The organism is Salinicoccus sesuvii (assembly GCF_042648145.1).
Taxonomy (GTDB): domain Bacteria; phylum Bacillota; class Bacilli; order Staphylococcales; family Salinicoccaceae; genus Salinicoccus; species Salinicoccus sesuvii.
In genome coordinates this window covers 284,211-341,881 of sequence record NZ_JBHRWV010000002.1, presented here as the reverse complement: position 1 = coordinate 341,881, position 57,671 = coordinate 284,211, and the positions used below count along the sequence as shown (strand labels likewise).

58 protein-coding genes and 1 riboswitch (2 of these 59 cut by a window edge) are annotated in these 57,671 nt (G+C 42.9%); of the genes, 37 read left to right on the top strand and 21 right to left on the bottom strand.

The window, feature by feature from the left end:
• The 28 genes from ACFOJ8_RS04390 to brnQ form a co-directional block, all read left to right on the top strand.
• A protein-coding gene (locus tag ACFOJ8_RS04390) for a dynamin family protein (RefSeq protein WP_380653803.1) crosses the window boundary here: on the top strand, positions 1-2,212 show its 3' portion. It extends 1,163 nt beyond the left edge of the window; the window shows 2,212 of its 3,375 coding nt (coding positions 1,164-3,375); the start codon falls outside the window, past its left edge; its stop codon occupies positions 2,210-2,212.
• Positions 2,209-3,075, top strand: coding sequence for a sulfurtransferase (locus ACFOJ8_RS04385; protein WP_380653801.1), 867 nt, complete (start codon positions 2,209-2,211; stop codon positions 3,073-3,075). The genes ACFOJ8_RS04390 and ACFOJ8_RS04385 overlap by 4 nt, the downstream gene beginning before the upstream one ends.
• A complete protein-coding gene (locus ACFOJ8_RS04380) occupies positions 3,068-3,940 on the top strand; it encodes a 5'-3' exonuclease (RefSeq protein ID WP_380653798.1) in 873 nt (290 codons plus the stop codon). The genes ACFOJ8_RS04385 and ACFOJ8_RS04380 overlap by 8 nt, the downstream gene beginning before the upstream one ends.
• A gap of 11 nt (positions 3,941-3,951) precedes the next feature.
• The gene (locus tag ACFOJ8_RS04375; RefSeq protein ID WP_380653795.1) at positions 3,952-4,347 is read left to right on the top strand and encodes a ribonuclease HI family protein; all 396 of its coding nucleotides are present in this window, start codon (positions 3,952-3,954) and stop codon (positions 4,345-4,347) included.
• 64 nt (positions 4,348-4,411) lie between these two features.
• Positions 4,412-4,585 carry a zinc-finger domain-containing protein gene (locus ACFOJ8_RS04370; protein ID WP_145286435.1) on the top strand — a complete coding sequence of 58 codons (174 nt, stop codon included), beginning with the start codon at positions 4,412-4,414 and terminating at the stop codon, positions 4,583-4,585.
• A 10-nt stretch (positions 4,586-4,595) separates the two neighbouring features.
• Positions 4,596-4,880 carry a NifU N-terminal domain-containing protein gene (locus tag ACFOJ8_RS13295; RefSeq protein WP_449329068.1) on the top strand — a complete coding sequence of 95 codons (285 nt, stop codon included), beginning with the start codon at positions 4,596-4,598 and terminating at the stop codon, positions 4,878-4,880.
• 32 nt (positions 4,881-4,912) lie between these two features.
• Complete coding sequence (locus ACFOJ8_RS04365) at positions 4,913-5,704, top strand: virulence factor (RefSeq protein ID WP_449329067.1); 792 nt, start codon at positions 4,913-4,915, stop codon at positions 5,702-5,704.
• A 1-nt stretch (position 5,705) separates the two neighbouring features.
• Positions 5,706-6,143 (top strand): BrxA/BrxB family bacilliredoxin, encoded by a 438-nt coding sequence (locus tag ACFOJ8_RS04360; RefSeq protein ID WP_380653792.1) that lies wholly within the window; start codon positions 5,706-5,708, stop codon positions 6,141-6,143.
• 216 nt (positions 6,144-6,359) lie between these two features.
• On the top strand, positions 6,360-7,313 hold the full coding sequence (locus tag ACFOJ8_RS04355; RefSeq protein ID WP_380653790.1) for a thymidylate synthase: 954 nt from the start codon (positions 6,360-6,362) through the stop codon (positions 7,311-7,313).
• Between the two features lie 10 nt (positions 7,314-7,323).
• Complete coding sequence (locus tag ACFOJ8_RS04350; RefSeq protein ID WP_380653788.1) at positions 7,324-7,803, top strand: dihydrofolate reductase; 480 nt, start codon at positions 7,324-7,326, stop codon at positions 7,801-7,803.
• Between the two features lie 13 nt (positions 7,804-7,816).
• Positions 7,817-8,362, top strand: a complete 546-nt coding sequence (locus tag ACFOJ8_RS04345) for a DUF2140 family protein (RefSeq protein WP_380653785.1) — start codon at positions 7,817-7,819, stop codon at positions 8,360-8,362.
• 23 nt (positions 8,363-8,385) lie between these two features.
• On the top strand, positions 8,386-8,904 hold the full coding sequence (gene msrA, locus ACFOJ8_RS04340; RefSeq protein WP_380653782.1) for a peptide-methionine (S)-S-oxide reductase MsrA: 519 nt from the start codon (positions 8,386-8,388) through the stop codon (positions 8,902-8,904).
• A 2-nt stretch (positions 8,905-8,906) separates the two neighbouring features.
• Positions 8,907-9,332 carry a peptide-methionine (R)-S-oxide reductase MsrB gene (msrB, locus tag ACFOJ8_RS04335; RefSeq protein ID WP_380653779.1) on the top strand — a complete coding sequence of 142 codons (426 nt, stop codon included), beginning with the start codon at positions 8,907-8,909 and terminating at the stop codon, positions 9,330-9,332.
• Positions 9,333-9,368: 36 nt separating this feature from the next.
• Positions 9,369-9,869: a PTS sugar transporter subunit IIA gene (locus ACFOJ8_RS04330; RefSeq protein ID WP_380653776.1), complete on the top strand. Its 501-nt coding sequence runs from the start codon at positions 9,369-9,371 to the stop codon at positions 9,867-9,869.
• Entirely contained in the window at positions 9,869-10,090 is a 222-nt protein-coding gene (locus ACFOJ8_RS04325; protein ID WP_380653773.1) for a YozE family protein, read from the top strand. The genes ACFOJ8_RS04330 and ACFOJ8_RS04325 overlap by 1 nt, the downstream gene beginning before the upstream one ends.
• 36 nt (positions 10,091-10,126) lie before the next feature.
• Positions 10,127-10,846: a purine-nucleoside phosphorylase gene (gene deoD / locus ACFOJ8_RS04320; protein WP_380653770.1), complete on the top strand. Its 720-nt coding sequence runs from the start codon at positions 10,127-10,129 to the stop codon at positions 10,844-10,846.
• 103 nt (positions 10,847-10,949) lie between these two features.
• A complete protein-coding gene (locus ACFOJ8_RS04315; protein ID WP_380653768.1) occupies positions 10,950-12,527 on the top strand; it encodes a S41 family peptidase in 1,578 nt (525 codons plus the stop codon).
• Between the two features lie 100 nt (positions 12,528-12,627).
• Complete coding sequence (locus ACFOJ8_RS04310; protein WP_380653765.1) at positions 12,628-13,707, top strand: undecaprenyldiphospho-muramoylpentapeptide beta-N-acetylglucosaminyltransferase; 1,080 nt, start codon at positions 12,628-12,630, stop codon at positions 13,705-13,707.
• On the top strand, positions 13,704-14,330 hold the full coding sequence (locus ACFOJ8_RS04305; protein WP_380653763.1) for a phosphatase PAP2 family protein: 627 nt from the start codon (positions 13,704-13,706) through the stop codon (positions 14,328-14,330). Before ACFOJ8_RS04310 ends, ACFOJ8_RS04305 begins: the two co-directional genes overlap by 4 nt.
• A gap of 174 nt (positions 14,331-14,504) precedes the next feature.
• The gene (locus tag ACFOJ8_RS04300) at positions 14,505-15,125 is read left to right on the top strand and encodes a GNAT family N-acetyltransferase (protein ID WP_380653760.1); all 621 of its coding nucleotides are present in this window, start codon (positions 14,505-14,507) and stop codon (positions 15,123-15,125) included.
• A 76-nt stretch (positions 15,126-15,201) separates the two neighbouring features.
• On the top strand, positions 15,202-15,876 hold the full coding sequence (locus tag ACFOJ8_RS04295) for a response regulator transcription factor (protein ID WP_380653757.1): 675 nt from the start codon (positions 15,202-15,204) through the stop codon (positions 15,874-15,876).
• Between the two features lie 11 nt (positions 15,877-15,887).
• Positions 15,888-17,246 (top strand): HAMP domain-containing sensor histidine kinase, encoded by a 1,359-nt coding sequence (locus ACFOJ8_RS04290; RefSeq protein WP_380659884.1) that lies wholly within the window; start codon positions 15,888-15,890, stop codon positions 17,244-17,246.
• 89 nt (positions 17,247-17,335) lie between these two features.
• Complete coding sequence (locus ACFOJ8_RS04285; RefSeq protein WP_380657025.1) at positions 17,336-20,110, top strand: 2-oxoglutarate dehydrogenase E1 component; 2,775 nt, start codon at positions 17,336-17,338, stop codon at positions 20,108-20,110.
• Between the two features lie 11 nt (positions 20,111-20,121).
• Positions 20,122-21,408: a 2-oxoglutarate dehydrogenase complex dihydrolipoyllysine-residue succinyltransferase gene (odhB, locus tag ACFOJ8_RS04280; protein WP_380653752.1), complete on the top strand. Its 1,287-nt coding sequence runs from the start codon at positions 20,122-20,124 to the stop codon at positions 21,406-21,408.
• 87 nt (positions 21,409-21,495) lie between these two features.
• Entirely contained in the window at positions 21,496-21,699 is a 204-nt protein-coding gene (locus ACFOJ8_RS04275; RefSeq protein WP_380653749.1) for a DUF6501 family protein, read from the top strand.
• A gap of 2 nt (positions 21,700-21,701) precedes the next feature.
• On the top strand, positions 21,702-22,496 hold the full coding sequence (locus ACFOJ8_RS04270) for an ATP-binding protein (RefSeq protein ID WP_380653746.1): 795 nt from the start codon (positions 21,702-21,704) through the stop codon (positions 22,494-22,496).
• A 2-nt stretch (positions 22,497-22,498) separates the two neighbouring features.
• Positions 22,499-24,238 (top strand): hypothetical protein, encoded by a 1,740-nt coding sequence (locus ACFOJ8_RS04265; protein ID WP_380659883.1) that lies wholly within the window; start codon positions 22,499-22,501, stop codon positions 24,236-24,238.
• A gap of 104 nt (positions 24,239-24,342) precedes the next feature.
• Positions 24,343-25,656 carry a branched-chain amino acid transport system II carrier protein gene (gene brnQ, locus ACFOJ8_RS04260; protein ID WP_380653741.1) on the top strand — a complete coding sequence of 438 codons (1,314 nt, stop codon included), beginning with the start codon at positions 24,343-24,345 and terminating at the stop codon, positions 25,654-25,656.
• Between the two features lie 26 nt (positions 25,657-25,682).
• On the opposite strand, the gene ACFOJ8_RS04255 is transcribed toward brnQ, so the two are convergent.
• From ACFOJ8_RS04255 to ACFOJ8_RS04245, 3 genes are read right to left on the bottom strand one after another with little or no spacing between them, the layout of a single operon-like run.
• Positions 25,683-26,867 carry a toxic anion resistance protein gene (locus tag ACFOJ8_RS04255; protein WP_380653739.1) on the bottom strand — a complete coding sequence of 395 codons (1,185 nt, stop codon included), beginning with the start codon at positions 26,865-26,867 and terminating at the stop codon, positions 25,683-25,685.
• On the bottom strand, positions 26,851-27,579 hold the full coding sequence (locus ACFOJ8_RS04250; RefSeq protein WP_380653737.1) for a 5-bromo-4-chloroindolyl phosphate hydrolysis family protein: 729 nt from the start codon (positions 27,577-27,579) through the stop codon (positions 26,851-26,853). Before ACFOJ8_RS04250 ends, ACFOJ8_RS04255 begins: the two co-directional genes overlap by 17 nt.
• A gap of 24 nt (positions 27,580-27,603) precedes the next feature.
• Positions 27,604-27,873: an acylphosphatase gene (locus ACFOJ8_RS04245; RefSeq protein WP_380653734.1), complete on the bottom strand. Its 270-nt coding sequence runs from the start codon at positions 27,871-27,873 to the stop codon at positions 27,604-27,606.
• A gap of 101 nt (positions 27,874-27,974) precedes the next feature.
• Between ACFOJ8_RS04245 and ACFOJ8_RS04240 the strand changes: the two genes are divergently transcribed.
• Both ACFOJ8_RS04240 and cspA read left to right on the top strand, forming a co-directional pair.
• Positions 27,975-28,265: a DUF1033 family protein gene (locus tag ACFOJ8_RS04240; protein ID WP_380653732.1), complete on the top strand. Its 291-nt coding sequence runs from the start codon at positions 27,975-27,977 to the stop codon at positions 28,263-28,265.
• Positions 28,266-28,447: 182 nt separating this feature from the next.
• Complete coding sequence (gene cspA / locus ACFOJ8_RS04235) at positions 28,448-28,648, top strand: cold shock protein CspA (protein WP_017548994.1); 201 nt, start codon at positions 28,448-28,450, stop codon at positions 28,646-28,648.
• Between the two features lie 103 nt (positions 28,649-28,751).
• Here the strand turns inward: cspA and lysA are convergent, their stop codons facing one another.
• The 9 genes from lysA to ACFOJ8_RS04190 all read right to left on the bottom strand — a co-directional run bounded on the left by lysA (position 28,752) and on the right by ACFOJ8_RS04190 (position 38,720).
• The gene (gene lysA / locus ACFOJ8_RS04230) at positions 28,752-30,014 is read right to left on the bottom strand and encodes a diaminopimelate decarboxylase (protein WP_380653731.1); all 1,263 of its coding nucleotides are present in this window, start codon (positions 30,012-30,014) and stop codon (positions 28,752-28,754) included.
• Positions 29,992-31,065 (bottom strand): alanine racemase, encoded by a 1,074-nt coding sequence (locus ACFOJ8_RS04225; protein ID WP_380653728.1) that lies wholly within the window; start codon positions 31,063-31,065, stop codon positions 29,992-29,994. The genes lysA and ACFOJ8_RS04225 overlap by 23 nt, the downstream gene beginning before the upstream one ends.
• A 31-nt stretch (positions 31,066-31,096) precedes the next feature.
• A complete protein-coding gene (locus tag ACFOJ8_RS04220) occupies positions 31,097-32,233 on the bottom strand; it encodes a M20 metallopeptidase family protein (protein WP_380653725.1) in 1,137 nt (378 codons plus the stop codon).
• The gene (gene dapD / locus ACFOJ8_RS04215; protein ID WP_380653723.1) at positions 32,226-32,942 is read right to left on the bottom strand and encodes a 2,3,4,5-tetrahydropyridine-2,6-dicarboxylate N-acetyltransferase; all 717 of its coding nucleotides are present in this window, start codon (positions 32,940-32,942) and stop codon (positions 32,226-32,228) included. Before dapD ends, ACFOJ8_RS04220 begins: the two co-directional genes overlap by 8 nt.
• 4 nt (positions 32,943-32,946) lie before the next feature.
• Positions 32,947-33,675 (bottom strand): 4-hydroxy-tetrahydrodipicolinate reductase, encoded by a 729-nt coding sequence (gene dapB / locus ACFOJ8_RS04210; RefSeq protein ID WP_380653720.1) that lies wholly within the window; start codon positions 33,673-33,675, stop codon positions 32,947-32,949.
• A complete protein-coding gene (dapA, locus tag ACFOJ8_RS04205) occupies positions 33,672-34,568 on the bottom strand; it encodes a 4-hydroxy-tetrahydrodipicolinate synthase (RefSeq protein WP_380653717.1) in 897 nt (298 codons plus the stop codon). The genes dapB and dapA overlap by 4 nt, the downstream gene beginning before the upstream one ends.
• The gene (locus tag ACFOJ8_RS04200; RefSeq protein ID WP_380653714.1) at positions 34,561-35,556 is read right to left on the bottom strand and encodes an aspartate-semialdehyde dehydrogenase; all 996 of its coding nucleotides are present in this window, start codon (positions 35,554-35,556) and stop codon (positions 34,561-34,563) included. Before ACFOJ8_RS04200 ends, dapA begins: the two co-directional genes overlap by 8 nt.
• 18 nt (positions 35,557-35,574) lie before the next feature.
• Positions 35,575-36,777 carry an aspartate kinase gene (locus ACFOJ8_RS04195; protein ID WP_380653712.1) on the bottom strand — a complete coding sequence of 401 codons (1,203 nt, stop codon included), beginning with the start codon at positions 36,775-36,777 and terminating at the stop codon, positions 35,575-35,577.
• Positions 36,778-36,852: 75 nt separating this feature from the next.
• Positions 36,853-37,032: riboswitch (Lysine riboswitch) on the bottom strand.
• An 83-nt stretch (positions 37,033-37,115) separates the two neighbouring features.
• Positions 37,116-38,720 carry an ABC-F family ATP-binding cassette domain-containing protein gene (locus ACFOJ8_RS04190; protein ID WP_380653709.1) on the bottom strand — a complete coding sequence of 535 codons (1,605 nt, stop codon included), beginning with the start codon at positions 38,718-38,720 and terminating at the stop codon, positions 37,116-37,118.
• An 84-nt stretch (positions 38,721-38,804) separates the two neighbouring features.
• Here ACFOJ8_RS04190 and ACFOJ8_RS04185 point away from each other — a divergent pair, with 84 nt between their 5' ends.
• The 3 genes from ACFOJ8_RS04185 (at position 38,805) to ACFOJ8_RS04175 (ending at position 41,546) form a co-directional block, all read left to right on the top strand.
• On the top strand, positions 38,805-39,533 hold the full coding sequence (locus ACFOJ8_RS04185; RefSeq protein ID WP_380653706.1) for an NAD-dependent protein deacylase: 729 nt from the start codon (positions 38,805-38,807) through the stop codon (positions 39,531-39,533).
• A gap of 11 nt (positions 39,534-39,544) precedes the next feature.
• Positions 39,545-40,414, top strand: a complete 870-nt coding sequence (locus ACFOJ8_RS04180) for a CvfB family protein (RefSeq protein ID WP_380653704.1) — start codon at positions 39,545-39,547, stop codon at positions 40,412-40,414.
• Positions 40,415-40,514: 100 nt separating this feature from the next.
• Positions 40,515-41,546, top strand: a complete 1,032-nt coding sequence (locus ACFOJ8_RS04175) for a threonine aldolase family protein (protein WP_380653701.1) — start codon at positions 40,515-40,517, stop codon at positions 41,544-41,546.
• A gap of 49 nt (positions 41,547-41,595) precedes the next feature.
• On the opposite strand, the gene pepF is transcribed toward ACFOJ8_RS04175, so the two are convergent.
• Entirely contained in the window at positions 41,596-43,401 is a 1,806-nt protein-coding gene (gene pepF, locus ACFOJ8_RS04170; RefSeq protein WP_380653698.1) for an oligoendopeptidase F, read from the bottom strand.
• A 156-nt stretch (positions 43,402-43,557) separates the two neighbouring features.
• Here pepF and ACFOJ8_RS04165 point away from each other — a divergent pair, with 156 nt between their 5' ends.
• Positions 43,558-43,893, top strand: coding sequence for a hypothetical protein (locus ACFOJ8_RS04165; RefSeq protein ID WP_380653695.1), 336 nt, complete (start codon positions 43,558-43,560; stop codon positions 43,891-43,893).
• Between the two features lie 457 nt (positions 43,894-44,350).
• Here ACFOJ8_RS04165 and ACFOJ8_RS04160 read toward each other — a convergent pair whose 3' ends face one another.
• Positions 44,351-44,911, bottom strand: a complete 561-nt coding sequence (locus tag ACFOJ8_RS04160) for a recombinase family protein (protein WP_380653693.1) — start codon at positions 44,909-44,911, stop codon at positions 44,351-44,353.
• Between the two features lie 267 nt (positions 44,912-45,178).
• Here ACFOJ8_RS04160 and ACFOJ8_RS04155 point away from each other — a divergent pair, with 267 nt between their 5' ends.
• The gene (locus ACFOJ8_RS04155; protein WP_380653691.1) at positions 45,179-46,927 is read left to right on the top strand and encodes a solute:sodium symporter family transporter; all 1,749 of its coding nucleotides are present in this window, start codon (positions 45,179-45,181) and stop codon (positions 46,925-46,927) included.
• A gap of 26 nt (positions 46,928-46,953) precedes the next feature.
• On the opposite strand, the gene ACFOJ8_RS04150 is transcribed toward ACFOJ8_RS04155, so the two are convergent.
• From ACFOJ8_RS04150 to ACFOJ8_RS04135, 4 genes are all read right to left on the bottom strand, one after another.
• Positions 46,954-48,198 (bottom strand): peptidoglycan bridge formation glycyltransferase FemA/FemB family protein, encoded by a 1,245-nt coding sequence (locus ACFOJ8_RS04150; RefSeq protein ID WP_380653688.1) that lies wholly within the window; start codon positions 48,196-48,198, stop codon positions 46,954-46,956.
• Between the two features lie 26 nt (positions 48,199-48,224).
• Entirely contained in the window at positions 48,225-49,499 is a 1,275-nt protein-coding gene (locus ACFOJ8_RS04145) for an aminoacyltransferase (protein ID WP_380653685.1), read from the bottom strand.
• A 7-nt stretch (positions 49,500-49,506) separates the two neighbouring features.
• Positions 49,507-50,766 (bottom strand): aminoacyltransferase, encoded by a 1,260-nt coding sequence (locus tag ACFOJ8_RS04140; RefSeq protein WP_380653682.1) that lies wholly within the window; start codon positions 50,764-50,766, stop codon positions 49,507-49,509.
• A 242-nt stretch (positions 50,767-51,008) separates the two neighbouring features.
• Complete coding sequence (locus tag ACFOJ8_RS04135) at positions 51,009-52,271, bottom strand: Y-family DNA polymerase (protein WP_380653679.1); 1,263 nt, start codon at positions 52,269-52,271, stop codon at positions 51,009-51,011.
• 143 nt (positions 52,272-52,414) lie between these two features.
• Between ACFOJ8_RS04135 and ACFOJ8_RS04130 the strand changes: the two genes are divergently transcribed.
• Entirely contained in the window at positions 52,415-53,404 is a 990-nt protein-coding gene (locus tag ACFOJ8_RS04130; protein WP_380653676.1) for a cation diffusion facilitator family transporter, read from the top strand.
• Between the two features lie 37 nt (positions 53,405-53,441).
• Here ACFOJ8_RS04130 and ACFOJ8_RS04125 read toward each other — a convergent pair whose 3' ends face one another.
• Positions 53,442-54,458, bottom strand: a complete 1,017-nt coding sequence (locus ACFOJ8_RS04125; protein WP_380653673.1) for an LCP family protein — start codon at positions 54,456-54,458, stop codon at positions 53,442-53,444.
• 153 nt (positions 54,459-54,611) lie between these two features.
• Between ACFOJ8_RS04125 and ACFOJ8_RS04120 the strand changes: the two genes are divergently transcribed.
• Positions 54,612-55,571 carry a DUF1002 domain-containing protein gene (locus ACFOJ8_RS04120; RefSeq protein WP_380653671.1) on the top strand — a complete coding sequence of 320 codons (960 nt, stop codon included), beginning with the start codon at positions 54,612-54,614 and terminating at the stop codon, positions 55,569-55,571.
• A 36-nt stretch (positions 55,572-55,607) separates the two neighbouring features.
• On the opposite strand, the gene ACFOJ8_RS04115 is transcribed toward ACFOJ8_RS04120, so the two are convergent.
• Together ACFOJ8_RS04115 and parC are read right to left on the bottom strand one after the other, a co-directional pair.
• Entirely contained in the window at positions 55,608-57,071 is a 1,464-nt protein-coding gene (locus ACFOJ8_RS04115) for an alanine/glycine:cation symporter family protein (protein WP_380653669.1), read from the bottom strand.
• Between the two features lie 61 nt (positions 57,072-57,132).
• Positions 57,133-57,671 carry the final stretch of a DNA topoisomerase IV subunit A gene (parC, locus tag ACFOJ8_RS04110; RefSeq protein ID WP_380653666.1) on the bottom strand. 1,888 nt of this gene lie beyond the right edge of the window, so the window shows 539 of its 2,427 coding nt (coding positions 1,889-2,427); its start codon lies beyond the right edge, outside the window; its stop codon occupies positions 57,133-57,135.

Genomic DNA, 57,671 nt, shown 5'->3' with positions numbered 1-57,671 from the left:
GATTGGCCCGGTACTCCAAACAGAGATCAATGCACCAATCAATTCACTATTCGACACGCTCCGTCTGCGTGGTGCGCCTTTCAAGTACACTTGGAAGGCGGACCTACTCATAGAAGAAGGTATCACGGCATTGTCGTCCGCATATATCTCGAACTATTTGGACAAGTTGAAGCGGGCGATAGGGTCAGATATCACTAAACTCGCGATGGAGCATATGGCGGAACTTGAAATTGAAATGCAGACGCAGACTGCTGGATCCCTTGAGCTCACTAGTACACTTGAAAGCTACACGTCGCTAAAGCGAGTATTCGAACTTATCCAATCAATCCAGACACAAAACTACAGGCACTTCTACATCCACTTAGATGATGAAATGGAGAAGCTGGATATGACGGAGGCCATCAGTAAAGACTTCGGAGAAGTGCGCCCAAAGACCCCCAATCATCGGGACAATGCGACCGATACTCCGTCAGATGAGATGGATACCGCCTACTACCGTAAGCTTGTTGAAATATTGACAAAATACCCAAGATACGACGCGTATCGCAATATAATAATGGAGAAGCTTGAGCGGATTGAAAAGGGAGAAGTCAATATCAGCGTTTTCGGTGGATTCAGTGCCGGAAAGACGACATTTGTCAATGCACTGTTGGGCGGTGTGCATTTAACTACAAGCCCGAACCCGACGACTGCCACCATCACTGAAATTTCAGGCGGCACAGAGAGCCACGCACTATTTAAAACAGAAGCGGACCTTGTACAATCGCTTAAGGTGATCTCAAACAAAGAGGGTAGCACAGTCCAGGATTTCCTGCCTTGGGTAAAACAGAACCGGCGCAAGGTGAGCGAAGCCCACATTCCATTTATCGATGGTATCCTCTCCCACTATGATACACATAGTGCCCACCTCGGAAAGGACATTGTGATGGAAACTGCAGGCCTCATTGACATGATCAGCACGGATGAGGAAGCAATATTCATCCATAAGGCGTTCCTATCTATCGATACTGCATTTACAGACAGATTCACAATAATTGATTCTCCGGGCATCAATTCCATCAATGACCGTCACACTAAAGAGACAAATAGTACTATTGCCGGTAGTGACATGATCATCTATGTGTCCTACTACAACCATGTATTCAGCAAATCCGACGAACGCTTCTTGCAGTATATCAAATCGATCAAAGGGCCTGATTTCCCGATTCTCTTCATTGTCAACGCCGTTGATTTAATGCAGTCTGAGGAAGACCTCACTAAAGTACTCGGGTATATTCAAACTTCACTGGAAAAGCTTGAAATCTCCCACAGAATATTTCCGGTATCAAGCAGACAGGCCCTTGGGCCCGGAGACGCAAGATTTGACACTGCAAAAGATCAGATTGTTTCAATTGCCAGTCATAACGCGTCGTACATGCAGTACCAGTCTATGCAAGAGACGGCTAGGCAACTACAGCGCACTGTTGAGGGTAACAAACAACGATACCACGACCAGCATAAAATGCAGGCGGAGATCGAGGCAGCAAGAAGCCGTTCAATTGAGGCAATTGATGGTTTTACAGCAACTGCTACTGCACCGACACTTCACCAGGAGCTTGATATCATCCTATCTCATACAAAGAAGCAGCTGACATTGAAACTCTACGACCAGTTAAAAGGTCTGATTTCTCCATCTGACATGAATGATGCACGCTTTATATCCGATAACCAGGCTTATCTTGTAAACACCATCAATCACCATCTTGGACTTGAAACAGCAACAAGTTTCAATGCCATCTATCATAAAGCACAACGAGAGATCGATCAGATGGTTGGGCAACTGAACGAAGGTCTTAAGGAAACGCAAACAGCTCAGCGTGTCGATACCAGCTACGGTGAATATGCACAGCCAAGTATCGAAATCGATGCATCGCAGCTTATCCAGTATGAAAAGCCGCTTGCACGTGTTAAAAACAGAATGAAGGATTTCCGTAGTTTGCTTCTTGAGCTTTCTGAAGCTATTATCAACTCTATCGATGATACAAAAATGAAAGACGAAATGGTCCATATGATCGATGACTATCTAAAAACAGTGGATGAGCGTATGGGAGATCAACTCGTTGCTGTCAGACAGGCACTGTCAGAGCCACTGCCTGAAATCAGTCAGGCAGACCACGAGGCGGACATAACCCTTGCTGAGGCAATAAGTCACTTGGAAGGAGTTACTACATGACTATTATAGATAGAACAACCGTAGCCGAACATGATTTCAACACGCTCACCTTGGTGGATTGCCGCAATGTCATGGATGATTTAACTGGGTCAGTGGATAAGGTAGCTGAGTTTCCGGTAGCTGGCACTGTACATATTCCACAGTACCCTTGGATGTTCGATCGGGAGGGGCTCAATCGGGGGAGACACCCGATACCGGTTAAAAGTGTCGTCAAGACACTCCATGAGGCATTGTCAAAGTCATCAATGCAGATGCCGGTCTTATTCGACGGGGAACAACAGTTCTTCCATACGCGCCTATATTATCTATTCAGACTGTATGGTTTAGATGCTTTGTTATGGAATGATTCGCTCGAGCAGCTTAACATGCTGACGGCATCAGTCGGCGGAACGATACCCGAACTGCCCGAAGCAGATTTTACCCGGACTGGAGACTATACCGACGTCGAAGTCGGGTTGCTTGTGCTTATGGAGGATGTGAAAAGAGCTATTCAAGACGAAGATGTTCTTTTAATTGATGTTAGAAGCAGACCGCGGTACCTTGGGATCGAAGAACCCATTGATTTAAAAATGGGCCATATTCCTGGTGCTGTGAATATCCCATATGGCAATTTCTTCAGAGGTGGAAGAATAAACTTCGGTGCATGTAACCATATGCGCCATTTCCTCGACAGCTATAAGGAAATTATCGTATATTGCGGTTCCGGTATGAGTGCCACACCGCCGTTTTTAGTCCTCGGTGAAATGGGACTTCCGGTGCGTTTGTACGGGGGCAGCTTCTCAGAATGGATAACAGACGATGAAAATAGTATCGAAAGTGGGGACGCCCCACTGAATGAAAGGATTCTATCTCTGAATGAATAACAATATACTTGTAGTAGATGGCATGGCACTGCTCTTCCGTCATTTCTATGCGACCAGTTTTCGGCAGCAGTTCATGTATAATGCGTATAATAGGCCGACCAATGGTGTCCAAGGCGTCGTCCGGCATGTTCTGAAGCTTGTGGAGACGCTAAGACCAGAGCACCTGGTCATCACTTGGGATATGGGGGCAAAGACGGTCAGGAATGACTGGTATGCAGACTATAAGAAAGATAGAGTGGCACCGCCGGATGAACTCATCCCACAGTTTGATCATGTCAAAGAGGTACTTGATGCCCTTGGCATGTTCCAGATTGGAATGAAAGGATATGAAGCCGACGATATTATCGGTACATTATCCAAAGAGTATGATAATATCGTCATCGTTAGCGGAGATAAGGACCTCCTACAATTGCTCGACGATCACAACGAACTGTGGTTGACGAAGAAAGGTTATACAGTATATGACCAATATACAAAATCCCGGTTTGAAGCGGAGCATGGTATAACTCCAGAGCAATTCATTGATGTCAAGGCACTGATGGGGGATGCAAGCGATGGTTACAAAGGGGTCAAAGGTATTGGAGAAAAGACTGCATTCAAACTGATCCGCGAGTTTGGAAGTGTTGAGCATATCCTTACACAGCTTGACACATTGACACCATCTATCCGTAACAAGATAGAAAGTGATATTGAGTCGCTCAAGATTTCTCAGAGACTAGCGCGCATCATCACCGATGTACCGGTCGATTTTAGACATATAGAGCAAAATAGTGTGCTCAGCATTTCAAAAACTGAACTTCAAGCTATACTTGATGATCATGACCTCGCAATCAGCAGCAAGTTTGTCGGAACTTTGGATCTATAGGAGGTGAGTGCATGACACGTGCTTATATAGATGCAGCTGCGTCCATGCAGCCGAAAATGGCTGCTGGTGCAGTCGTATTCAAAGATGACGGGATGAATCACGAATTTACCAAGTTTCTAGGAGAGATGGACAACCACGAAGCCGAATGGGCTACATTAGAATTCGCTGTGGAGAAAGCGATCGAACACTCGATTACTTCTCTTATTGTCTATACCGATTCAAAAATCATAGCCGATAGCTTTGATAAAAACCACGTAAAGCATCCAGTCTTCAGAAAATATTTTGACAGCATCTCTGCTGATCTAAAAAAATTTGATCTCTTTCTGATCAGCTGGACACCGAGAGGCAAAAACCGACAAGCTGATGAACGTGCAAAGGAATTACTTTATAAACATAAGGAAGGCTGACCTACCGAGATCAGTCTTTTTTTATACGTTAAAATTCGGTATAATCACCTAAGGAGGTTGAAAAGTGAATATCGAAGTACTGGATAAGATTAATGCCCTTGAAGAAAAATACTGCCAAGGTTGCCTTCTGAAAGAACTCAACCGCGCAGATGGCAGCAAGACGGCTGCACATAATTTCTGCATTCACGAGTGTTCGGTCGGCATCGCCATACGATCACACGGAAACGAACTGCAATAGGAGGACTCACATGGAAATCATTAAAATTGAACCAACACCAAGCCCAAATACAATGAAAATCACAGTAAGTGAAGAAAAGCAGGAAATGAAATCATCCACGTATCGTGAAGTTTCCAGCGAGGCACCGGAATTCATTAACAAAGTGCTTGAGCTTGAAGATGTAACAAGCGTGTTCCACGCACTTAATTTCATTTCAGTCGACAAGTCACCAAAAGCCGACTGGGATACTCTGATACCGGAAATAGAAAAGACATTCAACTCTGAAGATCAGGATGTAAAAAAAAACCTCAATTAGATGATGATTTTGGTGCTGTCTCAACCGAAGTCTTGACTTTTAAGGATATACCTTATCAGATTAAGCTGAATGATGGCGAAGAACACAGGCAGCAACTTCCTGAGCGCTTTATGGAAGCTGTATCATCAGCCACACTGCCAGAGGACAACATCCTTCTGCTGAGGAAATGGGTTGACTATGGCATTAGATATGGCGCTCCTGATGAGGTTTTCAACGAAGTCTCCGAAGAAATCGAGGCGCTGCATGATCCGGAAAGTCTGAATCGTCTTATTGAGGAAGCAAAAGGCAAATCCACTCCCGAGCCCAAACGGTACTATAAGTGGTCTACAGAGGACTACAAGTCTAAGAAGGATTGGAAAGATCGTCTATGGTTGCTCAATCATATGGAGACACCGACTGCTGAAGACTACGAACTACTTTCATTAGCACTATCGGATGATAAGATGCAAGTAAGAAGAGAAGCAGTCAGCTTGCTTGCGATGATCGAGGAGAAGAAGACGCTGTCGTACTTAAAGCAGGCCCTAGAGGACCCTTCGGTGCCTGTGAGACGGACAGCAGGGGATGCGTATAGCGATCTCGGATACGAAGAAGGACTTGAAGACATGTACCCGCTACTCGGTGATAAAAGTGCAATTGTCCGCTGGCGCGCTGCAATGTTCATCTACGAAGTCGGAGACGAAAACAGTCTGCCGTATTTGAAGGCGTACAAGAATGATCCACAGTATGACGTCAGATTACAAATCGAGATGGCCATAGCCAGAATCGAACAAGGGGATGCTGCGCTTGGCAGCGTCTGGAAACAAATACAGGAAAGGAAGCGATAGTATGAATCCATACGAAGCATATATGAAAGAAATTGCACAGCCGATGCGTGATGAATTAACTCAAAGGTCTTTTGCGGATCTTACGACTGCTGAAGACGTTGATCAGTTCATGTCCAATATTGGCAAAGAAGAGACTGCATTCATCGTTATCAATAGCGTATGTGGATGTGCTGCTGGGTTAGCAAGACCGGCTGCAGTCACTGTCGCAGAACAAAATCCAGTTGGACCTGACAAAAGAGCGACTGTGTTTGCAGGGCAGGACAAAGAAGCGACAGAACGCATGCGCGAGTATGTGGGGCAGGCGCCTTCTAGTCCTTCCATGGCGCTGTTCAAAGGTGACTCACTCGTTCATTTCATCCCGCGTGAGCACATCGAAGGTCGCGATATCAATGACATCATGATGGATATAAAAGAAGCTTTCGATGAACATTGTGCATAATAAAAACAGGAAAGGCGATGGCCTTTCCTGTTTTTATTGATAAATATGAATGCTAGTCGAAAATGCTCATTGATGTCATATATAAAGCGAGCAGCGTGAGACCGATTGTCATAAGTACTTCCATTAGCTACACCTCGAGTAAATAGATTTAATCTTGTACGCACATTCATGTATTATTATATATAAAGAATCATAAAAAGAAAAGGGGAGGATAAAATGAATCCTTTCGATAGTGAATACCATACATTGATGAAGAAGATTATGGCAGAGGGTAAATACAAAAGTGACCGTACAGGCACTGGTACATATTCTATATTTGGATACCAAATGCGTTTCGATATGCAAGATGGATTCCCGTTGCTGACCACTAAAAAGGTGCTATTCAGGCTACTCGCCACTGAATTAATCTGGTTCATGCGTGGCGATACAAATATTCGATTCCTACTGCAGCACAACAACAACATCTGGAACGAATGGGCATTTAAGAATTGGGTGGAATCTGAAGAGTATGAGGGGCCGGACATGTCTGATTTTGGTATCCGAGCCCAGCAGAACAGTGATTTTCGCGAGGTCTATGAGAAGGAAATGGAAACATTCAAATCACGAATTCTCGAAGACGATGATTTCGCCAATAAATATGGGGATCTTGGCAATGTTTACGGCAGGCAGTGGCGCGCGTGGGAAGGTCCGGACGGTAGCTTCACCGATCAACTGAAGAATGTCGTCAACAGCATCAGAAATAATCCCGACTCAAGGCGCCATATCGTGACGGCGTGGAATCCGGCTGAAATCGATACAATGGCATTGCCACCATGTCATGCCTTCTTCCAGTTTTATGTTAATGAAGGAAAATTGAGTCTTCAGCTCTATCAAAGGAGTGGGGATGTTTTTCTCGGTGTCCCTTTTAACATCGCGAGCTACGCGCTACTACTAAAGCTTGTAGCGCGTGAATGCAACCTTGAGGCGCACGAGTTTATCCATACGCTTGGTGATGCACACATATATAGTAATCATGTGGATGCGGTGGAAAAACAGCTCTCACGCGATGGTTTCAAGCCGCCCGAAATAAAAATAAACGGTGACCGCTCAATGTTCGATTTAGAATATGAGGATCTTGAAGTAGTGAACTACGAATCGCATTCTTATATAAAAGCCCCGATTGCGGTATAGGAGGAATAGAATGGTATCTTTGATTGTATGTCATTCAGCTCAGAACGTCATTGGTTACAAAAACAGCATGCCCTGGCATCTGCCCAACGACCTGAAACATGTAAAAAAGCTTACGGAAGGAAATACCATTGTCATGGGTCGGAAGACTTTTGAATCGATTGGCCGCCCTTTACCCAATCGGCGCAACGTGGTACTGACTCAGAATGAAGATTTCTCATATAAAGGTGTCGATATTATTCATAGTACCGATGATATCGAAGCACTGGAAGGCAAAGTGTTCATCTTCGGTGGTAGTGGTGTATACAATCAGACGATGCACCTAGTAGATGAAATGCATATAACACGCATTCACGAAACATTTGGTGGCGATACGTTCTTCCCGGAATACGACAGTTCCGAATGGGAACTCTTATCGAGTGAAGAAGGTATTGTTGATGAAAAAAATAGGTACCCGCACGAATTTCTACACTACAGGCGCACAAACTCATAAAGGAGTGTACTTTTTGAATATCTGGAAATGGCTATTCATCTTTTTACTGGCTCTAAATGTAGGTGTTATCATCTGGCTCTACACTTTGCTAAATGAAAACTATGAAGCGCCAGATTCTGAAAACGATAATTATACGTCCGAGGGATCGGGTATAGAAATAAAGATGAACAACGATGCGGTAGAATCCATACTTAACGAATCCATTAGTGACGAGAGCCTGTCAATTTCAATAGATGAAACAGGTATCTTACTTGATGCTGTTCAGGAAGTCTATGGATTTATGATCGATACATCAATCGCGCTCGATCCAATCTCAATTGGAGATCAAGTGGTATTTGAAGCAAGGAACATTAATGTAGCAGACCTTCCTTTGACGCAAGATATGCTATATTCATTAATCAGAGCACAAAGTGATTTGCCTGAAGGAATTCAATTCAGCGACACAGAACGTGCACTAATTGTCGATTCTAAAGCTTTAACAGATCAAATTGAGTGGGATGTAGAAGTCAATTCAATTGATTATGAGAATGATGAGTGGTATTTTTCTATAACAAGATAAAAGAAAATCAAGAGGTGAGCATTTTGGCAATAGCAACATTAGCAGGTGGATGTTTTTGGTGTCTCGTTAAACCGTTTGACCAATTTGAGGGAGTAAACTCCGTAGTTTCAGGTTACTCAAACGGGCATGTTGAAAATCCGACGTATCAACAGGTATCGACAGGAACAACAGGTCATGTCGAAGCAGTACAGATCGATTTCGATGAATCGGTAATGTCGTACGAGTATATACTCGATATTTTCTTCAAAACATTCGACCCTACAGACACAAACGGACAATTCGGCGATCGTGGACCACATTACGCACCAGGTATCTTCTATCATGATGAAGCACAAAAGCGTACCGCGGAAGAAGTCGTAGCTAAACTTGATGCGCAGAATATATTCAATGGTCCTATCAAGACTCCGATACTGCCTTATAAAAACTTCTACAGAGCAGAAGAAGAGCACCAAGACTTTTACAAGACGAATAGTGCGCATTATAATGCCTACTTTAAAGGATCAGGCAGAAAATCATTTATAGAAGAGCACTGGGGGAAATAACAATGGCAATCGAAAGAAGCGAATCTGAACTTACTGCGGCCGAGTATAATGTTATGAAGGAAAATGGAACTGAACCTCCATTTCAGAATGAATACTGGGACCATTACGAAGATGGGTTGTACGTGGATAAAATCAAAGGCACACCGCTTTTCACTTCACGAGATAAGTTTGCATCTGATTGCGGATGGCCAAGCTTTGCGAAATCAATTTCGGAAGACGTGTCGGAGCATTTCGACGATTCATTCGGTATGCGACGTACGGAAGTCAGAAGCGAATCATCTGATAGCCATCTCGGTCACGTTTTTGAAGATGGTCCAAAAGAGCTTGGTGGCTTGCGCTACTGCATTAACTCAGCTGCGCTCGATTTTATCCCTAAAGACGATCTTGAGGAAAAAGGATACGGAGAGTATTTGAAATACTTCAATTAAACATCACAATAATTTTATGGACAGGGGAGAAAGCACATGTTTAAAAATTTATTTGGAAAAAAGAACACCGCAGACAAAGAGTTAAAAATCACAAGTCCTTTGAATGGAAAATATGTTAAGCTGGAAGATATTCCAGATCCTGTTTTTGCTGAGAAAATGATGGGAGAAGGATTCGGTGTCGAACCGACAGATGGTGAAGTTGTTTCACCTGTTTCCGGAACTGTCATGCAAGTCTTTCCTACGAATCACGCAGTCGGCATCAAGACCGATAACGATATCGAACTACTCATCCACATCGGTCTTGAAACGGTCGCCATGGAAGGAAAAGGTTTCGAAGGTCATGTATCTGAGGGAGATAAAGTTGAGCAAGGAGACAAGCTTGTCACATTTGATATAGATCTGGTTAAAGCGGAGGCAAATAGTACAATATCTCCTGTCATTATTACAAATAGTGATATTCTCGATTCTTTCAGCCTTGAGGAAGTTAGTAGTCTGAATCGTGCAGATACGGTTGTTGCACGTGCCTCTATAAAATAATGAAAAATTATTCTTTCTACCAGTACATCAAGACAAGAAGAGGGGAAGCCTCGCCAATCGGTCGATTGGCGAGCTTCATTGTGGAAGATTCTATGTTTCCCAAGTATTCTGACGACTATCTCGAAATCTCTGAATATCTTGAGGAAAATCCTTATAGGGATATGCCACTCTCTTATTACGATTCAGCTTTTGATGACTATCAGAACTGGCTTTCTCACTAGATTCACATAAAAAAACAATCAGAGGAGATTTTATTCATGAGTATACACATCAATGCAAAAAAAGGTGACATCGCAGAAACGATTTTACTACCTGGTGATCCATTAAGAGCGAAATATATTGCAGAAACTTTCCTGGATGACGTTGTCTGTTATAATGAAGTGCGCAATATGCTTGGCTTCACAGGTTACTACAAAGGCAAGCGTATTTCAGTACAGGGGACTGGAATGGGTGTCCCATCCATATCTATATATATCCATGAACTCATGGCCGATTACGGAGTGAAGAACCTGATCCGTGTTGGTACATGCGGTGCGATACAAAAAGATGTTGAAGTAAGGGATGTTATTTTGGCGCAGAGCGCATCGTCCGACTCCTATCAGAACAGAAAACTTTTCAACAATATAGATTATGCACCGACTTCTGATTTTGAACTGCTACTCTCAAGTTATAATGAAGCTAAGAAAAAAGGATTGAATGTTAAAGTCGGTAATGTATTTACTGCGGACTCCTTCTACGATGAAAATGGTAATATTGAACAACTTGCAAAATACGGGGTTCTTGCTGTGGAAATGGAATCTAGCGCACTCTTTACAATCAGCAAGAAGTTTGATGCGAGAGCACTTTCCATTCTTACTGTATCAGATCATATCCTTACTGGAGAGGCTACATCAAGTGAGGAAAGACAGACCACTTTTAATGAAATGATTGAAGTGGCATTGGATGCGAGCCTTCCTTTTGCAGAAAAAGCTGAATAACATCCATCAAGAGCAGTGCGTAGCACTGTTCTTTTTCTTTAATTTTCTTGTATAAACTGGTAAACTGAAAAATAATTATTCAAGTAGAAATTAGGTGTGTGTTTTGAGGGAAGAAAACGGCCGTCAAGAATCCAAGTTTCCAGAAGGACGACGTATCAATATCAATTTTTTCTGGTTTATCATCATTATACTGACATCAATCATCGCTACAGCTGTCATTACAGCGCTTAGCCTTGAAGCTGGTTCTGAAAAAGCTGTGAATGTCGGCACAGACACGAGAAGCGAGTTTTCTAAACTCTATAACGTGTACGATACAATAAATGCAAACTACTACGAAGATGTTGACCGTGAGGCTTTGATTGAATCTTCAATACAAGGTATGGTCGAAGGTTTAGATGACCCATACAGTGAATATATGAATAACGAAGAATTGGCACAGTTCCAAGAATCCGTCACTGGAGACTTTGAAGGTATCGGTGCAGAAGTAATGCAAGAAGGAAATCGTGTCATCATCACATCTCCAATGAGAGGGTCTCCAGCCGAAGAAGCTGGTATCGAGCCAGGAGATGAGATTATTGCTGTGGACGATGAGTCTATAGAAGGATGGACAACACAAGAAGCTGTACAACTGATACGTGGAGAAAAAGGAACAGATGTCGTTCTGACCATCGTCAGAGGTGAAGGCGATCCAATGGATGTAACAATCACAAGAGATACCATACACATTGACAGTGTTACCTATGAGGAAATTGAAGGCGTTGGTCACGTCAGTATCAATCGTTTCCAGGAAGGAACAGCTGAAGAGTTCGAAAACAAACTCAATATGGCCTCCGAAGATGGTGTAGAGGATATTATTATCGATTTCAGATATAATCCTGGTGGTCTTCTTGATGAAGCTGTGAGCATGATTAATCAGTTCATCGAACAGAATGAAACTGTACTTTACCTGGAAGAAAACGGTGGAGAACGTACTGAGATAAAAACAAGTGATGACCGCAACGATAGCACTGAAGATTTCAACATTTACATTCTAATCAACGAAGGTTCTGCAAGTGCATCGGAGGTATTTACAGGTGCACTCGATGATCTCACCGATGCAACCATCGCAGGTACGAAGTCCTTTGGTAAGGGTGTTGTACAACGCACAGTGGAACTCGGAGGCGATTCATTGCTGAAGTACACAAACACCAAATGGCTCACTCCAAATGGCACTTGGATACATGGAGAAGGGATTACCCCTGACATAGAACTTGTCAATCCTGACTATTACAGAGTCACCATGTTGGATCCAGAAGAAGTGTATACAGAGGGAGTCAGCAATGAAACGGTCAAGTCAATAAAGGTTGCATTGGATACACTCGGTTACGACGTTGGAGACTTTAATGAAACTTTTGATGCTTCACTGACCGAGACTGTTGAAAACTTCCAGGCTGATAATGAGATAGAGGAGACTGGCGACGTTACCGGTGAAACTTCAACGCTGATAATGAGCGAACTGAGGGAGTACGCTAACAGCAACGATGCCCAACTAGATTATCTAATTAATCATATCAATGGAGAATACACTGAAGAGGAAATAGAGGAGTACGCAGAAGAACGCGCGCAGCACCTTGAAATTAAAGATCCTATGAATCATTCCCTTCAGGATGCCGACGACGAAGATCAATCAACAGAAGAATAGTATTTAAGCCGTATGAACATAATGTTTGTGCGGCTTTATATTGTATCAACAGTAAAAATAGTTTAAAGTAATTAGCATAAAAGAGTTTTTGGAGGAAAGTATGGAACCAAAGAAAAGAAAAGTCGTCCTCACAGGTGGGGGCACAGTCGGACACGTAATGCTCAATAAACTGCTCATCCCTGGCTTTATAAACAGAGGGATAGAACCTGTTTATCTGGGTTCAAAGAAAGGCATAGAAAAAGAAATTATCGGTGCCACTTCCATAAAATACTATAACATTTCGAGCGGTAAACTAAGACGCTACCTTTCCTCGGAAAACTTCAAAGATATATTCAAGGTCGTGAAGGGTATCGGCGATGCCCGTAAAGTACTTAAAAAAGAAAATGTCGAATTTGTATTTTCAAAAGGCGGGTTCGTCAGTGTGCCGGTTGTACTTGCAGCCAAGTCTCTTGGAATTCCTGTATATATTCACGAGTCGGATATTACGCCGGGGCTCGCAAACAAAATAGCAGGTAAGTTTGCTACCAAAATTTTTGTCACTTTCAAAAGAACACTGGACTACATTCCTTCCGATAAGGCGGAATATATTGGGCCTGTGATACGGGATGAACTGAAGCGTGGCTATAGTAAAATCGGTTACGAACTTACAGGTTTTAATCCGGACAAGCGGGTTATGATTGTAATGGGTGGTTCACTCGGTGCGCGCTCAATCAATCAGTTCATAAGAAACAATCTTGACGAACTGACTAAGGAATGGCAGATCATTCATCTCTGTGGTAGAGGGCATTATCAAGAAGGGCTTGATACAGAAAACTATAAACAGTTCGAGTTTGTTAAAAAAGAACTCCCACACCTTATTACAATATCCGACATTGCTGTCGGTCGCAGTGGTTCTAATGCTATCTATGAATTTCTTCTAAATGAAAAGCCGATGATTCTTATTCCGCTGCCACGTTCCCAAAGCAGGGGGGACCAGGTAGAGAATGCAGAGTATTTCAAAGAGAAGGGCTTTGCAGAAGTCATACAAGACGAGGAACTAGATATAGAGATTTTCCAACAGACACTAGAACGTATCGATTCAAATAAGGAAGCGATCGTAGATTGCATGTGCAGCTTCGAGGGCGGTTTCAAGCCCCAGGAGCTTGTAGATCTTCTAATCCGCAAGGAGGCCGAAGAATGAGTCGACTGAAAAAGATTTCTCTGTTTCTCGTTTTTACACTAATTTTTGGTGTGATTGCCTTCTTCCATGAATCCCGTCTTGGACGATGGATTGATACTGAAGTCTATGAGTTTATTTATGCTTCTGAGAGTTTTATCACTACCGCTCTCATGCTTGGTTTTACTCAAGTAGGGGAAGTGCTTTCTATGGTTATCCTGTCACTTATCATGATTACCATACTCATGCTCTATCGCCTTAAGTTCGAAACGCTTTTCCTAATCATCTCCATGCTATCAAGTAGCATACTTGTACCTGTATTAAAGAATACATTCGATAGACAGAGGCCATCTCTCCTCAGACTGATAGACATTACCGGGTTTAGCTTCCCGAGTGGTCACGCAATGGGATCGACTATATTCTTTGGGTCATTGATGACACTCATCAAGAATAGTGAATTGAACCACAAGGGGATCTTGTACGGCTTATGCGCGACTTTCATCCTGATGATCTCCTCATCACGGGTTTATCTTGGCGTGCATTATCCGACGGATATCATTGCAGGAATCGTAGCGGGAACAGCCGTCGTTATTGGTGCGAGTGCCATCATGCATAAAAAGCTTGACAATAATCCAACGCCTGTTTAGAATGTAATTGAAAATGATTATCAATGATAATGAATAAGCCCCCCTTATTTAAAAGATCATTTTCAAAACAAAGAAATATATCCATAAACATATGGCAGCGTCCTTCTGGGCGTTGCCAATTTTTTTGTATGCATTTATAATTATCATGTCAATATAACAGTGAGGTGAGATCAGATGGTTGTTAATTTGTATGAGTCCATAACTCTAGAAAATGAAAGGATACGGCTCATTCCCATGCAGCCCAGTCACGCTGGCAAGCTACACGAAATTAATCACGAATCCATCTGGTCATATATGCTTTTTCAGGCAACAAATGAGGAACTGATGCAGGAGTGGGTAAAGAGCGCCATAGAACTCAGAAATCAATTGAAAGATATTCCGTTTGTAGTAGTGTTGAAAGCCACTGATGAAGTACTTGGCAGCACGAGAATTCAGCACATTGACTATGAGAGGCAGAGCTGTGAAATTGGTGCTTCATGGTTTGGTACTAGAGCGCAGCGTACCTTCGTTAACTCGGACAGCAAGTTTTTACTTCTCGAGTACTGTTTTGAAGTACTTAACATGATGCGTGTTCAGATTCGAGCAGATGAAAGAAATGTAAGAAGTAATCGCGCAATTGAGCGTATCGGCTTTACTAAAGAGGGTGTCATCCGCAAGGAACGAAATCTTCGTGGAGTCGCCCGCAACATTATCATCTATTCAATAATTGATGATGAATGGCCGGAAGTGAAAAAAACCTTGCTTATCAAACAACAAAGCTACATGATGGATCTACCCTTGGAGACTGTCAGTTGACGCATGATTTCTGTCATGCGTTTTTTTAATACTTTCGTCATGGTATGATGACAAAAAAGAAGATAGGAAGATTAAGATGAAGCATATTTTAGTAGTCGAAGATGAAATGAATCTCGCCCGTTTCATCGAGCTTGAGCTTATGCATGAGGGATACCAAGTCACATTGTCATCAGATGGGGAAGAAGGTCTGGATAAAGCATATTCGTTTGACTATGATTGTATACTCCTCGATTTGATGCTACCTGAATTGAATGGTCTCGAAGTATGTAGAAGGTTACGTAAAGAGAAAGACACGCCAATTATCATCATTACAGCTAAAGGCGAGACATACGATAAGGTGATCGGACTTGATTATGGCGCAGACGACTATATTGTAAAACCATTTGAGATAGAAGAACTCCTCGCGAGAATACGAGTCATTATGCGGCGCTCTCAATTAAAAGAGCAGAAACATGAGCTGCTCTCCATGCATGGTATAGTTATGGATGCCCAGGCGCACCACGTTACCATTGACGATGTTAGTATTGAATTGACTAAAACAGAATATGATCTTCTACACCTACTCATGAAGAATGCCGGAGTTGTTCTACAGCGTGAAACCATCCTCGATCATGTGTGGGGATACGACAGTGAAGTCGAAACCAATGTTGTTGATGTTTACATCAGGTATCTGCGCAATAAGTTGAAACCATTCGACAGACATAAGTTGATAGAGACTGTCAGAGGTGTGGGATATGTGATCCGACCATGAATAGACAATCCTTGAAATATAGATGGCTCCGACTATCCACGCTCATTATTTCCATCACATATTTGATGTTCAGTTCACTGCTCATCTATCTGACTAGCCTTTATCTTGAAAATCAGGAGTATCGCTCCATTGATCGAAGTCTTGAGGAGTTAGAAAGTATTTATGAGGGACAGCCGATCAACACTATCAACGAAAATGAAATCTATTCGAGTCTTTACGATGGACAGAAGATGATTCTATACACACAGAGTGGCGAAGAGGTTTTCAGTGCAACCGCTGGCATACCTTTAATGTATGACAATGAATTTGAACCTGTGCTCGATAAGGAAATTACATCAATAAGCACAGAGGACGGCAGCTTTTTCAAAGGGAGTATCCGGATTGACTCAGTGTATTGGACTGGCTATGTGTCGGTCATTCATCCACTCGACTACTACCATTCAGTTATAAGAATGATGGTCTTCATCGCTATCATTGTAGGGTTTATCTCAATCCTGTTCACATCAATTATCAGCTATTTCTTTTCCACGCAGATGGTCAAACCCATTCGCAACATCGCCAATCAATTGAGACGGATAGAGGACGAAGGGTTCTCTGAACGACTCCAGATACAAACTAATACTGAAGAGACCGACTATATGGTGGAATCGTTCAACCATATGATGGATTCACTAGAGAGATCTTACAACCAGCAAAAACAGTTTGTGGAAGATGCTTCGCATGAACTGAGAACACCACTCCAAATTATCCAAGGGCATCTGAAGCTAATTAATAGATGGGGCCGACACAAGCCTGAAGTACTTGATGAATCTCTGAATATCTCAATTGAAGAACTTCAGCGGATCAACAAGCTCGTCGAAGAACTTCTGCTTTTGACTAAGAATGAAGGTAAAACAAAAGAAATTATGGAAGAGGCGGATATCAATAAAGAAGTGAAGAGTAGGGTGGACGCATTCAGGCAACTTCATCCGGAGTACACTTTCAATCTTGATCTTGATGACAGAAACATTTACTTTCACATCAATCCTTATCATCTTGAACAAATGCTAGTTATCTTCCTAGATAACGCGATCAAGTACGATTACGAACGGAAACACATCGATGTGATTACAAGGAGAGGAAATGACCATTTCGATATATCGATAGTCGATCATGGTATCGGCATACCAGAGAGTGAAATAGAAGCTATTTTCGATCGATTCTATAGAGTAGATAAATCAAGAAGCAGGGAACTCGGCGGCAATGGGTTAGGCCTCTCAATTGCACAAAAACTTATCGATAACTATAAGGGTAGAGTATGGATTGAAAGCGTTGAGGGAGCGTTTACAAAAGTTACGATCAGATTCCCTCAAAAAAATAGACAATTGTAATAATTACAGCAAGTATTGACTTTAAAACAAAATACCATAGTGCTAGAATGGAACTGTATAAGACAAAAGAAACTAAAGAGGGTGGCAAAATGCAAGAGAAAGAACTTGAGAATGCCCCGGTTCGTTTCGGTACCAATCTGGGGATGATTCTCGAGCTTCATGAGATGTACCAGGAAAATCCAGACAGCGTAAGTGATGAAATGCGTTTTCTTTTTGATAATATCGGTTCTGGACAAACAGGTACTGCTCAATCGGATATAAATCACAGCAAAGTGAAAAGTCTGTTACGTCTAATAGATAACATTAGACTATTTGGACATCTGGAATCAGATATTTATCCTGTTTATAAGCCAGACGTAAAGAATGTTCCTAGTCTGGACTTCGAAGACTATAATCTAACTGAAAATGATCTGAAGAATTTACCTGCTTCGCTTGTAAGCGTTCACCTTGGTGAATATTACAACAATGCTTATGAAGCAGTCACCCAACTCCATTCACTATACACTGGACCGCTCGCGTATGAGTATATGCATATTAATGATACAGAAGAGCGCCAGTGGTTGAAGGAGACAATAGAAACACAGAAAGAGATTTCTCTCTCAAAAGATGAGAAAAAGCATCTGTTCCGAACACTTGCAAAAGTTGAGGGATTCGAAAAGTACCTGCATAAAAACTTCGTAGGCGCAAAGCGCTTCTCCATCGAAGGCGTCGATTCCATAGTGCCCCTGCTCGACCATATGCTTCAACTCATGGCTGATGCTGGCATTCCCAATCTTCAGATCGGAATGGCACACCGTGGCCGTCTGAACGTGCTTACACACGTCCTCGAAAAACCATACGAAATGATGATCAGCGAATTTATGCATACTGATCCGATGAAATTCTTGCCGGAAGATGATTCTCTTGAAATTACACAAGGGTGGATGAAAGACGTAAAATACCACCTCGGCGGATCGAAAGTAAGAGAAGACAAAGGGATGAAACAACGTATCAGCTTAGCTAATAACCCAAGTCATTTGGAGGTTGTGGGGCCGATCGTCCTCGGTAAGACTCGTGCTCAGCAGGAGACAACCGATCACGCAGGCTACCCAAATCAAGATTTCAATAAGGCTATTGCAGCAATCATCCACGGTGATGCAGCCTTCCCGGGTCAGGGCATTGTCTATGAATCTCTCAATCTCGGTAAATTGAAGGGATACAGCGTGGGCGGATCAGTCCACATCATTGCAAACAACCGTATCGGCTTTACGACCGAAGAAACAGATGCAAGGTCAACCGTCTACGCTTCAGATGCAGCACTCGGCTTCGATCTTCCAATCCTGCACGTCAATTCAGACCGCCCGGAACACGTGCTGAGAACGATAGAGATTGCACTTGAATATAGACAAAAATTCAATAAAGATATTGTTATCGATGTGCTTGGCTACAGAAGATATGGGCACAATGAAATGGATGAGCCTACCACGACCAATCCAATGCTGTACAAAGAAGTGAAATCACACGATACAATTGATGAATTATACGGAAACAAACTCGTCGAGGAGAATGTCATATCAGAGGATGAAAAGAATGAAATCATCCAAGGAGTACTCGATGAAATGCGGTCTGCTCATGATAAAATCGATAAGAGTGATACAAATGTAGATGGACAACTTGATACACCTAAGGAAATCATGGAAGGTCAGCAAAGCCCTAAAGATGATATCTCAAGAGACCGTCTTGAAAAAATTAATGATGCTCTTTTCCAGTATCCCGACTCCTTTACTGTATTTAAAAAACTTTCAAGCGTTCTCGAAAGAAGAAAGAAACCTTTCGAAAATGATGAAGATCTTATCGACTGGGCGCATGCAGAAGTTCTTGCTTTTGCTTCAATCAATCAGGATGGTACTCCAATCCGTTTGACTGGACAGGACTCACAAAGAGGGACATTTGCTCAGAGACATGCAGTCCTACATGACCCTGAAACTGGAGCCAAACATATTCCTCTCCATTCAGTCAGTGATTCAACAGCAACATTCGACGTATATAACTCTCCGCTCTCAGAGGCGGCTGTAGTCGGATTTGACTACGGATACAATGTGGAACGCAAGACAGTAATGGCAATATGGGAAGCACAATACGGGGACTTTTCAAATATGGCTCAGGTGATTTTCGATAACTTCATGGCTGCAGGTAATGCAAAATGGGGTGAGACCTCAGGAATGACACTATTCCTTCCACACGCTCAGGAAGGCCAAGGTGCCGAACACTCCTCGGCTAGACTAGAGCGTTACTTGCAACTTGCTGCTGAAAACAATATGACTGTTGCCAACCTTTCTAGTGCGTCAAACTATTTCCACCTTCTGAGGAAACAGGCGAAGTATCTTGGAACTGAAAAAATGAGACCGCTTGTGCTCATGACGCCAAAAAGTCTGCTTCGCAACCAGATTGTCAGCGAACCTGTCAGTGCTTTCACAGAAAGCAGCTTTAGGGAGATTATATTGCCTGAATATAAGCGAACTAAAGTTAGAAAGGTATTAATTGCCAGTGGCAAGATGGTTGTCGATTTGCTGACAGAGCAGAGGAAGAATCCGGACGATAGCGTAATGATCATTCGTCTCGAGCAAATCTACCCGTTCCCTGCAGAGAAAATTCAGGAAGTGCTAAAAGGCCTTAGAAATCTTGATGAAGTTCGATTTGTTCAAGAAGAGCCCGAAAACATGGGCACATATAATTATGCTCTGCCATTCCTTCTCGAAATTGCACCGGAAAAAGTAGAAGTGAACTATGTAGGTAGAATCAGGCGTGCCTCTCCTGCAGAGGGCGATGGAGAATCTTATAAGCTGATACAACAGAACATTATTGAAACTGCTCTAAAATCATAGGAGGTAGAAGAATGGCTGAAGTTAAAGTCCCAGAATTGGCTGAATCAATTACAGAAGGAACAATTGCAAGCTGGTTGAAACAAAAAGGCGATCAGGTCGAAAAGGGAGAAAATATCCTTGAACTTGAAACCGATAAGGTCAATGTTGAGGTTATTAGTGAAGAGGCCGGGGTCATCACTGAGATAAAAGCTGAAGAAGGTGATACGGTTGAAGTCGGACAAGTCATCGCCATAGTCGAAGAAAATGGTGAAGCAGATAGTTCGTCGGAATCTTCTGAGGAGAGCTCAAAAGCAGAAAAGGCGGAACCCTTGGAAGATGACAGCCGTAAAGAACTGGAAGATGCCGGTTCGAAAGAGCAGCAGGAAGGACAGGCACAAGAAGAAGGACAGGCTAGCGATTCGCGTATTGTGGCAACACCTTCAGCAAGACGCATGGCACGTGAGAAAGGTATCGACATCAGCGATATCAATGCTTCTGATCCGAGGGGGCTTGTGAGAAGCCAGGATGTCGAAAACCACGGTAGTCAGCCTAAAGAATCAGAACAGCCTAAAAAGCAAGAGCAGAATCAAAAGCAAGACTCCGGAAAACCGGACAAACCCGTAATTAGAGAAAAGATGTCTCGCAGAAGACAAACAATCGCAAAACGTCTCCTAGAAGTTTCACAGAATACAGCAATGCTTACAACTTTCAACGAAGTTGATATGACAAATCTCATGGAACTCAGAAAACGCAAAAAAGATCAGTTCCAGGAACGTCACGATGGCACTCGTCTTGGATTTATGTCATTCTTCACTAAAGCATCCGTGGCAGCGCTCAGAAAGTATCCTGCTGTCAATGCTGAAATTGATGGCGAAGATCTCGTGCTCAAGCAGTTCTACGATATCGGTGTTGCAGTGTCGACTGATGAAGGTTTAGTAGTACCTGTCGTCAGAGATTGTGATCGCAAAACGTTTGCAGATATCGAAAATGATATTGTTGACATGGCAAAGAAAGCACAGAATAAAAAACTAGGTCTCGATGATATGACAGGCGGTTCATTTACAATCACCAATGGTGGAGTATTTGGATCATTGATGTCTACACCAATTATCAACGGAACGCAAGCCGCCATACTTGGCATGCATACTATCCAGAAGCGTCCAGTGGCAGTCGATGATGAAACGATGGAAATCCGTCCAATGATGTACATTGCTTTAAGCTATGACCACAGAGTTATTGATGGTAAAGAGGCTGTAGGCTTCCTTAAAACAATTAAAGACTTGGTGGAAAACCCTGAAGACCTCCTCCTAGAGGGATAAACAATAATATTTATGACAGGCGTCCATAGGACGCCTGTCTCTTTTATGTTAGAATCATAATAAAATCAAATGTTTGGAGAGATGAATATGCTTCACGAAACGTGGAACGAAAACAACTTAAGAACGGTCAGAGTTAAACATACAGATGCAGAGAAATACAAAGTATCAGAGATGCTGACAGCTGGAAAAATTTATACTGTCGTCAATGAAACTGAAGAGTACATCTTCGTCAAAGACAACTCGGGTAAAGTCGGCGGCTATTACAAAACTTACTTTGAAGAAGTTGAATAGATATGTCAGTACAATTTCTTCATAACGATGAAACAATTATAGGGGACGCAACGATCATTCTTTCCTTAGGGAAGAATCTCCTGCTTAAAGGACCTACCGGTGCTGGTAAAACCCGTCTTGCTGAAAACATGTCAGAAGCACTCAGTCAAAGTATCTACAGCGTCAACTGCTCTGTAGATGTAGACATCGAATCTTTGCTCGGCTTCAAAACCATCGAATACACTGAAGGTCGGCAGGAGATTATATTTATAGATGGCCCCGTCGTCCGTGCCATGAAAGAAGGTGCAATTCTCTATATTGATGAAATCAATATGGCACGGCCAGAAGTGCTACCAATACTCAATGCAGCTCTCGACTATCGGAGAACAATTACTAACCCGCTCACTGGGGACATCATCACGGCAGAAAAAGGCTTTAAGGTTATCGCAGCCATCAATGTCGGATATGTAGGAACAATGCCAATGAATGAAGCGCTCCTTAACCGTTTTAATGTCATAGAGCTTGGATATGTATCGAAGGAAGCTCTTACAGAAATCCTTAAAATACAAAGTATACAAGAAGATGAAGCTATCCTTCGTGATATTGCACAGTTTCACAGTGACCTTGTTACGATGACTGAGCAGGGACAGATTTCACAAGAAGCATCAAGTGTTAGAAGCTTGATAGATCTTGCAGATCTTAGTACAAAGATGCCGATTAGTCGTGCATGTTACCGTGCCATTATCGATAAACTAGATAGTGAGCAGGAGAAAAAAGCAATACTCAATGCCGCAGAACTTCAATTTGGAATGCGATAAAAATGAGCTATTCATTCATAAAATTTAATGATGAAATTGTAGACTCTAAAATCATGATGGAACTAACAGATCTTGCTAGATTGCTGTTGAGAAATAAAGAAGTCACAGTGTCCATAAGGAAGTACAGCTATTATGATCCTGTTGAAAATACTTTCAATTTGAGTTTCTTCTGGAAACACCGAACAGATATATCTGAAAGGGAAGGGTTTAGATATGATATTCTAACTCGTTATACTTCTGCATTTATTATGGACTACAGTCAATATGACAGCATAAAGGATAGGAATATATTGGCTCAGCAGATTTTCTTGTCACTTGAATACTACAGAAATCGTCGGGCAGCCTTCCACTTCCGGCCATTAATCAGCAGTATTGTAGGTAAAGGTGATCGTATAAAAATCAAGGAGTACAGCAGAAAAGCTGCCACTGATGCCGAGTACTTCCTAAAGAAACTTAATATTGCCATTCTTGAGGACAGTGAGGTTTTCAGCACATTCGGAAAAGACTTCAAACTAATCAGTACAAGCACAGAAGAGAGTATCCATATGACTGAGGTTATAATGACTGAGCTTGCCTCCCATATAACCCTTGACACTACTTTTCAGATTCATGATATGCCATTTAATGAAATCAATGTATTTAATCAGGCAAAACCATTCAGAAAAGATGCAGCAAAACTTAATGAAGAAGAAGAATTAGAAGAAAACCTAACACGCAATGTCGATACTAAGACGGCCCGAGATGCGGAAGATGCCAATGTACTTGGTGACACCGGGGATAATACTTCACGTAAGAGCCCACATAATAGACAGAATAATCACAACGATGAGGTATCCGACTACTACGAAGGATTTGGAAGAAATTCTGGAGAAAATGATTTCGAAGATAGAGGACGCGTCAATCAACATGCGACACTCGAGGTAGTGCGTCCAAAAATAAATATTTCGAAGTATCAGGAGTATCGAGTTATATATGAATCCTACAATCAAGTCGCTCAGAAAGTCATTGGTGACATTACACAAATACTCAATTACAAAATGAATGCTTACCAAACGCGGCGAACTTCGGGGAAATTGATGAAAAATCCTGTTGGGCCGCTCATGGAGAATAGTCACAAATTGTTCGTAAAAAAGAATATCGAATCGAAAGATCTGGATGCGGTGTTCACCATTATTATCGACCAGTCATTTTCAATGACTGAACATCTCATAGGATGTAGAAATGCTGCGATTATACTAAATAATATACTTCGAACTTTGCACGTTCCTCATCGTATCATTTCGTACCACGAGGATACTTTTGAAGTCATGAAACAGTATTATCCGAATAAAATATATGAGCATTTGGATTTTGAAAAATCCAAGTACTATTATCCTGTATCACTGATGAACCTTGAAGCTTCTGGAGATAATAGAGATGGGTTAATTCTTAGAAACGAAATAGATAATCTCAATCAGCGGAGTGAAAAAGACCGATTTATTATAATGTTCTCTGATGGCTTGCCAAGTGCTGAGGAGTATAACCAGAGTGGTATCGTAGATACCCACGAGGCAGTCCAGGAAGCAAGAAAATCGGGTATACAAGTAATCAATATGTTCATAGATCAAAATAATGAAGAAAACACTCTCTCAGCTATTAGAAATATCTATGACACAGACATGATTGTTGTAGAAGATGCTGAGGAAATTGCTTTCGCGCTACCCAATCTATTAAAGAGAATATTGGCCAAGATATTGATGTGACAGCGCTTTTGTTATCTGATTATTAAGAATCTTATAGACTTGATAAGATTAGTAGTGTACACTAATGAAGGTCATTTTATTTTTTTGTATTAGGAGGTCAAGTAATGAGTTTTAAAAATAATGTCATAGTCGGTTTTATGCTGTTCGCCATGTTCTTTGGTGCAGGGAACCTAATTTTTCCACCAGGACTCGGTTTTGAGAGCGGCCAGTATTTCTGGATGGCAATCATCGGTTTTGTTATTACGGGGGTAGGGCTGCCGCTGATTGGGGTCATCGCTGGATCAATATCAAAAGATGGCTTCAGAGAGTCACTTAAAGTGGTCCACCCAGCATTTGCCATCATTTTCATGGTTGTAATCTACCTTGCTATCGGTCCGTTCTTCGCAATACCAAGAACAGCAACGACAGCATACGAGATGGCGATGGTACCATTTATCAATGGTACTGGTTGGGTGAGTCTGCTTATATTTACAATCATTTTCTTCGGTATCGTATTTGCATTGAGCTACAATCCAAGCCGTATGGTTGATAATATCGGCCGCTTTCTTACACCAGTTCTGCTGATCACTATTATTGCTCTTATTATTAGAGCAATTATGATGTACATGGGCAATGATTCAGGTACTGCATCTGAAGGTTTTGAAGCGACTTCTCCATTTTCAATTGGATTTACTGAAGGTTACCTTACAATGGATGCGATCGCAGCCATTGCATTTTCAGTCATCGTATTGAATTCGATTAGAAGTCTCGGAATTACTAAAAGAAAAGATTTACTTATCGAAACAATTAAATCTGCATCTATTGCAGCAGTATTGCTGGCAGTCATTTATATTTCACTCGGGTGGATTGGCAACCATGTCAATCCTGGTGTTGCACAACCAGAAGGTCAGAACCTTGGAACATTTCTACTGACTTTTGTAGCCGATGATTCTTTCGGTCAATTCGGTACAGTACTACTTGGTGTCATTGTTGCAGTAGCCTGTCTCACAACAGCGACTGGCCTTGTTGTTGCCGTCAGCGAGTACTTCAACAGTATTCTTCCTAAAATATCTTACGAAACTTTTGTTATTGTATTTACGCTGATTTCGCTTGTTTTGGCGAACCAAGGGCTGACACAAGTTATTCAGACGAGTGTACCGGTTCTTTCGATTATCTATCCGATTGCGATGGCATCTGTTGCACTATTATTCCTGACATACTTCATCCCATCACCTCGACTAAGCTTCCAGATTCCAATATATTTGATTATTATTACAAGTATATTAGCAGTGGTTCATAGAAATGGCTGGGTCGATTTCGGTTGGATTGAGAGTATGCCTCTCTTCGCGAGTTCGTTCGAGTGGATTCCTGTAATGATCATTGGCTATATTGTAGGTTATCTGATAGGAATAAAGAATGATAAAGTGAAATATTCATAAAAAAGAAGCGCATATGCGCTTCTTTTTTAATATCTGTGCTCTTGTTTAATTTCGAGGAGCCTATTTTTGAGGTCTGATTCCATCTGTTCAAGTTCTCGTTCCGCCGCTTGTCGTTTCTGAGAACCTTCTTGCTGTATTCTTAGTGTTTCCTCAATGGTCGTAACAAGATTGTCCTGAGTTGTTTTCAGTGTTTCGATATCGACAATACCTCTTTCATTTTCTTGTGCAGTACGGATGGAATTCTGCTTTAGCATTTCTGAGTTTTTGGTTAGCAGATCATTTGTAGTATTTGTAACAGCCTGCTGCGCCTGGGAAGCTGATTCCTGACGCAGAAGGGTTAGGGCGATAGCCATCTGATTCTTCCATAGTGGTATGCTAGTCAATATAGAACTTTGGATTTTTTCAGCCAATGTTTGGTTTATATTCTGGATCATTCTGATCTGTGGCGCAGACTGCAGTGTAATCTGTCTTGAAAGTTTAAGATCATGAATTCGCTTTTCCAATCGATTGATATACTGCATCATATCATTGACTTCTTGCACGTGCATTTGATTGCTAGATTGTTCCGCTTTACTTCTTAGTTGCGGTACAGTCTCATTTTCAAGTTCCTGCTTTTTCATTTCAGCAGCAGCAATATAGATGTTTATCGCGTCGAAATAGTCTTTATTCTGATCATAGAGTTTATCAAGCAAATGAACGTCCTTGACCAAGACTTCCTTGGCGTGTTCAAGCTGTATGCTGATACGATCAACTTGCGAAGCGACGCTCTGATGTTTCGAAATTAGTTCATTCACTGATTTCTTGACCCTTCTGAAAAGTCGATTAAATATATTCTTCTTTTCTTTTGAAAGTTCATCTGGGTCTATTTCCTTGAGTTTCTTCATTAGATTTTCCAGTGTATCTCCTATAGGGCCTACATCTTTGGACTGGACCTCGTTCAACATCTGGTGTGAGAATTTTGAAAGTGCCTGCTGTGCATTCGCACCATATTGAATCAAAGCATCGTTATTCAGTGGTTCTATTTTGTTCTTGATCTCTGTAATTCTTTTCAGATCTTCTTCATTGAAGCGCTCCTGATAGGTGGTAAGCGCATCTTGCTGACCACTTTCATCTATTGCCGGTTCTGGTTGAGGAATCAACTCATTCTCCTCGTCTACTGAAGAAAATGGATCTGACAGGAGCTGTTCTTTCAATTTATTTTCCTCTTTCATTATCTTCACCTCTGTTTTGGTATACAGGCTCTTTTTCTTTTTTCTTAAGCTTCACTTTTTGTCTATCGAGCGTATTATCGAGTTTCATGGTGGACGTGTTACGTTTTCTGTTCAGCTTAATGAAGTCCTTTTCAACTTCTAGCGCTTGATAACTGTTATGATTCATTGATGTCAAATTGCTTTGTATCGTCCGCTTTAGTTCCAGCAGTGAAATTCTCGTCTCGTGAAGTTTCACCTTTTCCTCCTTAGTTTTACCAGGCATTTTATATAGGAAAAGATACTGTTCAATTGTGTTTACCGCGGAATCAAGATTCGAATGAAAAAACTGCTGGATATTGAAAAACTGTTTTGGATCATTTTCGACTGTCTGATATACAGTCCGCGCGAGCCGGTTGATATCATAAATCAGCCGGGCATCCTTTAATGTTCTCACATTTTTATAACTCTGTCTGAGCCTCTTCATCTTTTCTCTTGCTTCAGTCAACTGCCCTCTGACATAGCGATAGTCACTTTTAGTGATGCCCATCTTCTCTAGTTGGGAATTCAAACTGATTGATTGAGTTGGGAAGTAGGCCGCAAAAAAACCGCCTGCTGCAATCATCATATCGAATACCAGATGAATATCAAAGGCGATCATCGAGAACAGTCCAGCTACAACAGCAACGGGAATGGAAATTAACGATGCAAACCAGTGTGATATATTATTCTTCATCTCTAAATTACACCTTCAGTCAGTCTATTTAGTAACAAATCTGCCATTATTGTCTTCAAGCGGGATATTTTTAACAGAATAGTCATCAACTCGTGAAGCAGGGGAGATGCCCTGAATTATTTCTTGCACAAATTGATCGAGATCTGACGTTTCTCCAGTCGCCAGTATTTCCACATGCTCCTGAACGTTTGCTGCATATCCTGTAATATTCATTCTATCCGCAGCCATTTTAGCTGAATATCTAAAACCGACACCTTGAACATGGCCGAAAACGTTTATCATTCTAGATTCCATCTGCAACACCTCTTATACATATTATAGGATTTTTAACTTGATAATGCGAATTATACGCGTATATAATACTTATATTATCAAACGGGAATGGAGTTTTTAAAATGCTTAGTATTGTCATACTCAAAGCGGATTATGAAGGCTGGTGGCTCTTTGAGGGTTGGCAGGATAATATCATCAGACAGTTCAACTATGATACAGAAGAGGAGATGCGCGAAGCATATACTGAACTGAAGCAGGATATGAAGCAGAAATTTCATTCTTACAAAGAAGGGAAATACGACCTAACAGCATTCTTCAATGGCTGTGAACTCGAATACTGCGACGACTGTGATGAAGCACTGCAGATCTACTATACACCCATAATGATTAAAGACGGTCAAATATTTGTATAATATTATTAGAATATTCACGAAAAAATTACAAAGCTTACAAAGAATCGTTTGCAAATGCTTCCGTTTTGCATTATAATTGATGTATCAATAAGTATTCTCTATTTAAGAAATTGTATGTACCATGCACTTCTTATCTACGTAGTTTATGCATATTGAATTATCGTCTTTGGAGGATTTAATTAATGAAACAAGGTACAGTAAAATGGTTCAATGCAGAAAAAGGTTTTGGCTTTATCGAAATCGAGGGTGAAAACGACGTATTCGTACACTTCTCCGCGATCAATCAAGAAGGTTACAAATCTCTTGAAGAAGGTCAATCAGTAGAATTCGAAGTAGTTGAAGGCGACCGCGGCCCACAAGCTGCTAACGTTGTTAAACTATAATATAAATCTATTTATAGGTTAAATTGATTTGTATCATAAAAAACCTGGGTTTAGGCCCAGGTTTTTTATTGCCAATATATAGAGCGCCCTAGGGCGCTCTTTTTTATATGATGTCGTTTTCTATTAACTGAGCAAGACTCTGCCTTCTGATTACTTCTCGGACGCCTGACTCATCTACAAAGACGACAGCTGGCTTTCTCATCTGATTGTAGTTCGACGCCATGGAGTAGTGATAAGCTCCTGTTGTTTTTACCGCGACAAGATCACCACGACTTATACCTTCCGGGAGAGAAGTGTTTTTACGTATAATATCCCCAGATTCACACAGCTTGCCAACCACATGGGCGTCCATCAATGGGCTTTTGTTTTCTTTAACGGGTATTACTTCGTATTCCGCTCCGTAAAGTGGAGTGCGGATGTGGTCACTCATGCCACCATCGACTGATACATAACGAGAAACCCCAGGAATCTCTTTGACAACCCCGACTTCGTATAATGTAGTGCCTGCTTCGGCAACAATAGAACGCCCGGGTTCTATCATGATATGGGGGAGGGGGATATCATATTCTTCCGAGAGGGACTTCAACTTGCTTATAATGTTAGCAAATCCTTTTTCTATCGGATACCGTGTGTCCGCCTCTGTATATTGGACACCAAAACCACCACCCATATTCAGAATTTCGATAGCGATGCCGGATTTCGAAAGCCATTCAAACACCAGCTCAAGTGCCTTTAGGAACGGCCCCTCTTCATCTATCTGTGATCCCAGATGATAATGGACCCCTTTAAAGTTCACATTTCTACTTTTCTCCATCATCTTAATTGCTTCAAACGCTGTACCATTATGAATGGAAAGTCCAAATTTGCTATCTTCTTGACCGGTCTGGATGTAAGAATGAGTGTTGACATCGACGCCTGGATTGATTCTGAGGAGAACGTCTATGGACTGGTCTGCCAACTGGTCAAGCAGAGCCACCTCATCCATGGCATCAACGACAAAAAGTCCGATCCCCACTTCTAGCGCGTACTGGATTTCCTCTGCTGTCTTGTTGTTGCCATGAAAATGTATATGGGAAGCTGGAAAACCTGCCTGAATCGCTGTATATAGTTCCCCTGAAGATACAACATCAAGCTTCATGTTTTCCTCCTCAAGGAGTTTGACCATCTGTATCGAGGTGAATGCTTTCGATGCATAGGAGATGGAGTAGTCGAGTGATTCCTGCTCGAATACACTATGGTATTTTCTGCACTGGTTGCGTATGGCATCTTCATCATATACAAACAGCGGAGTGCCGTATTGCTTTGAAAGACCTTCAAGTGCATGGCCATTCAAATGGAGTTCATTATTGATATACGCGAGCGTCATTAATAATCACCTTTTTCAAAGAGTTGTAATTCAGGGCGCCTAGCTGTTCAGAATTTGCACCGACACCGAGATTTGTAAATTCATCGATTCTTAGATCACTACCGTACAGAATGACTTCATCTTCCAAGCTTACTTCTTCATCCACTTCCACAATCATATGGCTCATCATCAGTGCTTTGATCGGATAACACTTGCCATTAATCATACAGTGGAATTCAGCTCTTTTTCTTAATATGCCATCGCCATAACCAATATCTACTACCGCAACCGATGCGTCTTTCCCGGGCTGATAGCTACCACCATAACCGCATTTTTGGCTCGCACGCAAATGCCTCAGCTGAACGATTGGTGCTTTAAGTGTCATACTCTGCTCATAGTCAGAAACTGGCAAGGTAGCGTAAGGCCTAGAACCGTACAATGCGATACCGAGTCGTAGATGCGTGTGATCATCGAAAAGACCGTCACGCGCAAAGCTTGCGCTATTCTGAGCGTGAATATACTTGAACGTGTGTCCTGTTTTCTTAATGGACGAAAGGGTGTCAAGCCACATTTTCCTTTCCACTTCGTATTCCTGCATATCAAGCTCATCGGCGTAGCCGAAGTGTGTCCAAATACCTGCAATGTCCATCTGCACGTGTGTAGGCAGGACATCCATATCGTTTATGATTTCCACCAAATCTGATACGTTATCGAACCCCGACCGGTTGAATAGTCCTGCAAATTCAAGATGGACACTTAAACCAGCGAGTTCATCTTTGTACTTGTAGTAGTATTCAAGAGAGGGCAGGGTAATATGGAAGTCATTGGCCCTGACGGACTCGAAATCATACGTCGGGTTCATAAGGAAAATCATTGCGTCTGGTGCTATCTGTCTAATAGTTAGCGCCTCATCCATAGACGTAGTAGCAAATGAATGGATGCCGGCCTCAAGAAAAGCACTGACGGAAAATTCCAAGCCATAGTTGTAAGCATTGTTTTTCACAACAGCAATGACATTCTTGCCACCTGACGACATTTTTGCTGTCCTTACAAATTGTGCTCTATCTATCATGAGTGTACCGCCCATTCTATTCACTTCCCTTTTATATTTCGTTCATTAGAGCTTCAAAGTAATCTGCTACATCTATCAAAATATTCTCATCGAGATCAAACGTTGAGGTATGAAGGCTACTTGTAAACCCCTTCTTTTCATTACGACTTCCAAAGAAGACGAAATAGGAAGGGGCGAGCCGACTATAGAAACTGAAATCTTCACCGAAAAGATAGGGCTTGTCATTTTCCACAACATCGAGTTTTAAATTGGAAAGCGCTGCTTCGACAGGTTGCCTTAGTATTTTTGCGTTCATAACCGGTGGGTAACCTTCATTGAATGTCACTTCGATTGTTGAACCGAAAAGTTCACCGGCCGTTCTTGCCAGAGTCTGCATTCTCGATTTTATAACGGCAAGATCATCGACTTCATATGTTCTGATTGTTCCTTCGAGATATCCCTGGCTCGCTACTGTATTAATAGCCTCACCCGCATTAAGATTTCCAATATGAATGATGTTGCGGTTTAGACCGTTCAGGTGGAAGTGTTGCATCTGTGTCAACTGAAGAGCGATGTGCAGTAGCGTTTCTATCGAAGAAATTCCTTCATGTTTTGCTGCAACGTGTGCAGACTGTCCATTGATGTAGAAACGAAATTCAGTAGCGCTTGCCGTAATCTCATCATCTCGCAGGGTTACTTTACCTTCATCTTCATTCGGCATCATATGAACACCGAAGACCGCTTCGATAGCCATTCCAGGTTGCCAAGCATCTATCAACTGATTTGCACCTGCTGCGGTTTCTTCAGAAGGCTGGAATATGAAGATAACGTTGTGTGTTAGTCGCCCTTGATCAGCAAGTACTTTACATCGTTTTGCGAAGAGCATGAGAGCTGCTGTATGTCCATCATGACCACATGCATGCATGGCACCTTGAACAGTGCTCCGATATGGCGTGTCACTGTCCTCGTGGATTGACAATGCATCTATGTCCGCCCTATAGGCAAGGGTCCTATCCGAGTTACCTTCCAGATAGGCAACGGCCCCTGTTTTAAGAGGCCGTTCATAGTCAATTCCCATCTTTTCCAGAAACTCAATGATGTGATCCGTTGTTTTGAATTCCTGCATACTTATTTCAGGATACTGGTGGAGGACCCGTCTATGATGCGTGACGAATTCAAGATCAGTCATTCAGCTTCCTCAATGCAGCAACAATTTCCTTCTTGGAGCTTTCGACGTCCTGTGCCTGCTTGATGACTCTAGCTGGTGTACCTGCAACGACAGCACCTGCTGGTACATCTTCTGTAACGACTGCACCAGCAGCAACGATAGCACCTTGTCCAACTCTGACACCTTCTAGAATGACAGCATTAGCACCAATCAGTACGTCATCTTCGATGACGACAGGGGAGGCACTTGGGGGCTCTATGACACCTGCAAGTACAGAGCCTGCACCAACATGGACATTTTTACCTGTAACAGCACGGCCTCCGAGAGAGGCATTCATATCAATCATGGTACCTTCACCGACAACTGCGCCAATATTAATCGTCGCTCCCATCATGATGACCGCACCATCTTCAATGACTGCATTTTCACGAATAAACGCTCCTGGCTCGATACGCGCATTGGTTTCCGACAGATTTTTCAAAGGAATGGCGGAGTTCCTTCTATCCATTTCTATTTCAATATCTGTAATAAGTTCTGTATTCTCTGCTTCAAAGGCTTTCCAATCAGCAAGGTCGGCAAATACAGTCTTAGAATGCTCACTGCCGAACACTTTCAGTGTATCCGGAAAGTCGACGTTTTCAAAGTTGCCGTTGATGTACACCTTTACAGGTGTCACCTTGTGTGCATCGCTGATGTATTGAATGATTTCTTCTGCTGTAAAATTTTCCATGATCTTATCTCTCCTCGAATAGATTGTTGTAGTCGTAAAATCCGTCTGGTCTGTCGACCAGGGCGGTTGCTGCTTTTAGCGCACCATTGGCGAAAATCTCTTTGGATTGGGCTTGATGTCTGATTTCAATGACTTCGTCATCCTTGGCGAATATAACATCGTGCGTGCCGACGATGGATCCGCCTCTGATGGCACTTACACCAATTTCCTCTTTCTTACGTTTGTCGTTCATACTGGACCGGTCATATACCGGATAGCTGCCTTCGCGATGATCCAGCGCAGTATCCAATAGTTTTACAAGAGTACCACTTGGTGCGTCTACTTTCCTGTTATGATGACGCTCGACCATTTCAAGATCAAAGTCATCAAGCATGGTGAGTGCTTTTTTGAGAAGTGTGTTCATAACATGGACACCATAGCTCATGTTGGCACTGAAGAAAACAGGGAGTGACTCGCTTTTTTCTTTTAATACGGCAACCAATTCTTCCTTCCTACCTGTTGTAGCAATGACGAGTGGTGTATTCACTTGATCTTCAAGCAGAGGCAACAACAGATCGGGGTGTGAAAAGTCGATTGCGACATCTGCACCAGCTGCATCAATTGAATCAAAAGCAGGGTAGGGGGCATCACTTTCGCCACTTGCAATAATACCTGCGATTTCATGTCCTGCTTCTTCAGCCAGTCTTGCTGTGATTTTATTCATTGTGCCGTAGCCGATGAGCAGTATTTTCATACGAGGGAACCCTCCTTAAAGTCTTTCAGTGTGTCGACCACTTTTTTGTGCATCTCAGATTCAAGAGGAACAAGAGGTAACCTCAGTTCATAATTGCCAAAGCCAAGTGCACTGGTCATTGCTTTTACGGGTATCGGATTAACATCTACCTGCACTGCTTCGATCATCGGCATGAGCTTATCGAACTGCTCGTGGGACGCAGGATCGTTTTGCTGGATGCTTTCATAAACTTCCTGCAATTCACCGGGGATGATGTTGCCGACTACTGAGATTAGCCCTTTACCACCCATTTTGCAGAACTCATGCATATTATCATCATTGCCACTATATAGGATGAAATCCTGATCTCTTGTCAGTTCGAGTATAGTTTTTGTATATTCTAGGTCACCTACAGCATCCTTTAAACCGACAATATTTTGGTGACTGCTTAGTTTTTCAACTGTTTCAGGCTCTATTGTCATCCCCGTTCTCCCAGGAACATTATAAAGGATGACAGGTAGGTCGGTACTTTCCGCCGCCTTCACAAAATGCTCGTAAAGACCGCGCTGGCTGCTTTTATTGTAGTAGGGAGTAATGAGCATTAGTGCGTCTGCACCGACTTCAGCAGCATACTTTGAATGCTCGATTGTCGTTCTTGTCGAATTTGTACCCGTGCCTGCAATGACAGGTACACGACCGGAAACTGTCTCCACTGCGGTTTTTAGGAGAACACGCATCTCCTCGCCATCAAGTGTCGGAGATTCTCCCGTAGTGCCATTGATAATCAGTGCCTGTGCATTGTTTTCGATCAGGTATTCAATATGCCTTCTGAATGCTGCATGATCCACTGTGTCATCTGCGAACGGGGTCGTCATTGCTACGCCGATACCTTCAAAAATAATTGTATCATTCATTATGAACCCTCTCCGTTTCCATCATCATTTTTAAGATCTGTACTGTGTTCTGCGCAGCGCCTTTCAAGAGATTATCTGCTGTACACCATATATGAAATGTATTCTCCAATGAATCATCTTTTCTTATGCGTCCAACTGAAACTTCCGGCTTGCCGGTACTGTCAAGTGGCGTCGGGTAGACATTATTAGCAGGGTCATCCACCAATTTGATGTGGGAAATATTCTTGAAGGCTTCTCTGACCGCTTCTACTGAAGCATCCTGATCGAGAGTGACGTTGATATGCACGCTGTGACTGTTCGATACCGGAACCCTGACACAAGTCGCTGTTACACGAAGGTCCGGCTGATCAAGGATCTTTTTCGTTTCGTCCATCATCTTTATTTCTTCTTTTGTGTAGCCATCTTCCATAAAGACATCGATGTGGGGGAGGACGTTATCGTGAATCGGATGCGGATAGGTCGTCGGTGCCTCTCCTTTCGCGCCGGCCTCAAGGTCTCTTAAACCACCAGCACCAGAACCGGATACCGCTTGATAGGTAGTATAGTGTACGCGCTTCAGTCCAAACCGTTCCTTGAGTGGTTGGAGTGCGACGACCGACTGTATAGTCGAACAGTTAGGATTGGCTATGATACCGCGATCAAGTTTGGGCGTATTGATTTCTGGTACGATAAGGTCTATATCTTCATGCATCCGCCACTGACTAGAATTATCTATAACGATGGCACCGTTCTCTTCAAAGATTGGTGCGAACTGTTTGCTAGTACTTCCTCCAGCACTCATGACAACATAGTCGAAAGCTTCCTGCGCAGATTCTTCATTCAGTTCCGTAACAGTAAGGGTTTGCCCCATGACCTCAATCTTTTTACCTGCTGAACGTGGAGAAGAGAAGAGCACCAGCTCATCCGCTTCTATTTCATATTGCTCGAACATTTCGATCATCTTGCTGCCGACCACACCCGTTGCTCCAACTATTGCTACTTTGACCATATTGATCTCCTCCTGGTTTTATAGTTCGAAGGCTGTCGCCAGTACTTCGATTGCTTGTTTGTCATCTTTGCTGTCTACGACATAGGAAATGCTGATTTCAGAAGTCGTTGTCTGATAAAACTTAATTCCTGCACCTTCAAGAGCCATAAATGCTTTCGAAGCAACCCCGGTCATATCCCGCATTCCTGAACCGATAATAGATACTTTTGATCGGGTAGTTCTTGCGTCGAGCATCATTTCAGGATGCATGCGACCGACGGTTTCGAAGATGTCATCGAGACGGTACGAATCGTTGCCTTTCACTGTAAAGGACAGCTGAAATCCCTCACTATTAACGACCTGCGAAATCATGTCGATGTTGATGTCATGTGTCTCAAACCGCTTGAAAAGATCAAAGATGAGAGTCGACTCCTTCTTTGGTTCATAGAGGGTAACATGGATGATATCACTATCAAGTGCTGCCCCCGTAACGGCTTTTCTCTCAAGTATTTGCGTGTCCTGCATAATCCATGTTCCTCTCTCTTCAGATAATGTGCGCCCAAGATATATCGGGATAGAATGATTTTTTGCGATTTCTATACATCTTGTTTCAAGAACGCCGGCGCCGAGTGCACTCATCTCCATCATTTCATCGTATGTGATCTCATGGATTCTTGAGGCAGTGCTATAGACTCTTGGATCGATAGTGTAAACCCCGTCCACATCCGTATATATCTCGCACGGCATACTGCAACGTGCTGCAATGGCTACCGCCGTCGTATCGGATCCGCCGCGGCCAAGTGTCGTAATCTCAAAATCATCATTGATACCTTGAAAACCTGCAATAACGATGACGTCATAATCTTCAAGCGTAACTTTCAACCGTTCTTCATCGATATCTGCGATCTTACTTTTCATATGACCACCGAACGTTTTTATTCCTGCTTGATATCCTGTCATGGCTTTCGTACGGACACCAAGGTCCTCAAGTACAATCGAAAGGTAGGAAATCGTCTGCTGCTCACCGGTAGTGAGTAGCAGTGCCACATGATCCTCCTTTGGAGCAGAGGATAGCTGACCCGCGTTCTGGAGCAGCTCATCCGTTGTACCTCCCATCGCACTGACAACAACAATCAATTTCTCACCTTGTGAGACTCTCGAATGCAGTTCCCCCGCGATACTTCTTATCTTGTCAAAATTACCTACAGATGTGCCACCAAACTTCAATACACTTGTTTCCATACGACCTCCTGTTAGGGAAGTACTCACTTAAACTAAAAAAAACAAGCCCGGAATGCCGGACTTGTTATATCTATACACAAGTGATGCACTCCATTATTTTGTGAAAATAATGACAGATCTGTAGCTCTTAACCTTCAGATCCAATAACGGGCCGCTGCAACGGCCAGTCATTTCGGCATCTCACCCTTTTACACACTTAAAGCTCGCAGGCTTTGATAAGTGGTTACTATTGATTGATGCGCCTCATCCAACTGATTATTAAATTTTATAATCGTAATTATACATACATCACTCGTGCATGTAAACTACTTTTTTAAAAACATGAAATTGCCTCACAATTATGACTTAATGAGCCCTTTATCCTTCAAGTACTCTTCGTACGTTGATTCTTTTACAATAGCACCGGTTTTTTCTAGTTCCAATACCTTGTTTGCGATGGTATTGATAAACTCGAAGTCATGGGAAGCAAAGATAATGGATCCCTTGAATTTCTTCAGTCCTTCGTTGACAGAAGTGATGCTCTCGAGATCCAAGTGGTTTGTCGGCTCATCCAAGATGAGCACATTTGATTTCGACAACATCATTTTCGATAGCATCGCTCTTACCTTCTCACCACCGGATAGAACATTTGCTTTCTTTTTAGCTTCCTCGCCACTGAAAAGCATGCGGCCGAGAAATCCTCTAAGGAAAGTCTCTGTCTGTTCTTCAGGAGGGGCGTACTGGCGCAACCAGTCGACTAGGTCTGTATTCACACCCTCGAAGAATTCGGAATTGTCCTTCGGGAGATAAGTGTGACTTGTCGTTACGCCCCATTTGACTTCTCCTTCATCTGGTGTAATCTCTCCGGCAAGAATACGCAGAAGGGTAGTACGCGCGATTTCGGAGTAGCTGATCAGTACTGTTTTATCGTATGGATCCAGCGTGAAATTCACGTTATCCAGGACCTTTTGACCATCAACCGTATGGGAGAGATTTTTGACTTGTAGTAGATCATTACCAATCTCACGCTCAGGTGTGAAGTGAACAAATGGATATTTCCTTGATGATGGTTTGATATCGTCAAGTTCTATCTTTTCAAGGGTTTTCTTACGGCTGGTCGCCTGTTTCGATTTCGATGCATTCGCACTAAAACGTGCGACGAAATCTTTCAGTTCCTTGATTTTCTCTTCCTTCTTCTTATTCTGTTCCTGCGCCATCTGCTGGGCAAGTTGGCTGGACTGGTACCAGAAGTCGTAGTTGCCGACGTAGACCTGGATCTTGCTAAAGTCAAGGTCTGCAATGTGGGTACATACGTTATTCAAGAAGTGACGGTCGTGAGAGACGACAATGACGGTATTGTTGAAATTCATCAAAAATTCCTCAAGCCACTGGATTGCTTCGATATCGAGACCATTGGTTGGCTCGTCAAGTAGCAGTACGTCCGGATCGCCGAAAAGACTTTGTGCTAAGAGGACTTTCACTTTTTGATTGTTCTCAAGTTCTGACATGTTTTTGTCAATCAGATCCGCACCGATGCCAAGACCATGGAGGAGGCTCTCTGCGTCTGCTTCAGCTGTCCAGCCTCCCATTTCTCCATATTCACCTTCAAGTTCGGCCGCACGCATGCCATCTTCATCTGAAAAATCTGGTTTCATATATATGGCGTTCTTTTCGTTCATGATATCCCATAGCTTAGCATGTCCCATCATGACGACATCGAGAACGCGATGTTCTTCATATCCGAACTGATTCTGTTTCAGTACGGCCAGTCTTTCATCATTCCCCATGCTCACATGACCTGTCTGTGCTTCCAGTTCTCCTGAAAGTATTTTAAGAAACGTCGATTTGCCGGCACCATTTGCGCCAATAAGACCGTAGCAGTTTCCGGGTGTGAACTTTATATTTACATCTTCAAACAGTTTTCGGTCACCAAACCTCAGACTGATATCTGTAACCTGTAGCATAGGCACTCTCCTTTAGTATATTCTTAAGCGATGATACCACATTTGTGGTACCATTGAAATATAATTCTAGGAGGTCAATGACCGATGGAACAAGAAACAGGCCGATTTTCAGACATAATCAGAAACAGCCAGCGCAGTGTATTTTTCACGGGAGCAGGCGTCTCTGTAGAAAGTGGCATTCCCGACTTTAGAAGCATGGGCGGATTGTTTGATGAGATTAGCCAGGGAGGGCACTCTCCCGAATACTTGCTAAGCCGGTCACATCTTGAAGATGCCCCTGAGAGTTTTATCCGCTTTTATAGAAAACGATTGATGTATTTGGATAAACTCCCCAATATCGCTCATGATTTCATTGCAAATGAAGAACAAAAAGGGCGTTCTCTTGGTGTCATTACCCAGAATATAGATGGCCTTCATGCGGGGGCGGGCAGTCGCAATGTTGATGAACTGCATGGAACAATTAACCGCTTCTACTGCGTTAATTGTAATGTCAAGTATAATAAAAACACAGTCGTCGAGCAGGATTTGACCGTCTGTGGATGCGGCGGCATATTGAGACCGGACATTGTACTCTATGAAGAAATGCTGGACGAGTCGGTGATCCAGTCTGCGATCGACAAGTTAGTACAGGCGGACACACTTGTGGTCATGGGGACTTCACTTGTCGTCAACCCGGCAGCATTTCTTATCAATTATTTCAACGGCACCCACTTCGTTATCATTAATAAAGACAGCACACCATTCGATCGTGCAGCTGACCTGGTCATTAATCGGAATATGACCGAAGTCATCGAGCACATCTACAATAGTTAAGGAGATAATATATGGAACCCATATCAGGAACAGTACAATTTTTGAAAGTCATCAAAAAGGAAGGTTCGACCTACCATCTGAAAACAGAAGATGCACAATATATTAGAATGAACGCTTCGACATCAGATGAAGAATTTGAAATCGGCGATCAGGTCAGTGCTTTCATTTATCCGAACAGAAGTGGCGAACTATTTGCCGCACCCATTGTACCGACAGCATCAGTCGGTCAGTACGGTTATGCGACTGTTACAGAAGTCAACAGGGATGGTGCCTATGTGAATGTTGGTGCACCAAGGGACATTCTCGTGCCATGGATTGATCTTCCTAAAGTCAAGGACGTCTGGCCGACAGAAGGGGATCAGCTGTATCTTGTACTGCGTGCAGAGCATGATAATCAACTGTACGGTAGGTTACTAAGCGAAAATGATGCAGCAGAACGTTTTACGCCAATGGATGCATCGAAATTTGCAGAGATGAAGAACAAATGGCTCGAAGGCCGACCATACCGTCTGCTCAGGATTGGCACATTCCTACTGACTGAAGATGGCCATAAAGTATTTGTGCATGAAAGTGAAAGGGAGTCAGAGCCCCGTCTTGGTGAATTGAAGAAATTCAGAGTAATCGGTATCAATGAAAAAGGGGAAATCAATGGCTCTTTCATCCAGCAGGCGTACAAAAAAATGGATGCAGATAGCGAGAAACTAATGGATTATATTACGAAGAATGGTGGCAGCATGCCACTGACTGATAAAAGTACACCTGAAGATATAAAAGAAGCATTCAACATGTCTAAAGGATCTTTCAAACGTGCGCTCGGTCGATTGATGAAAGAAGGCAAAGTGGAGCAAACAGATAAAGAAACAATCGCAAAGAACCAATAGATATCTAAAGGCCCTCGAGTGTGAGAGGGCCTTTTATATTGAGTAGCGTCAGGCAATTAGGTATGCTTGGAGTATATTTAAACGTGAAAAGAGGGGTTGGATGATTAGATTTGATAGTGATTACATAGAAGGGGCACATGAGTCCATTCTGGAGCGTCTTTATGAAACCAATAACGAACAATTACCGGGTTACGGGATGGATTACCATACAGATACAGCCAGAAGATATATACGTGAACTCTGCGGCGCAGATGTTGATGTACATTTTATGACTGGAGGAACTCAGGCAAATATGACCATCATTGCCTCAATGCTCAGACCCCATCAGGGTGTAATTGCACCGGACAGTGGACATATCGCTGGTCATGAGACAGGAGCGATCGAATCGATAGGACATAAAGTTTTGGAATTGGAGAATAGCCACGGCAAAATAGCTGCCGAACAGGTTAAGATTGCGGTAGAGGCGCATTGGAATGATCCTACCCACGAGCACATGCCACAACCGAAAATGGTCTATATTTCCCAACCAACAGAAGCCGGCACCCTGTATTCTAATGACGAGCTGACACGTCTTAGGGATGTCTGTACTCATAACAACCTATATCTTATGATTGACGGCGCCAGAATTGGGTACGCGCTTGCATCGGAAAGCAATGATGTAAGCATTGAGGATATAGCTCGTTTGTGCGATGTTTTCTATATTGGTGGTACAAAGGTCGGCGCACTTTTTGGCGAGGCCGTTGTCATCACCAATGAAGTGATAAAATCGGACTTCCGCTATATCATGAAACAAAAAGGCGGGATGCTGGCTAAAGGCAGACTTCTTGGCATTCAGTTCGAGGTACTTTTCGAAGATGGGTTGTATTTTAAGATATCTAAGCACGCAATAGAAATGGCCAAGCGTCTGGCACAAGCTTTTGAGGAGAAGCAGATAGAGATGTATGCACCGGCCACTACAAACCAGATCTTTCCCATACTTACTGATGCTCAGATCGATACATTGAAGACTGAGTACGCATTCCATGTCTGGGAAGAGGTGGGTGCTTCAAGAAAGGCCATCCGTCTCTGTACAAGCTGGTCAACCAACCATGGGGACGTCGATGCCTTGATAAAGGACATCAGAAAGCTATAGAGAATTTCATTAAGAATAAAACCCAGCCACTAATGGCTGGGTTTTATTCTTATCCTTCTATTTCTTCTGTTAATTTCTCCAGTTGATCGACCAATTCACCGATATAATCGATTGTGTCACGCAGTGGTTGCTCGGTAGTAATATCAACGCCACCCATACGTGCCAGTTCTACAGGATCTTTTGTGCCACCTGCATTTAGAACCTTGAGCCAGTCATCGACTGCAGCTTGTCCTTCGTTCATTACTCTTTTGCTCATTGCTGTTGCAATGGTCAGTCCGGCGGAGTACGTATATGGATAAAGTCCCATATAGTAATGCGGCTGTCTCATCCATGTCAGCTCTGCACCTTCAGTGATTGAAACATCATCTCCCCAGAACTGCTCGATTACTTCGCGCTTGAGCTGATTCAAAACAGGCGCGGAGACGCTCTCATTCTGATCTACTTTTTTATACACTTCACGTTGATAGGCAGCTTCAAGCAAGTGTGTTACACAGTTGTGATAGTATGTTCTGGAAATGATTGAGCTGATAACCCAACGCTTGAATTTAGGATCATCTGAATTCTCAAGCAGGTGGTTCGCCATAAGCATTTCATTCATTGTACTTGGTGCTTCGACAAAGTACATGGAACTTCTTGAATCGAATACATTTTGGGAACGATTGGCATTATAAAAGTGGCCGGCATGGCCAAGTTCATGGGCCAGAACAAATACTTCAGTCATAAGTGATGTCCAAGAAATTAATATGAATGGGTGAGATCCGTATGGACTGGAGCAGAATGCACCAGTAGACTTACCTTTATTTTTCACAAAATCGATCCAACGTTCATCATAGGCGCGATTGACCATGTTGATATAGTCATCTCCCATGATTGCGAGTGCATCATTAATGTATTTTCTAGATTCCTCGATGCTGATTTCAGGCTCTGATGATGGATCGAGGGAAATTTTAAGGTCTTCATACTTCATTTCATCGAGGCCGTGCACACGCTTTAGTAATTTGGCATATCTTCTCATATGCGGGGCAAGATCGCTCATAATCATATCGATCTGACGATTATAGAGCGACTGGTCGACGTCCTGACGGTGGAGCAGGTAGTCAAACACTGAATCGAATCCACGGAGATCTGCTGTCGTCTTTTCCTGTTTAAGCTGAAGATCGTATGTTGCAGCTGTTGTGTGTTGGTATTGACCAAGCTTATCACTGAACGCACGGAACGCGTTACGTCTGATTTCTGCATTTTCATGACCTTCCAATTCACCTTCAAAAGCCAAGTATGAGAGAGGGATTTCTTCTCCATTAGCACTGAAAGTACCGAAATCGATATCGAGCAGTTTAGTTTTTTGATAAAGACTGTATGGACCTTCGAATACAGTAGAGTAGGAGGCAAGCGCCTTTTCTACATTAGCGTCTAACTGATATGGCTTGTGCTTCAGTAGTTCGTCCACAAAACTCTCGAACTCAGATGACTCGCTCTTGATATCTTCGAGGAAAGACGCATCCTTCTGAAGCAGTTCGCTTGTTAGAAAACTCGTTTCGCTGCTGTAGTATGTACCGATATTGCTTGCAAGACCGCTAAGCCGCTGTGCCGAAGCATCTCCCTGATCAGAAGCCATTCTAAGGTTGGCATATGCACCAATCGGCACGAGAGATTCGGTCAGATCCTTGTAATACTCAATCGCTTCAATTGCAGTTTTTGCGTCCGATAGACTACCTGAATATTTTTCGCTAAATGCTTTTATTTCTGGTCTAACGTTCTCTACGGCTGATTCGAACGCCTCATCAGAAACAAAAAGATCAGAAAGATCCCACGTATACTTTTCTTCAACTTCATTTCTTGATTTTAACTGTTCCATTGTTATTGACACTCCTTTAATTTCGGAAACCGAAGTAATGATTTCATTATACAGGAAAATTCAAAAAATTAAAATCATTACTATATAAAAGCATTAAGTTTCAAACCAGTGAAAATCGAGAATATTACTTATATTAAATCCTTTGGAGGTGAAAGTATGATACAAAATCCAAGTTTCTATGTTTTCAGCATACTTGCTGTCATTCTTTTAACTGCAATTGCAGGACTTGCTTTGAGAAGATATATCATTGTTCCAGTCGTTGTTTTAATAATTATGGGGTTAGCTGCATTCATCATACCGAACTTCGTTGAAAATACGAACTGGGAACCATTAATGGGTTATGCGTTATTCCTCGGTATATTATCGTTTATCGTCAGCGTACTCACGTGGGTGTACGTTAGAGGTAGAAGAAGGAAAAGAGAGATTGCATCAGAACCTGCGACAAAAGCAGAGTTGAATGATCCAGATACAGCACATAATAATAAAACATGATTAAAAGGACAGCTGCCTGAGGGTGGCTGTTTTTTATTGATATATAAATGAAACACGTACATATGATATTAGCTAAACATGTATATTATATATAGACAGGAGAATTGAGATTAAATAGTGCTTAGAGATATCAATCATGAGAATCAAAATTGAATCACTTGAATGCTATAATAAATTGATACCAGCAGTCGAGATTCCGAGCCATATCATGAAGAGCGACAATTTACTCATAGTGTAATAGTTAATAGACAATGTTTGTAGACAGAAGGATAAAAAGGGTGCTCTCTTTCTCTATATACATAACTTCCTATAATATATATTATGTAAACTTTATAATAAATAATTATTCGGGAAGTAAAATTACTCTTTATACGACAAAAAAATACCTGGTTTGGATTGTCTCCATAACCAGGTATTTCAATATTTATTCTTTGTTATCTATGTTAACATTTAGATATCATTCTTCTTTTGATTCATTTACAACTTTATATACTGTCGCTCTAGATACGCCAACCATATCTGCAATTTGTTTTCCGGTATATTTCTGTGTATCATACAATGACTGTATCATCGCTTTTTTATCGTCTGCAACTCCAGGTCTGCCACCGTTTCTGCCACGTGCACGCGCTGATTCAAGCCCTTTTTTTGTACGTTCGCTAAGCAAGCTTGCTTCAAGTTCTGCAAATGCCGACATCATTGTAAAAAACATTTTACCCATTGGATCTTTGGTTGTCACATTCATATTGATGATTTCTAGATCAATACCACGCTTTTCCAGTGCTGTAGACAGCTCGATAAGCTGTTTTGTCGTACGTCCCAGGCGGTCCAGCTTGGTAATCACCATTGTGTCGCCCTCTCGCATATAGTCTAGACATTTCTCAAGCTCCGTGCGTTCAGCCTTTCTACCACTTACTTTTTCTGAAAAAATCTTGATACAGCCAGCTTCTTCGAGCATATCCATTTGACTTTCAAGGTTTTGACCTTTGGTACTTACTCGCGCATATCCTATTTTACTCATTTTTACACCTTTCCCTCTTAATGTATTTTAAACGGTGTATAGTAAGTATAATCATACAGTGAATAAAAAACAAGTAAATAAACATTATTTATTAACCTTTTTATAGTTATTGTTCACTTTTAGTTAATGTATGTAAAACCCTCGTTAAATAGACAGTTGAAATGAATCCGATTTTAGGATAATTTTTACACTTTGTGTTTAATAATCTATAATTAGTACATATATAGTATAAATGATAATTTCATATTTATTCATGGAGCTGATAAAATGACTTTCACTATTATTACATGCATCCTTTTTATGGCATTTGTCGCATGGTATTCCTATTACAAGACGAGAAATACTGTCGGCGACAGTGACGGTTACTTTCTCGCCGGTCGTGGTCTTACCGGAGGGTTCATTGCTGGATCCCTCGTTCTTACAAATCTTTCTGCAGAACAGCTAGTAGGCTTAAATGGCCAGGCTTACAGCGCAAACATGTCGAATATGGCATGGGAAGTGACGGCGGGAATATCGGTTATTATTCTTGCGCTCGTACTTCTACCGAGATACATAGGCGGTGCCTTCACAACGTTACCCGGATTTGTAAACAGTAGATTCGACGAAGGCACCCGTATGATGGTCACTCTCCTGTTCATGATGGGATATACTTTCGTTACAATTCCTTCTGTACTTTATTCAGGCGCTATTGCCGTACTCCAGCTCTTCGATGTACCAGAACTTCTTGGATTGTCTCTTGAGCAGTCCATGTGGATTGTCATTTGGATAGTAGGCATTATTGGTGCCTGCTATGCAATTTTCGGTGGACTACGTGCTGTTGCCATATCGGACACTTTAAATGGTATTGGACTTTTAGCTATCGGTCTCCTTGTTCCGATTATCGGCTTCTACGCACTCGGTAACGGTAATATCTTCGAAGGAATGAAGACAATCGCAACGGAAAATCCTGAGAAGCTCAATTCAATTGGTTCAAGCGAAGATTCCGTCCCTTTTGGCACAATATTCACAGGTATGATTTTTGCCAACTTGTTCTATTGGGGAACTAATCAGTATGTTATCCAGCGGACACTTGGAGCTAAAAGTTTAGCTGAAGGTCAAAAAGGAACACTTTTCACCGGCTTTCTTAAGATGCTTGTCCCATTCATGATGATGATTCCAGGAATTATCGCTTTTCATCTGTATGGATCAGATCTTCAAAATATGGACCTTGCCTACCCGGCTTTGATTAATGAACTGCTGCCGCCTATTTTAAGTGGATTTTTCCTTGCTGTACTTCTTGGGGCAGTGCTTTCCAGTTTCAACTCACTGCTCAACAGTGCAGCAACCATGTTTGCATACGACATCTATAAAGTTAAATTCAAAAAGAATGCATCAGACAGAGAAATGATCACAATCAGTAAATGGTTTGGTACACTTCTGGCACTGACTTCCTTCTTTATCGCCCCTCTGCTGCTCCGTGCACCGGATGGTCTATGGAATATCATCAGAGAGTTCACCGGATTTTTCAATATCCCGGTCATCGCAATCATACTTGTCGGTATCTTCTCTAAAAAGGTGCCGCCAATTGGTCCAAAAGTCGCCATCATTGTCCATGTTGTTCTATACTACATGCTGATATGGGGGTTGCCGACCTTCTTTGGAATCGAGTTCAACATTAGCTTTATCCATATCCAAGGTATGCTCTTTGTACTCGCTGTTGTGATCATGATAGTATCTGGAATCGTCAGGCCGTTAGCGAGACCACATGATTTCACATACAATCCTAAGGTGGATATGGTGCCGTGGAAGTTTGCGCTGCCGGTTACAACGATACTCGTTGGCGCCATGGTATTCTGTTTTGTACTATTTTCCAATATCGGACTTGCCTATCAGGACGGTGTTGTTTCCGGGTGGTTCTGGCCGATCATTCTTGGACTAGTCGTTGTAACTGCCATATTCTATTTCATTTCCTACAAGATTTGGAATAAAAAATACGGTACACTACTAGAGAACACCTACAACAAAAAGGAGCTATAGCAATTTGCTATAGCTCCTTTTTTCATCTAAACTTTATTCATTTTCTGGGCTAGCTTGTACACCGGTTTGTTGAATATTTTTTCAAATGTCCCCGGCAATTCCTCTATCAATGGATCATAGCCCTTTTTGAACTTATAGACCCCGTAGTCCTTTGATGCTTCCGTGAAGTCTCCAGTCAGTCCAAAGAAATTAAAACGTCCGACTCCCAATTTCTTAGCTTCCTTGATCATATGCCATGTTGTGTAGTTGGTACCCATGAACATGGAATGCTCAGGATAGCTGCCACTGAAAAGATAGACCATTTCATGGGTGTTGTAGTAATACATACCAGCGGAGAGTTCTATGACATTTCCATACTCAGCTTGGACGCCACGGATTTTCTCGAGACGCTTTTCTTTATTAGCTACCAGATCCTTCAACTCATTCAGTCTGCCCTTCATGCGCTTCGTTCCTTGCCCACTATCAAGCTTACTCTGCATCTCCTTCTGATCGGAGACGAGTGTCTCGAGTTCTTCGCTGAGCTTCGCCAAATATTCTTCTAAATCGATATAGCTCAGTGTCAGATAAGTACGGTCTTTCAAAGTTCGAAGAAGGGTCTTGATTTTCTGACTGCTCACAGGATCAAAACCGATGCGCTCTTCGGTATCTTTATAGATCTCTATGAATTTATCATATTCATCTTCTTCCAGATACCTCACCCTGATGCACATCTGCTCACTCGCTCGTGTATTGTAGCGGGTTTTTTGATCCATACTTTTTATAAGTGCATCTTCATCCCTACTGATATCGAGCACAGCTTGATATCTCAGCATCTCACTAGTCACCAGTTGCTTTGTAAATCCATTGTGGCTATACCCAAGGCTGCTGTATACTTCCATGATCTCAGGGTTGTTCAATTCGCTATCGATTGCTTCGCCGTCGCTATTGCGCATCTGATAAATCTGGTAAGGAGAATGGACCATTTTGATCGCACCCTGCTTTTTTGCGTACGCATCAATCTCTTTTAGGAAAAACTTCAGTCTTTCATTCGAGAACGGCTGGATCAACGGTCCGGCATGAGACGTGAAAATTCTGTACCGCTTCAGTACAGAACGGCCACTAATCATAGAAACTCCGATAAGCGCATCCGCTTCATATAATCCAAGGATGTGGGTATCCTGAACCTCTGAAATATAGTCATAATACAGCGAATCATGCATATAGTGAGCATAACTGTCGTACTCGGCCATGAATGCTTTGAAAGTCTCTGGCTGGATGGGTGATGTTCTCATATTTGGGACAACCTTTCCTGTGATGGTCAATTGGATTTTGCAGCTCTCTTCTGCTCAATCTTCCGCTTCACTTTATAAACATTATAAGGCATTTTACTGATGACCTTTACAAAGTCTCCGACTAGCTCCTCGATTTCCGCATTGAAACCACGCTTGAAACGATAGACCCCATAATCTTCGCCGTCTTCTGAGAAATCTCCGCTTACACCGTAGAAGTTGTATCGGCTGATGCCTTTATTCATGCAATACTTCATCATTTCGAAGTGCATCATGTAAGGGCCTACGAACTGAGAAAATGCAGTGGAACTCGCACCAGAATGGTAGACCATTTCATACGGTGTTTCAAAATAGATACCAGAAGCAAGATTCAGTACATTGCCTTCATTCTTGCGCAGTTCACTTGCTTGCATACGGTCTTCGCTCATCTTATCGATCTGTTTATCGAGTTCATTGATCTTGTTAAGCGTCTTCTCATTCTTCGTATCCTTCTCCATCAGCTGGTTGCGTTTAGACTCAGCATTCTCAATGCCATCCGAAAGGTTACTGATGTACTTGTCCAATTCTATATAGGCCAATGGCATAATAATCTTATCGCCATATGCTTTTTTGAGGTTTGAATAGTATTTTTGTGGATCCGGCGGTGTGAAAAAGCTTTGCCGCTCGCTCGTATCCAAGTACAGTTTGAGGAATATATCAATCTCATCGAGTTCAAGAAACCTGATCTGAACCCCATATTTCTCGGCTTTCTTTATATTCCGCTTCCTCTGGGAATCAAAGGATTTCAGCAGACTGTTTTCGTTGTACCCTGAAAGATCCAGCACACTCATCCAGCGCGCCTGTGATGTTCTTGAGTATCCGCGTGTGAACCCCTGGTGCGCATAACCTTCCGCTTCCATTATTTCAATCAGCGCATCCTGCTCAGGATAATCCGTTTTCGGGTTAACGTCCTTATCGTATTTTTGGTAGATCCAGTTCGGGTCCAGCTTGACATAAAGTCCGTTGTTCTTCTTCAAGTACTGCGTAAGCCCCTGGAGAAAGAAACGGACGAGTTCATGGTTATGGTAGTCAAGAACCGGCCCGCGGTTCGAATAGTAGAAATACTTGCCCATCACGGTCTTCTTCAAGGTGAAAAGGCACGCAGCGACTACAGTCCCCGCCTCGTCCTTGACACCAAGGAGTCGCACCTTATCCTTGTCCATCTCGCGATTCCTTTTATTTTCTATCATCTGGAAGAAGGCGGACTCCTCACCTTTTTCGATATAGTTTTTATATTGACTCTCTGTCAGCTCAACAAATTTCATCTATCCGCTACCTCCCTATCTTATCCCTTAATTTCGTCAGCGTCTTGTAGGCGTTGTATGCGGGTCCATTGACCGGTTTAGTAAAGTCACCAGCATATTCGAACACTTTAGCATTGAAGCCGCGCTTGAACTGGATGACGCCATAGTCCTCCGCTTCCTCGGAGAAGTTGCCACTGATGCCATAGAAGTTATACAGATCGATCCCCTTCTCCAGTGCATAGTTGATCATATGCCATTGGATCAAGTAGCTACCTGCAAAGTGTCTGAAATCATTATCGCTTCCTCCTGCCAGGTACACGACCTCGTGTGGCGTGATGAAGTAATAGGCGCTGGCGATTGGCAGTTCTTCACCATGCGTTTCTCTTAGTGCCTCTCCTTCAGCAAGCTTATCTTCTATATTCTTTAACTGATCTTTGAAGTTACCGATTTTTTTTGCTGCTTTCTGATTATCTGGATCCTTTTCGAGATCTTTGTTGGTCTTCTCGATGTTCTTAACCAGTGCATCCCTATCCTTTGCGATGGATGCGGTGTATTCATCCAGATTGACATACACAAGTGGAATGATGACATTATCGCCAAAATGCTCTTTGCGACTGATATAGTAGGCATCATCACGATCAACGAATGCTTTCTTCTCCGACGTATCCCGCATGAATTTCCTAAATACATCAATCTCATCAAGCTCCAGATAACGGATGTGGAGTCCATGCTTTTGAGCTTTTTTGATGTTCCGCTTCCTCAGGCTATCCATGTCATCGAGTAGCGTCTTCGGATCTTTGCCTTCGAGTTCAAGAACCGAATGCCACCGGATTTGCAGAACCGGATCAAATCCTGTAGTGAAACCATCGTGTTTGAAGCCTTGATCTTTGAAGTGGTCGAAGATATACCCATTGTCTCGGTCATTGAGGACCTCGCCATCATGATCTCTTTCCTTAATGACTTCATAGGGATCAATTCTGACGTGCATGACTTTCTTCGGTTTCAAAAATGCATGCAGACCTTCAAAAAACACATCGAACACCTGTTTATCAGCGTAATCCATCACGGGACCGCGGTTGCTGTAGGCGTATTTGAATACTTTCATCATTGGGGTCAATGTTACAAGACACGCAGCCTTGATCGATTCCCCATCCTTCACACCGACGAGATACGTCTCTACTCCTTGAGATTGCTTCAGTAGATAATTCTCTTTGGTCTGGGTGAAGTGACTGAAGTGAGTTCTGGTAAACTGGTCGAATTCCTCTATGGTCAACTCTGTAAATTGCATAATGGCACTCCTGTCAACTAATTTTCATACTTTGATTATATTATCAGATTTGCCGGGTCATCTCCATGATTTTCAAAAGACGTCAGGCAAATTCGCCCTTTGAATGCCTGTTTTGCCCACCCATCCGTCGCTTTAGCTTATAGCCGGTAACTATACATCTATGTATTATACCACTCGGGAGAGCCTATGCGTCACATACGCGAAACAAAGAGCCCCTATCCCTATACCCTTTAGGAGGAGTTTTACCTTTTATGACCAGCAATCAGGCCTTCCCGCAGTTTTAATGTAGACGGTGCCGTACAACTCAATGCCCGCATGACGGAGAGCTGGCCATACTTGACCTTGAGCCGATCGACAGTTTGCAGCAGTCGATCACGGCGTTCTGCTGCCTCTACGTCATCAAAAAGTGAAATCTGTCTGATGTGCGCCGGGATAAAATTCGTCAGTGAAATACTTATAGTACGGTAATACGCATATGGATCCGCCATAGCGCCAAGCAGCGCCCAGATCCGCTTCATAATAACATCACCGTCGTGTGTGCCGTCGTGGATGGTGAACTGCTTACGGTAGACTTTCCCTTCTGCTGTGCCGAGAGCGAATTGCACAGTTCTTGCCAGCCTTCCAGAAACTCTAAGCCGGTGCGTGACTTCGTCTACATGTTCCAAGATGACAACGTATGTTTCCTCCAATCGATAGTCCCGCATGAGTATCTGACTCTTTACTATAGAGGGGGAATGAGCGATATGCTTCTCTCTGATGGTACTGAAGTCGATGCCGTTCGCATGCAGGTGCCAGTCGATGCCAACGACGCCAAAGTCGCGCTTTAGATGGACGGGGGAATACTTTGCCAAGTCACCTATTGAGAATATGCCCCGTTCATTCAGCTTGATCTCGCTCCGTTTGTTTATCCCCCAAAACTTGCGGAGCGGTTTGATGGGCCACAGTTTCTCCGGTACATCGTGATACCGCCATTCAGCAATACCATCCATTGCGTGTTTTGCTTCAATATCGAGCGAAAGCTTACTGAGTAAAATATTTTCACCGATACCAATCGCGCAATCGATGCCGGTCTCGCGGTAAACTTCAGCCCGGATCCTTTTGGCAAGTGTATACGGACTGTCTTTGAAAATCCGGAAACTATCTGTCACATCCATAAAAAACTCATCTACCGAATATTGATGGAAATCCTGGGGCGCAACGTACCTCAGTGCAATCTCGGTAATGCGTGTAGAGTAGTCGAGATATGTCTTCATAGCAGGGTTGATAATATAGATGTCATTCCGTTGTGGAATTTCAAATAATCTAGACCCGGTTCTAATCCCGAGCTTTTTCAGTTCAGGGGTGGCTGCAAGCACCACGGCACCTGGGCTTTTCGTATCTGCAACAACCGCAAGCTTTGTCGTCATCGGGTCCAACCCCTTCAACATGCAGGACACACTGGCAAAAAAACTCTTCTGATCGATACAGAAAACATGACGATGTGGACAGATATGATAATTGTACATAGTACCCTCCCCTTAAACGGAACATATGTTCGATACCCTTTATATTTATCATATCACAAAATCTTGGAACCGAAACATAAATGATGGTAACATCCGATAATCGGGTATAAAGTGATACAATATTTCAAAGGGAGTGGGTCATATTGAAAGATATTTTCAGTTTGCTCAAACAAGGAAGTAAATCTTCGCTCATTGCATCAATTGTTAACTTCATCATTGCAGGACTTAAAGGCGTGGCATTCCTGCTCACTGCCAATGTGGCGATGTTCGCTGAAATGATGCACTCCATCGGAGATGCCATCAATCAGCTTTTTGTCTACATCGGTTCAAGCCTGTCGAAGAAGGCACCGACAGCACGCTTTCCTTTCGGTTTCGGGAGACTTGTCAACCTCGTCTGTCTATTCGCCATCATCGTCGTCGCAATATTGTCATATGAGACCATACGGGAAGGCATCCATCATATCGTGGCGCCGCTTCCGACCGAGACCGATACGACCATGCTGCTGATTAATATCGGTGTGCTTGCTGGTGCTGCACTTCTTGAGAGCTTTGTTCTGTACAAGGCCGGCAAGGAAGTGCTCCAGCAGGCAGACCAGCCATACGACGGGCTGAAGCCGCTGACAAAGAGTTTCCTTTGTATCAAACGTGCCAAACCGGCAACGAAACTCGTATTCATGGAAGATACTGTGGCTACAGCCGGTGCGCTACTTGCCATCACTGCCATACTGATTGCCCGGTTCACAGGGTTTGGCGCAAGTGAAGGCATCGCATCGGTCATTATCGGCTTGATGATGTTCTACATCGTCTATAAAGTGTTCATGGAAAATGCAGCGGGTGTACTCGGTGAACATGATCCGCATATGGAAGCACGCATTTCCCAGATTGTCCTACGCCATGCGGCGATTAAAGACATCAAAAAGTTGTTTGTTCTAAAGGAAGGAGATAGTCTGCACGTCGAAGTCGTTGCAGAGATCGATCCCGATCTCACGTCGCGGCAAGTAAATGATATACGAAACGAGATCGAAGCGGTGATCATGGAACAAAAGCATGTCACGGATGTGAATATGGAATTTGAACTGGATGACGGCCAGAGAACGTGGCCTGAGACACAAAAAGAAATGGACGAGCGGTAAAAAATAGAAAGGGATGGCCCCCGGGGGCCATCCCTTTCTATTGGTCTGTTGTGGTGTTTTCCGCTTCCGGTTCCAGTGCCTCCGGGTCTTCGAGGTTACCTTCGAGAAAATCATGGACATACTGGCTGTTAGTCTCAAAGTCAAGATCAATGACATTACCTGCATGGGGCACATCAACAAATTGATAGGTGTGCTCGATTGGCAGAGTCAGTGTCTCAATGTTCTTGTCACTTCTCACAAGAAACGACGCCATCATCCTATAAAGTTCCCCGTTACTCATGCTGGTGTTGATGTGACCGACCGCTGTACCTGTAATTTTAGGCAGCTTCAGTACATTGCCGACACTGAGCGCTTCATCTTTTAGTGCATTGATGACCTGCTGCTGGCGTCTTACACGGCCAAAGTCCCCTTCTTCGTCCTGGCGGAAGCGAGCATAATCCAGGAGATCCTTGCCGTTTAGCTGTTGCTCACCTTGTTTTAAGTCAGCATCAATCTTCTCAGACATATCCTTCTCGACATCAATGGTAATACCATTCTTATTGATGACATCAACGACGGATTCAAATGCCTGGTAATCAATCACTGCGTATTCCTCGACCTCTATGCCAAAGTTCTGCTCAATCGTTTGTCTGAGAAGCTCGACACCGCCAAGTGAATAGACAGAATTGATCTTATAGTTCTGGTAGCCCGGGATATCTACATAGATGTCGCGCATGAGTGATACGAGCTTCATCTCCTTATTCATGAAGTCGTACTGGGCAATCATGATTACATCCGTACGCTGGGCACCATCCTCCTCACGGTCGGCACCAAGTAAAAGGATATTCTTTTTGCCATTGTTGTTGTCCTCACTATTGAATTCATAGGTCTCTTGCTCTACCCCATTCTCTTGTGCAATGCCGAGCCCCGACTGATATGAAAAAAATGCATAGAGCGCTAGAACAATAAGACTGACCAACAGAATGATCGGAATGAGTGCACGCTTCCTAATCCGCTTTTTCTTTTTCACCTGATTGTGCTCCGGCCTGTCGGAGCGTCTGTATTCATTATCCATAATCATACTCCTGTCATTTATATACCAAATCATTCTAACGGTTTTTTAGTCATTAATAAAGAAATTATATTACATTTGGCCAGACGCATATACAAAAAATTGTGATACAGCGGTCCGATATAGTAGAATATCCATAAGAAATGAGGGATGAAAATGATCAAAAAACTTCTACCGCTAGCAGTGCTACTTTTGCTGCTTTTACCAAACCCAGAAGCTACAGCGGCGACCGAATGGAATGAAGCCGTTACCGTCTATGGCGCAGCACTGGAAAATGATGCACAGCTTCAAGACGCTACACGCGAGCTACTCGGCACGTCAGATGACGATAAGGTTGCATACGTCTACAGTGAGGATGTTAATCAATACATTGGTATGAACTACAGCAACGATGTCCTGAAGTCGAGCATACGCATCATTCAGGAAGATGAAGGCTATGGCCTTGATATCACCGTGGACGAAAGTATGGGAGAAATCACACAGATCACCGAAGAAACATATAAAAATGCCCTGCTTACTTCAGGTATTACCGATGCCCAGGTGGTCATCGGGGCGGCACAGGATGTAACAGGAGAAAGTGCCCTTGCCGGCATTTACAAGGCCTACGAGGAACAAGGTGAGGCAATAGATACTGAACGGACACAGAATGCCCAAGAAGAACTTGGCACAATCACGGATATCACTGAAGAGAATAGTGCTGTCGAAGGGTTTTCTCAAGAACAGCTCAATAAGATGATTACCGATATTAAAATCGAAGTCATCAATCAGGGTGGCAACTTGTCCGAATCTGAAATCAGAGACATCGTTGATGAACAGATGGCAGCAAATGGTCTCGATGGTATACTCACGCAGGATCAGATCGACAGAATCATCGACTTGATCCGTCAGATTCAGAATTCTGGTCTATTCCAAAGTGAAGAGGCCCAGGCGCTTAAAGATAGTGCACAAAATCTCATTGACCAGATCACTTCGAGCGATTCATTCAAAAATGCTGTCGACCAAGCGGAATCGCTTGGCCAGGAAATTACAGAATCGAATGCTTGGGATACATTCAAGACAGCTGTTTCAAATTTCTTCGACCGTGTGATATCATTCTTTAGATCACTGTTCAACTAAAAAAGGCAGACCCTAGGGTCTGCCTTTTTTAGTGATTTATTTATCTTCGTCTCTGTAAGCGTAGCGGTTATATCCCCATTCCTCTACAGAAGTGAGATCGGCTCTGATGTTATTCGTCTCAAAGACCGGCTTTTGACCGCGTTTCAGCTGCTGCTTATAGTCGGCTGCCACTTGCCAGACGACATTACTCAGACCGAATACGGCCACCAGATTGGTCACGGCCATTAACGCCATGAACAAGTCTGCTGTCGCCCAAGCTGTATCGAGTTCCATAACAGAACCGATGAAGATCATAACGATTACGAGTATCTTGAACGCCAACAGCAAGAAACGGTTTTCTTTAATGTAGTACAGATTGCTCTGCCCGTAGAAGTAGTTCCCAAGAATGGAACTGTAGGCAAAGAGCAGAATGACGATTGCGATGAACGTGGCACCGAATGTACCGATTTGTTCGGTCATTGCTGCTTGCGTTACTTCAATTCCTTGCACGGCATCTGCACCAAAGCTTAGATCCGTATACATGAGAATCAGGATCGCTGTTGCGGTACATACGACCATTGTATCGAAGAAGACACCAAGTGATTGAATCAGTCCCTGCTTAACCGGGTGACTGACTGCTGAGGAAGCTGCAGCATTCGGCGCAGACCCCATACCGGCTTCATTGGAGAAGAGCCCTCTTTGGAAACCGTTTAGTATCGCAGCACCTACTGCACCACCAAATACTTCTCTAATACCAAAGGCATTCGTGAAGATCCTGCTAAGCATCGGTATGATCTGATCATAATTGATGACCAAGATAACGAAAACAACACCAAGATAGATGACGGCCATTACTGGGACAATATAGCCAGTAACATTGGCAATCCATTTTGCTCCACCGAATATCACCAGTCCCGCAAGGGCTGCGACAATAATGCCGATGATCCAACGATCCACATTGAACGCCTGTTCATAGGCATGGGCAATTGTATTTGCCTGTAGTCCATTGAATACAAAACCAAAAGTGATGGTGATCAAAATGGCAAATAGTACACCGAGCCATTTCTGATTCAGACCTTTTTCCATGTAGTAGGCCGGGCCCCCACGAAAACCGCCTTCCGAATCTTTCACTTTATAGACTTGTGCGAGGGTCGATTCAAAGAATGCAGTCGCTGCACCGAAGAATGCCACCACCCACATCCAGAAGATCGCACCGGGACCACCGAGAACAATTGCAGTGGCTACCCCTGCAATGTTACCTGTCCCGACACGAGAAGCTGCGCTGATGGCGAATGCCTGGAACGGAGAGATACCTTTCTTGCCATTTGGCAGAATTTCTCCTTTTTCCGTCAGAACATTGAACATCTCCTTAAACCATCTGAACTGGACGAATTTGGAACTGATCGAAAAATAAAGACCTGCAACAATCAAAAGTCCAATGAGAAAGTCTCCCCAAAGAAGCGTGTTGCCGACATCAACAAATGTTTTAAACCAATCGGGTATGATTCCTTCAAAATCCATATTGCACCTCCTGAGATAAATACCATTATAGCATTGAAGGAAATGCTACGAATGGAAGAAATTAATTTTGCTCACCATAAAGTGCTACATTTTCAAAAACGACACCTTCCACTTCACCGAATGCATTCTCATCGACTACGAAGGAGCCATTGGCATACTTGCCACTGACGCGAATGGATTTGGCATCAAGATCAAAACTCGAACTTGCCGAATACAATGTCATTCCTATGGTGCTTTCGATGAGACGCGCACCGATTATACGGTGGGGTTTCGATTTTATATCCTTAAGCAGCATTTGACCGACCTGTGCCCGTGCACCAGCTTCAAATGTATCGATGGCTGTACGTTTCACTGCTCCACGCTGAGTAACAGTGACAAGAAACTTCTCGTTTGTAACGAGGCCGGAGAACACCAATGCATCATCCGATTTAAGCTGTATCGCTCTGACACCTTGCGCCTTCAGACCAGTGCCATTGACCTCAGATAACGGATATCTAAGGGAGAGCCCTTTTTCTGTAACCAGCAGTACATCGGCTGCTGCATGAGCAAGTTCGACGCCGATTACAACATCATCTTTCTTGAGATTGATGCCTGATATCG

Bases quoted from the DNA above. Each gene is read 5' to 3' on its own strand.
- ACFOJ8_RS04190 (WP_380653709.1), bottom strand. From the start codon at position 38,720: ATGCTACAGGTTACAGATATCAGTCTGAGGTTTGGTGACCGAAAACTG.
- ACFOJ8_RS04180 (WP_380653704.1), top strand. From the start codon at position 39,545: ATGGAACCCATATCAGGAACAGTACAATTTTTGAAAGTCATCAAAAAG.
- ACFOJ8_RS13295 (WP_449329068.1), top strand. From the start codon at position 4,596: ATGGAAATCATTAAAATTGAACCAACACCAAGCCCAAATACAATGAAA.
- ACFOJ8_RS04240 (WP_380653732.1), top strand. From the start codon at position 27,975: ATGCTTAGTATTGTCATACTCAAAGCGGATTATGAAGGCTGGTGGCTC.
- ACFOJ8_RS04195 (WP_380653712.1), bottom strand. From the start codon at position 36,777: ATGGAAACAAGTGTATTGAAGTTTGGTGGCACATCTGTAGGTAATTTT.
- ACFOJ8_RS04220 (WP_380653725.1), bottom strand. From the start codon at position 32,233: ATGACTGATCTTGAATTCGTCACGCATCATAGACGGGTCCTCCACCAG.
- ACFOJ8_RS04185 (WP_380653706.1), top strand. From the start codon at position 38,805: ATGGAACAAGAAACAGGCCGATTTTCAGACATAATCAGAAACAGCCAG.
- ACFOJ8_RS04175 (WP_380653701.1), top strand. From the start codon at position 40,515: ATGATTAGATTTGATAGTGATTACATAGAAGGGGCACATGAGTCCATT.
- ACFOJ8_RS04330 (WP_380653776.1), top strand. From the start codon at position 9,369: ATGTTTAAAAATTTATTTGGAAAAAAGAACACCGCAGACAAAGAGTTA.
- odhB (WP_380653752.1), top strand. From the start codon at position 20,122: ATGGCTGAAGTTAAAGTCCCAGAATTGGCTGAATCAATTACAGAAGGA.
- ACFOJ8_RS04310 (WP_380653765.1), top strand. From the start codon at position 12,628: ATGGAACCAAAGAAAAGAAAAGTCGTCCTCACAGGTGGGGGCACAGTC.
- ACFOJ8_RS04155 (WP_380653691.1), top strand. From the start codon at position 45,179: ATGACTTTCACTATTATTACATGCATCCTTTTTATGGCATTTGTCGCA.
- ACFOJ8_RS04160 (WP_380653693.1), bottom strand. From the start codon at position 44,911: ATGAGTAAAATAGGATATGCGCGAGTAAGTACCAAAGGTCAAAACCTT.
- cspA (WP_017548994.1), top strand. From the start codon at position 28,448: ATGAAACAAGGTACAGTAAAATGGTTCAATGCAGAAAAAGGTTTTGGC.
- dapD (WP_380653723.1), bottom strand. From the start codon at position 32,942: ATGGAAAATTTTACAGCAGAAGAAATCATTCAATACATCAGCGATGCA.
- brnQ (WP_380653741.1), top strand. From the start codon at position 24,343: ATGAGTTTTAAAAATAATGTCATAGTCGGTTTTATGCTGTTCGCCATG.
- ACFOJ8_RS04200 (WP_380653714.1), bottom strand. From the start codon at position 35,556: ATGGTCAAAGTAGCAATAGTTGGAGCAACGGGTGTGGTCGGCAGCAAG.
- ACFOJ8_RS04265 (WP_380659883.1), top strand. From the start codon at position 22,499: ATGAGCTATTCATTCATAAAATTTAATGATGAAATTGTAGACTCTAAA.
- ACFOJ8_RS04350 (WP_380653788.1), top strand. From the start codon at position 7,324: ATGGTATCTTTGATTGTATGTCATTCAGCTCAGAACGTCATTGGTTAC.
- ACFOJ8_RS04275 (WP_380653749.1), top strand. From the start codon at position 21,496: ATGCTTCACGAAACGTGGAACGAAAACAACTTAAGAACGGTCAGAGTT.
- ACFOJ8_RS04375 (WP_380653795.1), top strand. From the start codon at position 3,952: ATGACACGTGCTTATATAGATGCAGCTGCGTCCATGCAGCCGAAAATG.
- ACFOJ8_RS04135 (WP_380653679.1), bottom strand. From the start codon at position 52,271: ATGTACAATTATCATATCTGTCCACATCGTCATGTTTTCTGTATCGAT.
- ACFOJ8_RS04125 (WP_380653673.1), bottom strand. From the start codon at position 54,458: ATGGATAATGAATACAGACGCTCCGACAGGCCGGAGCACAATCAGGTG.
- pepF (WP_380653698.1), bottom strand. From the start codon at position 43,401: ATGGAACAGTTAAAATCAAGAAATGAAGTTGAAGAAAAGTATACGTGG.
- ACFOJ8_RS04325 (WP_380653773.1), top strand. From the start codon at position 9,869: ATGAAAAATTATTCTTTCTACCAGTACATCAAGACAAGAAGAGGGGAA.
- deoD (WP_380653770.1), top strand. From the start codon at position 10,127: ATGAGTATACACATCAATGCAAAAAAAGGTGACATCGCAGAAACGATT.
- ACFOJ8_RS04360 (WP_380653792.1), top strand. From the start codon at position 5,706: ATGAATCCATACGAAGCATATATGAAAGAAATTGCACAGCCGATGCGT.
- ACFOJ8_RS04140 (WP_380653682.1), bottom strand. From the start codon at position 50,766: ATGCAATTTACAGAGTTGACCATAGAGGAATTCGACCAGTTTACCAGA.
- dapB (WP_380653720.1), bottom strand. From the start codon at position 33,675: ATGAAAATACTGCTCATCGGCTACGGCACAATGAATAAAATCACAGCA.
- ACFOJ8_RS04305 (WP_380653763.1), top strand. From the start codon at position 13,704: ATGAGTCGACTGAAAAAGATTTCTCTGTTTCTCGTTTTTACACTAATT.
- msrB (WP_380653779.1), top strand. From the start codon at position 8,907: ATGGCAATCGAAAGAAGCGAATCTGAACTTACTGCGGCCGAGTATAAT.
- ACFOJ8_RS04250 (WP_380653737.1), bottom strand. From the start codon at position 27,579: ATGAAGAATAATATATCACACTGGTTTGCATCGTTAATTTCCATTCCC.
- ACFOJ8_RS04225 (WP_380653728.1), bottom strand. From the start codon at position 31,065: ATGATAGATAGAGCACAATTTGTAAGGACAGCAAAAATGTCGTCAGGT.
- ACFOJ8_RS04115 (WP_380653669.1), bottom strand. From the start codon at position 57,071: ATGGATTTTGAAGGAATCATACCCGATTGGTTTAAAACATTTGTTGAT.
- ACFOJ8_RS04295 (WP_380653757.1), top strand. From the start codon at position 15,202: ATGAAGCATATTTTAGTAGTCGAAGATGAAATGAATCTCGCCCGTTTC.
- ACFOJ8_RS04150 (WP_380653688.1), bottom strand. From the start codon at position 48,198: ATGAGAACATCACCCATCCAGCCAGAGACTTTCAAAGCATTCATGGCC.
- dapA (WP_380653717.1), bottom strand. From the start codon at position 34,568: ATGAATGATACAATTATTTTTGAAGGTATCGGCGTAGCAATGACGACC.
- ACFOJ8_RS04120 (WP_380653671.1), top strand. From the start codon at position 54,612: ATGATCAAAAAACTTCTACCGCTAGCAGTGCTACTTTTGCTGCTTTTA.
- ACFOJ8_RS04385 (WP_380653801.1), top strand. From the start codon at position 2,209: ATGACTATTATAGATAGAACAACCGTAGCCGAACATGATTTCAACACG.
- lysA (WP_380653731.1), bottom strand. From the start codon at position 30,014: ATGACGCTCGCGTATATCAATAATGAACTCCATTTGAATGGCCATGCA.
- ACFOJ8_RS04165 (WP_380653695.1), top strand. From the start codon at position 43,558: ATGATACAAAATCCAAGTTTCTATGTTTTCAGCATACTTGCTGTCATT.
- ACFOJ8_RS04255 (WP_380653739.1), bottom strand. From the start codon at position 26,867: ATGAAAGAGGAAAATAAATTGAAAGAACAGCTCCTGTCAGATCCATTT.
- ACFOJ8_RS04245 (WP_380653734.1), bottom strand. From the start codon at position 27,873: ATGGAATCTAGAATGATAAACGTTTTCGGCCATGTTCAAGGTGTCGGT.
- ACFOJ8_RS04300 (WP_380653760.1), top strand. From the start codon at position 14,505: ATGGTTGTTAATTTGTATGAGTCCATAACTCTAGAAAATGAAAGGATA.
- ACFOJ8_RS04355 (WP_380653790.1), top strand. From the start codon at position 6,360: ATGAATCCTTTCGATAGTGAATACCATACATTGATGAAGAAGATTATG.
- ACFOJ8_RS04380 (WP_380653798.1), top strand. From the start codon at position 3,068: ATGAATAACAATATACTTGTAGTAGATGGCATGGCACTGCTCTTCCGT.
- ACFOJ8_RS04270 (WP_380653746.1), top strand. From the start codon at position 21,702: ATGTCAGTACAATTTCTTCATAACGATGAAACAATTATAGGGGACGCA.
- ACFOJ8_RS04145 (WP_380653685.1), bottom strand. From the start codon at position 49,499: ATGAAATTTGTTGAGCTGACAGAGAGTCAATATAAAAACTATATCGAA.
- ACFOJ8_RS04285 (WP_380657025.1), top strand. From the start codon at position 17,336: ATGCAAGAGAAAGAACTTGAGAATGCCCCGGTTCGTTTCGGTACCAAT.